This window comes from Citrobacter sp. Cf088 (genome assembly GCF_030334295.1).
Lineage (GTDB): Bacteria > Pseudomonadota > Gammaproteobacteria > Enterobacterales > Enterobacteriaceae > Citrobacter > Citrobacter freundii.
In genome coordinates this window covers 1090371-1147755 of the sequence record NZ_JAOWEE010000053.1, presented here as the reverse complement: position 1 = coordinate 1147755, position 57385 = coordinate 1090371, and the positions used below count along the sequence as shown (strand labels likewise).

At 50.0% G+C, this 57385-nt stretch carries 57 protein-coding genes and 4 pseudogenes (2 of these 61 only partly in view); 24 read left to right on the top strand and 37 right to left on the bottom strand.

The features are described from left to right. On the bottom strand, positions 1 to 754 hold the 5' portion of the coding sequence (punC, locus tag OGV71_RS18415; protein ID WP_003836456.1) for a purine nucleoside transporter PunC. The gene continues 452 nt to the left of window position 1, outside the view; 754 of the gene's 1206 nt are visible here — the first part of the coding sequence; it begins with the start codon at positions 752 to 754; its stop codon lies off the left edge, out of view. A gap of 113 nt (positions 755 to 867) precedes the next feature. Between punC and punR the strand changes: the two genes are divergently transcribed. Beyond that, positions 868 to 1800 (top strand): DNA-binding transcriptional activator PunR, encoded by a 933-nt coding sequence (gene punR, locus OGV71_RS18410; RefSeq protein ID WP_071697173.1) that lies wholly within the window; start codon positions 868 to 870, stop codon positions 1798 to 1800. Here the strand turns inward: punR and purR are convergent. Further along, complete coding sequence (gene purR, locus OGV71_RS18405) at positions 1797 to 2822, bottom strand: HTH-type transcriptional repressor PurR (protein WP_003029211.1); 1026 nt, start codon at positions 2820 to 2822, stop codon at positions 1797 to 1799. The genes punR and purR overlap by 4 nt on opposite strands. Positions 2823 to 3119: 297 nt before the next feature. On the opposite strand from purR, the gene cydH reads away from it, so the two are divergent. Beyond that, a complete protein-coding gene (gene cydH, locus OGV71_RS18400; protein ID WP_003029209.1) occupies positions 3120 to 3209 on the top strand; it encodes a cytochrome bd-I accessory subunit CydH in 90 nt (29 codons plus the stop codon). A gap of 175 nt (positions 3210 to 3384) precedes the next feature. Next, on the top strand, positions 3385 to 4554 hold the full coding sequence (locus OGV71_RS18395; RefSeq protein ID WP_071697172.1) for an MFS transporter: 1170 nt from the start codon (positions 3385 to 3387) through the stop codon (positions 4552 to 4554). A gap of 38 nt (positions 4555 to 4592) precedes the next feature. Here OGV71_RS18395 and sodB read toward each other — a convergent pair whose 3' ends face one another. Next, the gene (sodB, locus tag OGV71_RS18390; protein WP_003029205.1) at positions 4593 to 5174 is read right to left on the bottom strand and encodes a superoxide dismutase [Fe]; all 582 of its coding nucleotides are present in this window, start codon (positions 5172 to 5174) and stop codon (positions 4593 to 4595) included. Positions 5175 to 5301: 127 nt separating this feature from the next. Next, the gene (locus OGV71_RS18385) at positions 5302 to 6132 is read right to left on the bottom strand and encodes a C40 family peptidase (protein WP_003029203.1); all 831 of its coding nucleotides are present in this window, start codon (positions 6130 to 6132) and stop codon (positions 5302 to 5304) included. A gap of 334 nt (positions 6133 to 6466) precedes the next feature. Here OGV71_RS18385 and grxD point away from each other — a divergent pair, with 334 nt between their 5' ends. Continuing rightward, positions 6467 to 6814 carry a monothiol glutaredoxin 4 gene (grxD, locus tag OGV71_RS18380; RefSeq protein ID WP_003832760.1) on the top strand — a complete coding sequence of 116 codons (348 nt, stop codon included), beginning with the start codon at positions 6467 to 6469 and terminating at the stop codon, positions 6812 to 6814. A gap of 53 nt (positions 6815 to 6867) precedes the next feature. Here grxD and rnt read toward each other — a convergent pair whose 3' ends face one another. The 4 genes from rnt to OGV71_RS18360 form a co-directional block, all read right to left on the bottom strand. Next, positions 6868 to 7515: a ribonuclease T gene (gene rnt / locus OGV71_RS18375; protein ID WP_003029200.1), complete on the bottom strand. Its 648-nt coding sequence runs from the start codon at positions 7513 to 7515 to the stop codon at positions 6868 to 6870. Between the two features lie 94 nt (positions 7516 to 7609). Next, positions 7610 to 8017 (bottom strand): lactoylglutathione lyase, encoded by a 408-nt coding sequence (gloA, locus tag OGV71_RS18370; RefSeq protein WP_003029198.1) that lies wholly within the window; start codon positions 8015 to 8017, stop codon positions 7610 to 7612. 97 nt (positions 8018 to 8114) lie between these two features. Then, positions 8115 to 9212, bottom strand: coding sequence for an alkene reductase (locus OGV71_RS18365; RefSeq protein WP_003029197.1), 1098 nt, complete (start codon positions 9210 to 9212; stop codon positions 8115 to 8117). Positions 9213 to 9266: 54 nt separating this feature from the next. Then, the gene (locus tag OGV71_RS18360) at positions 9267 to 9866 is read right to left on the bottom strand and encodes a TetR/AcrR family transcriptional regulator (protein WP_003836447.1); all 600 of its coding nucleotides are present in this window, start codon (positions 9864 to 9866) and stop codon (positions 9267 to 9269) included. A 102-nt stretch (positions 9867 to 9968) separates the two neighbouring features. On the opposite strand from OGV71_RS18360, the gene OGV71_RS18355 reads away from it, so the two are divergent. The 3 genes from OGV71_RS18355 to sodC all read left to right on the top strand — a co-directional run bounded on the left by OGV71_RS18355 (position 9969) and on the right by sodC (position 11760). Next, positions 9969 to 10208: a DUF1289 domain-containing protein gene (locus OGV71_RS18355; RefSeq protein ID WP_003029191.1), complete on the top strand. Its 240-nt coding sequence runs from the start codon at positions 9969 to 9971 to the stop codon at positions 10206 to 10208. Positions 10209 to 10257: 49 nt separating this feature from the next. Further along, positions 10258 to 11154: an aldo/keto reductase gene (locus OGV71_RS18350; protein ID WP_003029189.1), complete on the top strand. Its 897-nt coding sequence runs from the start codon at positions 10258 to 10260 to the stop codon at positions 11152 to 11154. A gap of 81 nt (positions 11155 to 11235) precedes the next feature. Continuing rightward, positions 11236 to 11760 (top strand): superoxide dismutase [Cu-Zn] SodC, encoded by a 525-nt coding sequence (gene sodC / locus OGV71_RS18345; RefSeq protein WP_003029187.1) that lies wholly within the window; start codon positions 11236 to 11238, stop codon positions 11758 to 11760. Here sodC and OGV71_RS18340 read toward each other — a convergent pair. From OGV71_RS18340 to OGV71_RS18330, 3 genes and pseudogenes are all read right to left on the bottom strand, one after another. Next, a pseudogene (locus OGV71_RS18340) lies at positions 11736 to 13776 on the bottom strand (FUSC family protein). The gene sodC and the pseudogene OGV71_RS18340 overlap by 25 nt on opposite strands. Next, complete coding sequence (locus tag OGV71_RS18335) at positions 13773 to 14636, bottom strand: efflux RND transporter periplasmic adaptor subunit (protein WP_003029182.1); 864 nt, start codon at positions 14634 to 14636, stop codon at positions 13773 to 13775. The pseudogene OGV71_RS18340 and the gene OGV71_RS18335 overlap by 4 nt, the downstream one beginning before the upstream one ends. 2 nt (positions 14637 to 14638) lie before the next feature. Next, positions 14639 to 14875 (bottom strand): DUF1656 domain-containing protein, encoded by a 237-nt coding sequence (locus OGV71_RS18330; protein WP_003029180.1) that lies wholly within the window; start codon positions 14873 to 14875, stop codon positions 14639 to 14641. Positions 14876 to 15067: 192 nt separating this feature from the next. Here OGV71_RS18330 and slyA point away from each other — a divergent pair, with 192 nt between their 5' ends. Beyond that, entirely contained in the window at positions 15068 to 15508 is a 441-nt protein-coding gene (gene slyA, locus OGV71_RS18325) for a transcriptional regulator SlyA (protein WP_019076732.1), read from the top strand. 46 nt (positions 15509 to 15554) lie between these two features. Here slyA and slyB read toward each other — a convergent pair whose 3' ends face one another. Beyond that, positions 15555 to 16022, bottom strand: coding sequence for an outer membrane lipoprotein SlyB (gene slyB, locus OGV71_RS18320; RefSeq protein WP_003029175.1), 468 nt, complete (start codon positions 16020 to 16022; stop codon positions 15555 to 15557). A gap of 274 nt (positions 16023 to 16296) precedes the next feature. Between slyB and anmK the strand changes: the two genes are divergently transcribed. From anmK to pdxY, 5 genes are all read left to right on the top strand, one after another. Next, complete coding sequence (gene anmK / locus OGV71_RS18315; protein ID WP_204583587.1) at positions 16297 to 17418, top strand: anhydro-N-acetylmuramic acid kinase; 1122 nt, start codon at positions 16297 to 16299, stop codon at positions 17416 to 17418. 87 nt (positions 17419 to 17505) lie between these two features. Further along, positions 17506 to 17835, top strand: coding sequence for a C-type lysozyme inhibitor (gene mliC, locus OGV71_RS18310; RefSeq protein WP_003029170.1), 330 nt, complete (start codon positions 17506 to 17508; stop codon positions 17833 to 17835). Between the two features lie 59 nt (positions 17836 to 17894). Next, entirely contained in the window at positions 17895 to 18551 is a 657-nt protein-coding gene (gene pdxH, locus OGV71_RS18305) for a pyridoxamine 5'-phosphate oxidase (protein ID WP_003029169.1), read from the top strand. A gap of 126 nt (positions 18552 to 18677) precedes the next feature. Beyond that, complete coding sequence (gene tyrS, locus OGV71_RS18300; RefSeq protein WP_003029168.1) at positions 18678 to 19952, top strand: tyrosine--tRNA ligase; 1275 nt, start codon at positions 18678 to 18680, stop codon at positions 19950 to 19952. Between the two features lie 64 nt (positions 19953 to 20016). Then, positions 20017 to 20877, top strand: coding sequence for a pyridoxal kinase PdxY (gene pdxY, locus OGV71_RS18295; protein WP_204583585.1), 861 nt, complete (start codon positions 20017 to 20019; stop codon positions 20875 to 20877). Positions 20878 to 20960: 83 nt separating this feature from the next. Here the strand turns inward: pdxY and gstA are convergent, their stop codons facing one another. The 12 genes from gstA to blr form a co-directional block, all read right to left on the bottom strand. Beyond that, a complete protein-coding gene (gene gstA / locus OGV71_RS18290; RefSeq protein ID WP_003029164.1) occupies positions 20961 to 21566 on the bottom strand; it encodes a glutathione transferase GstA in 606 nt (201 codons plus the stop codon). Between the two features lie 104 nt (positions 21567 to 21670). Continuing rightward, positions 21671 to 23176 carry a dipeptide/tripeptide permease DtpA gene (gene dtpA / locus OGV71_RS18285; protein WP_003029162.1) on the bottom strand — a complete coding sequence of 502 codons (1506 nt, stop codon included), beginning with the start codon at positions 23174 to 23176 and terminating at the stop codon, positions 21671 to 21673. A 613-nt stretch (positions 23177 to 23789) separates the two neighbouring features. Next, positions 23790 to 24425, bottom strand: coding sequence for an endonuclease III (gene nth, locus OGV71_RS18280; protein WP_204583583.1), 636 nt, complete (start codon positions 24423 to 24425; stop codon positions 23790 to 23792). Next, positions 24422 to 25117 (bottom strand): electron transport complex subunit E, encoded by a 696-nt coding sequence (locus tag OGV71_RS18275; protein ID WP_204583581.1) that lies wholly within the window; start codon positions 25115 to 25117, stop codon positions 24422 to 24424. The genes nth and OGV71_RS18275 overlap by 4 nt, the downstream gene beginning before the upstream one ends. Before the next feature lie 3 nt (positions 25118 to 25120). Further along, on the bottom strand, positions 25121 to 25741 hold the full coding sequence (rsxG, locus tag OGV71_RS18270) for an electron transport complex subunit RsxG (RefSeq protein ID WP_003029155.1): 621 nt from the start codon (positions 25739 to 25741) through the stop codon (positions 25121 to 25123). Between the two features lie 9 nt (positions 25742 to 25750). Continuing rightward, positions 25751 to 26803: an electron transport complex subunit RsxD gene (rsxD, locus tag OGV71_RS18265; RefSeq protein WP_016150195.1), complete on the bottom strand. Its 1053-nt coding sequence runs from the start codon at positions 26801 to 26803 to the stop codon at positions 25751 to 25753. Then, the gene (rsxC, locus tag OGV71_RS18260) at positions 26804 to 28828 is read right to left on the bottom strand and encodes an electron transport complex subunit RsxC (RefSeq protein ID WP_204583579.1); all 2025 of its coding nucleotides are present in this window, start codon (positions 28826 to 28828) and stop codon (positions 26804 to 26806) included. It abuts the gene before it with no gap. Continuing rightward, a complete protein-coding gene (gene rsxB / locus OGV71_RS18255; protein ID WP_003029148.1) occupies positions 28821 to 29399 on the bottom strand; it encodes an electron transport complex subunit RsxB in 579 nt (192 codons plus the stop codon). Before rsxB ends, rsxC begins: the two co-directional genes overlap by 8 nt. After that, the gene (rsxA, locus tag OGV71_RS18250; RefSeq protein WP_003029144.1) at positions 29399 to 29980 is read right to left on the bottom strand and encodes an electron transport complex subunit RsxA; all 582 of its coding nucleotides are present in this window, start codon (positions 29978 to 29980) and stop codon (positions 29399 to 29401) included. The genes rsxB and rsxA overlap by 1 nt, the downstream gene beginning before the upstream one ends. Positions 29981 to 30056: 76 nt before the next feature. After that, positions 30057 to 30497: a DUF2569 domain-containing protein gene (locus OGV71_RS18245; RefSeq protein ID WP_003832803.1), complete on the bottom strand. Its 441-nt coding sequence runs from the start codon at positions 30495 to 30497 to the stop codon at positions 30057 to 30059. 91 nt (positions 30498 to 30588) lie between these two features. Beyond that, a complete protein-coding gene (gene ydgT / locus OGV71_RS18240; protein ID WP_003029138.1) occupies positions 30589 to 30804 on the bottom strand; it encodes a transcription modulator YdgT in 216 nt (71 codons plus the stop codon). A gap of 291 nt (positions 30805 to 31095) precedes the next feature. After that, positions 31096 to 31221: a division septum protein Blr gene (gene blr / locus OGV71_RS18235; RefSeq protein ID WP_003029134.1), complete on the bottom strand. Its 126-nt coding sequence runs from the start codon at positions 31219 to 31221 to the stop codon at positions 31096 to 31098. Between the two features lie 240 nt (positions 31222 to 31461). On the opposite strand from blr, the gene OGV71_RS18230 reads away from it, so the two are divergent. Beyond that, positions 31462 to 32502 (top strand): oxidoreductase, encoded by a 1041-nt coding sequence (locus OGV71_RS18230; RefSeq protein ID WP_003029131.1) that lies wholly within the window; start codon positions 31462 to 31464, stop codon positions 32500 to 32502. Between the two features lie 101 nt (positions 32503 to 32603). Here OGV71_RS18230 and add read toward each other — a convergent pair whose 3' ends face one another. From add to OGV71_RS18215, 3 genes and pseudogenes are all read right to left on the bottom strand, one after another. Further along, positions 32604 to 33605: an adenosine deaminase gene (gene add / locus OGV71_RS18225; RefSeq protein ID WP_003843551.1), complete on the bottom strand. Its 1002-nt coding sequence runs from the start codon at positions 33603 to 33605 to the stop codon at positions 32604 to 32606. Between the two features lie 100 nt (positions 33606 to 33705). Further along, positions 33706 to 34878 (bottom strand): MalY/PatB family protein, encoded by a 1173-nt coding sequence (locus OGV71_RS18220; protein ID WP_204583577.1) that lies wholly within the window; start codon positions 34876 to 34878, stop codon positions 33706 to 33708. A gap of 10 nt (positions 34879 to 34888) precedes the next feature. Next, positions 34889 to 35356: pseudogene (locus OGV71_RS18215) on the bottom strand (glucose PTS transporter subunit EIIB); the annotation flags it as partial. Between the two features lie 418 nt (positions 35357 to 35774). Between OGV71_RS18215 and OGV71_RS18210 the strand changes: the two are divergent. Together OGV71_RS18210 and OGV71_RS18205 are read left to right on the top strand one after the other, a co-directional pair. Then, entirely contained in the window at positions 35775 to 36497 is a 723-nt protein-coding gene (locus tag OGV71_RS18210) for a YagK/YfjJ domain-containing protein (protein ID WP_049003481.1), read from the top strand. A gap of 652 nt (positions 36498 to 37149) precedes the next feature. Further along, positions 37150 to 37890: a GIY-YIG nuclease family protein gene (locus tag OGV71_RS18205; RefSeq protein WP_049003480.1), complete on the top strand. Its 741-nt coding sequence runs from the start codon at positions 37150 to 37152 to the stop codon at positions 37888 to 37890. Positions 37891 to 38085: 195 nt separating this feature from the next. On the opposite strand, the gene OGV71_RS18200 is transcribed toward OGV71_RS18205, so the two are convergent. After that, entirely contained in the window at positions 38086 to 38700 is a 615-nt protein-coding gene (locus OGV71_RS18200) for a recombinase family protein (protein WP_049003478.1), read from the bottom strand. A gap of 695 nt (positions 38701 to 39395) precedes the next feature. On the opposite strand from OGV71_RS18200, the gene OGV71_RS18190 reads away from it, so the two are divergent. The 5 genes and pseudogenes from OGV71_RS18190 (at position 39396) to OGV71_RS18170 (ending at position 43020) form a co-directional block, all read left to right on the top strand. Next, the gene (locus OGV71_RS18190) at positions 39396 to 40334 is read left to right on the top strand and encodes a cation diffusion facilitator family transporter (RefSeq protein WP_001198019.1); all 939 of its coding nucleotides are present in this window, start codon (positions 39396 to 39398) and stop codon (positions 40332 to 40334) included. Positions 40335 to 40451: 117 nt separating this feature from the next. After that, the gene (locus OGV71_RS18185; RefSeq protein ID WP_013096889.1) at positions 40452 to 40826 is read left to right on the top strand and encodes a cytochrome b562; all 375 of its coding nucleotides are present in this window, start codon (positions 40452 to 40454) and stop codon (positions 40824 to 40826) included. Between the two features lie 463 nt (positions 40827 to 41289). Further along, positions 41290 to 41520, top strand: a pseudogene (locus tag OGV71_RS18180) (IS3 family transposase); the annotation flags it as partial. A gap of 94 nt (positions 41521 to 41614) precedes the next feature. Continuing rightward, positions 41615 to 42196: a cytochrome b/b6 domain-containing protein gene (locus OGV71_RS18175; RefSeq protein WP_001004932.1), complete on the top strand. Its 582-nt coding sequence runs from the start codon at positions 41615 to 41617 to the stop codon at positions 42194 to 42196. Between the two features lie 134 nt (positions 42197 to 42330). After that, the gene (locus OGV71_RS18170) at positions 42331 to 43020 is read left to right on the top strand and encodes a VIT1/CCC1 transporter family protein (protein WP_000549951.1); all 690 of its coding nucleotides are present in this window, start codon (positions 42331 to 42333) and stop codon (positions 43018 to 43020) included. A gap of 157 nt (positions 43021 to 43177) precedes the next feature. Here the strand turns inward: OGV71_RS18170 and OGV71_RS18165 are convergent, their stop codons facing one another. From OGV71_RS18165 to malX, 5 genes and pseudogenes are all read right to left on the bottom strand, one after another. Continuing rightward, positions 43178 to 43774, bottom strand: a complete 597-nt coding sequence (locus OGV71_RS18165) for a hypothetical protein (protein ID WP_016537359.1) — start codon at positions 43772 to 43774, stop codon at positions 43178 to 43180. Further along, on the bottom strand, positions 43758 to 44126 hold the full coding sequence (locus tag OGV71_RS18160) for a hypothetical protein (protein ID WP_023280004.1): 369 nt from the start codon (positions 44124 to 44126) through the stop codon (positions 43758 to 43760). Before OGV71_RS18160 ends, OGV71_RS18165 begins: the two co-directional genes overlap by 17 nt. Continuing rightward, entirely contained in the window at positions 44116 to 44877 is a 762-nt protein-coding gene (locus OGV71_RS18155; RefSeq protein ID WP_023280005.1) for a lysozyme inhibitor LprI family protein, read from the bottom strand. Before OGV71_RS18155 ends, OGV71_RS18160 begins: the two co-directional genes overlap by 11 nt. A gap of 558 nt (positions 44878 to 45435) precedes the next feature. Then, the gene (locus OGV71_RS18150; protein ID WP_013096884.1) at positions 45436 to 47205 is read right to left on the bottom strand and encodes a recombinase family protein; all 1770 of its coding nucleotides are present in this window, start codon (positions 47203 to 47205) and stop codon (positions 45436 to 45438) included. Positions 47206 to 47290: 85 nt separating this feature from the next. Beyond that, positions 47291 to 48421 (bottom strand): annotated as a pseudogene (malX, locus tag OGV71_RS18145) (PTS maltose transporter subunit IICB); the annotation flags it as partial. Between the two features lie 169 nt (positions 48422 to 48590). On the opposite strand from malX, the gene OGV71_RS18140 reads away from it, so the two are divergent. After that, a complete protein-coding gene (locus tag OGV71_RS18140; protein WP_003843556.1) occupies positions 48591 to 49619 on the top strand; it encodes a Mal regulon transcriptional regulator MalI in 1029 nt (342 codons plus the stop codon). 47 nt (positions 49620 to 49666) lie between these two features. On the opposite strand, the gene OGV71_RS18135 is transcribed toward OGV71_RS18140, so the two are convergent. After that, the gene (locus OGV71_RS18135) at positions 49667 to 51175 is read right to left on the bottom strand and encodes a YdgA family protein (protein ID WP_087878858.1); all 1509 of its coding nucleotides are present in this window, start codon (positions 51173 to 51175) and stop codon (positions 49667 to 49669) included. A gap of 106 nt (positions 51176 to 51281) precedes the next feature. Next, positions 51282 to 52457 (bottom strand): mannose-6-phosphate isomerase, encoded by a 1176-nt coding sequence (gene manA, locus OGV71_RS18130; protein WP_071697162.1) that lies wholly within the window; start codon positions 52455 to 52457, stop codon positions 51282 to 51284. A 262-nt stretch (positions 52458 to 52719) separates the two neighbouring features. Here manA and fumB point away from each other — a divergent pair, with 262 nt between their 5' ends. Together fumB and fumC are read left to right on the top strand one after the other, a co-directional pair. Next, complete coding sequence (gene fumB / locus OGV71_RS18125) at positions 52720 to 54366, top strand: class I fumarate hydratase (RefSeq protein WP_003028969.1); 1647 nt, start codon at positions 52720 to 52722, stop codon at positions 54364 to 54366. Between the two features lie 141 nt (positions 54367 to 54507). Further along, positions 54508 to 55911, top strand: a complete 1404-nt coding sequence (gene fumC / locus OGV71_RS18120; protein WP_071685531.1) for a class II fumarate hydratase — start codon at positions 54508 to 54510, stop codon at positions 55909 to 55911. Here fumC and tus read toward each other — a convergent pair. Together tus and rstB are read right to left on the bottom strand one after the other, a co-directional pair. Further along, positions 55908 to 56837 carry a DNA replication terminus site-binding protein gene (gene tus, locus OGV71_RS18115; RefSeq protein ID WP_204583575.1) on the bottom strand — a complete coding sequence of 310 codons (930 nt, stop codon included), beginning with the start codon at positions 56835 to 56837 and terminating at the stop codon, positions 55908 to 55910. The genes fumC and tus overlap by 4 nt on opposite strands. 73 nt (positions 56838 to 56910) lie before the next feature. Next, positions 56911 to 57385 carry the end of a two-component system sensor histidine kinase RstB gene (gene rstB / locus OGV71_RS18110; RefSeq protein ID WP_003028962.1) on the bottom strand. Its footprint extends 827 nt past the window's final position, so only the last 475 of its 1302 coding nucleotides appear in the window; its start codon lies off the right edge, out of view — the gene reads right to left on this strand; its stop codon occupies positions 56911 to 56913.

Sequence of the window (57385 nt, the reverse complement as noted above, 5' to 3'; positions counted from 1 at the left end):
AAAAGGCGATAGTTTGCGGAACATAGCTCAGACCAATTACCGCTGGGCTATAACCCATTTCGCTAAGGATGAACGGGGAACCCGTCAGCCATGCAAAAAAGCTCGCGGAACAGGCGGCATAAATCAGCACGTTTCCACGGTAAGTTTTCGAGCGCAGCAAGGTGGTGAAAGTCAGTTTATCCTGGCTGTCATCGCGTGCTTTAGCTGTAGGCTTTAAACGCAGCGCCGGAAGCATCAGAATCAGAGTAATGGCGAATAGGGTGGCAAAAATGGCCTGCCAGGAAAAATGTACCAGGATCCAACTACCTAATAACGGGGCGAGGGCAGGTGATAACCCGACCAGCGGCATAATGGTGGCAAAGATGCGGTTTACTTTTTGTGAAGGATAATAGTCGGTAACCAGCGCTTGCCAGATAACCGATGCTGCACAGACGCCAACGGCCTGAACAAATCGCAGTACCAGCAGGCCTGTGGCGTTTTCAACCCACAGCATGCCCAGACTGCCCAGTGCGAAAATAGATAAACCCAGCAGCAAAATAGGCTTGCGACCATAGTGGTCAGAGAGCGGTCCCCACAGCAGTTGTGCGACGGCAAAACCGGCTAAGAACAAGCTCAGGCTAGCGCTGACGGCAGATGCGGGCGTTTGCAGATCGGACTGAATTGCGGCGAAGGCGGGCAGATACATATCTGTTGCCAGAAAGCCGAGCACGCTAAGGCCCGCTAGCCAGACTAAAAACCCTTTCCCAGGTTGCATCATTATTTCTCTTTTTTTAGCAGTAGAACAATGCCGCTGAGTGTAGTGAGTGTAATTCACGCTGTGAAACGCTAATATTTGCTTACTGATTTCAAAATTTTTGCAGGCAGAATATGTGGTCGGAATATTCACTTGAAGTGGTTGATGCGGTTGCGCGTAACGGTAGCTTTAGTTCAGCCGCACAGGAGCTACACCGTGTACCTTCGGCGGTAAGCTACACTGTGCGCCAACTGGAAGAGTGGCTGGCGGTACCACTTTTTGAGCGACGCCATCGGGATGTGGAATTAACGCCTGCCGGGGCATGGTTTTTAAAAGAAGGTCGCTCTGTTATCAAAAAAATGCAGATCACGCGCCAGCAATGCCAGCAAATTGCCAACGGCTGGCGCGGGCAGCTGGCGATCGCAGTCGATAACATTGTCCGCCCGGATCGTACCCGACAGATGATCGTGGATTTCTACCGTCACTTTGATGATGTGGAGTTGTTAGTTTTTCAGGAAGTGTTTAACGGCGTATGGGACGCGCTGTCCGATGGACGCGTGGAGCTGGCCATCGGCGCCACACAGGCGATTCCGGTAGGGGGGCGCTATACCTTCCGCGATATGGGAATGCTGAGCTGGAGCTGCGTGGTAGCCAGCCATCATCCACTGGCGTCAATGCCCGGACCGCTAAGTGATGATACGTTGCGCAACTGGCCGTCACTGGTACGCGAAGATACCTCCCGTACGTTGCCAAAGCGTATTACCTGGCTGTTGGATAACCAAAAGCGCGTCGTGGTGCCTGACTGGGAATCATCCGCTACCTGTTTATCAGCAGGGCTGTGTGTTGGCATGGTGCCGACGCATTTTGCCAAGCCGTGGATCGATAGCGGCAAGTGGGTTGCGCTGAAACTGGAGAACCCCTTTCCTGATGCTGCATGCTGTCTGACATGGCAGCAGAACGATACGTCACCGGCATTGAGTTGGCTGCTGGACTATTTAGGGGATAGTGAAACGTTGAACAAGGAATGGCTGCGGGAGCCAGATGAGACTCCCGCACAACAGGCTTAACGGCGGTAATCTCGGAACGGACCGTCGGCAACGGAGCGACGCTCAACCAGACGTGGATGCACCTCGATAGACTGTGACTCTTCACGTTTATTCACGATACGGTCTAACAGCATGTTGAAGGCCGTTTCACCTAGTGAATCCTTCGGCTGGTGAATGGTCGTTAAGGCCGGCGTGAAGAAGCGGGCGTTGCGCACGTTGTCGTAGCCGATGAGTGAGACATCCTGTGGTACGCGCAGACCCATTTCGTCAGCGGCGCACAGCGCACCCATCGCCATAATATCGCCACCGCAGAAGACAGCGGTTGGACGATGCGATTGCGACAGGATTTGCTGCATGGCGCGATAGCCGGACTCAGGCTCGAAATCGCCCTGGACAATCCAGTTATCAGGCACTTTAATCAGCGCTTCTTCCATCGCTTTCATAAAGCCCGCCAGACGCCCGGCCCCGGTATTACGTTCCATTGGACCTGGGATCACGCCAATTTCACGATGACCGCGTTCTACCAGATACCGACCCGCCATGTAACCGCCTTCGAAGGCGTTATCAATGACCGTATCGGTAAAGTCGGCTTTAGCTTCGCCCCAGTCCATGACGACCATCGGAATATGGCGATACTCTTCGAGCATCGAAAGCAGCGACTCCGGATACTCAGAACACATCACCAGCAGACCATCAACGCGCTTTTGCGCCATCATCGACAGATAGGCCTGCTGCTTTTCGAGACTGTTCCATGCGTTACCCAGAATCAGCGTATAGCCTTTCTGGAAACAGTTTTTCTCCACGGCTTCGATAATTTCTGCGAAATAGGCCGCTTCGCTGCTGGTCGCCAGCAAGCCAATAGACTTGGTGTGATTCACCTTCAGGCTGCGGGCAACTGCACTCGGAGAATAGTGCAGTTCTTTGATCGCTGCCCAGACAGCATTACGCGTTTCTTCCGCGACAAAGCGCGTCTTGTTAATTACGTGTGATACGGTTGTAGTGGAAACGTTTGCTCGCTTCGCTACATCTTTAATTGTTGCCATTACATCTCACTCCAGACCATATCCTAAGCTCCTGAGAATACTCCAGGTAAACGTTTGCCTTTACACACCCTTAGCGCAACGTAAGGGTTGCGGCACGCCGGGAAAACGACACGGAACGTCAGGAAGGGGTCAATGGCCGGTACGCTAATCAAGTAAGCGTGGAATTTTGTCTGATCTTAACGAAAAGGGGAAGAGTTAAAAGCAGTTATCAATATAAATCGTGAGAGATTTTTGCTTTCAAGTGTGTAAAAATGCGCAATATCACTTTTTGTGTGGGAATAAAAAGGAGAAAACTTGATGAGCACCGATCTGAAATTTTCGTTAGTGACTACCATTATTGTTCTGGGTTTGATCGTCGCGGGTGGCCTAACCGCAGCGCTGCATTGATTTCCCCGAGGGAGTTAGCTCTCCCTCACTCTTTCCGCTCGTCTATCTCTTCTATTGTTTGCGAATTAGCAAAAGTCTTTTGCAATTTTGTTAACTTTATTAATTTTGCGATCAATGTCATGCTTTTGACTCTTATTTTATGTCGCGCCACGGCTCGACGTTACGGAGTCGCAATATGAAACTCAATTATCCTTTACTGGCGCTGGCGATCGGAGCGTTTGGCATTGGCACCACCGAATTTTCGCCAATGGGATTATTGCCCGTCATAGCCAAAGGTGTGGATGTCTCGATTCCGGCGGCCGGCATGCTGATCAGCGCCTATGCGGTAGGTGTGATGGTAGGTGCACCGCTGATGACATTGCTGCTGTCTCATCGCGCGCGACGTAATGCTTTGATATTCCTGATGGCAATTTTCACGCTGGGTAATGTGCTTTCGGCTATCTCGCCGGATTACACCACGCTAATGCTATCGCGTATTTTGACCAGTCTTAACCATGGGGCCTTTTTTGGTCTCGGTTCAGTGGTTGCTGCCAGTGTTGTACCCAAACATAAGCAGGCCAGCGCCGTAGCAACGATGTTTATGGGGTTAACCATCGCCAATATTGGCGGCGTTCCGGCGGCGACATGGCTTGGTGAAACCATCGGTTGGCGCATGTCATTTATGGCCACTGCGGGTCTGGGCGTCATTGCTATGGTCAGCCTGTTCTTCTCCTTACCCAAGGGTGGAGCCGGAGAGCGCCCGGATGTTCGCAGCGAACTGGCGGTACTTATGCGCCCACAGGTGTTGTCGGCGTTACTGACTACCGTACTGGGTGCTGGGGCGATGTTCACGCTTTATACCTACATCTCGCCAGTTCTGCATACTATCACTCATGCCACTCCGGCATTTGTTACCGGGATGCTGGTGTTGATAGGCATTGGTTTCTCGATCGGTAACTACTTTGGTGGCAAGTTTGCTGACCATTCAGTCAACGGTACGTTGAAAGGCTTTTTACTGCTGCTGATGGTTATTATGCTGGCCATTCCTTTCCTTGCGCGTAATGAGCTGGGGGCGGCAATCAGTATGGTGGTCTGGGGCGCGGCGACGTTCGCGGTCGTTCCACCGTTGCAGATGCGTGTGATGCGCGTTGCCAGTGAAGCGCCTGGATTATCATCGTCAGTCAATATTGGCGCGTTTAATCTGGGGAACGCTCTGGGTGCAGCGGCCGGTGGGGCGGTGATATCAGGCGGCCTGGGCTACAGTTTTGTGCCAGTGATGGGGGCGATTGTGGCGGGTCTTGCGCTGCTGCTGGTGTTTATTACCGCAAGAAGACAGCCAGAAGAGGCTTTCACGACCGCGAATTAATGCAAAAACGCAGAAGGAAGCCCTTCTGCGTTATCTTTTTATGCTGCGAAGTTCTTCGCAACAAATTCCCAGTTCACCAGCGCCCAGAAATGTTCCAGGTAGCCAGGACGGGCATTGCGATAGTCGATGTAGTAGGCGTGTTCCCATACGTCAACGGTCATCAGCGGCGTCGCGTCGGTGGTCAGCGGAGTACCTGCGTTGGAGGTGGAGACGATAGCCAGTTTGCCATCAGTTCCTTTAACCAGCCAGGTCCAGCCAGAACCGAAGTTTTTGATAGCGGCATCGGTGAACTGCGCTTTGAAATCTGCAAAGCTGCCAAAGGAGGCGGCAATTGCATCGGCCAGTTTACCGGTTGGTTCGCCACCTGCGTTTGGTGCCAGGCAGTTCCAGTAGAACGTGTGGTTCCATACTTGTGCTGCGTTATTGAATACACCGCCTTCAGAGCTACGAACGATCTCTTCCAGTGATTTGCCTTCAAACGCCGTGCCTTTAATCAGATTGTTCAGATTGGTCACGTAGGTTTGATGGTGTTTGCCATAGTGATATTCCAGCGTTTCGGCAGAAATGTGCGGTGCCAGAGCATCTTTGGCATACGGTAATGCAGGTAATTCAAACGACATTGCTTCTCTCCTTATTATTTATATTGAGTACACACAATAGCCTCATTGTGAGTAAGGATAGGGTAGCAAATTGAAAGGTTATGCAAAAGAAGAACTTACCCTACAGTGTGTTCTGTAGGGTAAGTTTTTAGCGAATTGTTTTTGGCGTCATTACTCGACGAGCGCCCACATAGTGGCGCTGCCAGTAATCTTCGCTCAGAGAGGTGATTTGAATTTCCTGCCCGCTACGCGGTGACTGAATAAACTTACCGTTTCCGACGTAGACGCCGACGTGATCGGCCGTTCCGCGACCCTGGGTACGAAAGAAGACCAGATCGCCATTTTTCAGTTCGCCACGTTCAATCGGTGCGGCATCACGCAGATGATACATTTCGTTCGCGGTACGCGGAATGCGGAACTTCACCAGATCTTTATAGGCGTAATAAACCAGACCGCTGCAGTCAAACCCGGTTCTTGGCGAGGAACCGCCCCAACGATAAGGTTTACCGATTTGGTTCATCAAAGTGGACATAGCGGTTTTAGTCGCTTTCTGCACTTTCACTTTATGGGCGTCAGCAAGCGTAGTTGGTGCAGTGGTTTTCACCTTCACGCAGCGTGGTTTATGACCTTTGCGCGGTGTGCATTTTTCAGTCCAGGTAACAGCTGCGGTTTGTGCTACGGCAGTTTTACCACGACGATTTGCAGTTTTAGTCGACTTTGCCGGAGTGGCAGTGCGTTTTTTAGAAGAGGAAGCGGTTTTGGTGCTGGTTTTACTGGTGGTTTTTGTCGCCGTTTTCTTGCTGGTCTTTGTTGTTTTTTGGCTGGTTGTTGCGCTTTTCTTTTTATCTACCGTTTTGATGGTGTGAGAATTGGTAGGTGTCGCCCTGGCTTGCTTGGAAGCATGAGCCATAGGCGTAAAGGGCAGTGTAGTAAAAAGTAAAGCACAGAGCGTGATCGAGATTCGGTTTATCCGCGCCACTGAGCAGTCCTCTGGTAAGGCAGGTCTATCGTGCCTGCGTGTGATTTTCAAAACTTGACGATTCTAATCTATAGAAAGAGGGAAAGTTAATAGCTTTTTTTGTTTAAAACTATGTTTCGTAACCGACCGCAAAAAAAAACATCAATTAACGTTGGAGTTGGTGAACAGATAATCAAAACCACATGTTTGAAGGGGATAAATGAGATTATGAATGCAACTTTTAGCGTCAGGGGATAAAATAATAACGCGTAATGAAAATGTTATTTTCCGTTGCCTGTCTGACCCGTTACAATGTCAGACTACTGCCGTAAAAGAAGTTTAAGGAAGCAAGATAATGAGCACCACTATCGAAAAAATCCAGCGCCAGATCGCTGAAAACCCGATTCTCCTGTACATGAAAGGTTCTCCTAAACTGCCAAGCTGCGGTTTCTCCGCTCAGGCTGTGCAGGCGCTGTCAGCCTGTGGTGAACGCTTTGCTTACGTTGATATTCTGCAGAACCCGGATATTCGCGCCGAACTGCCGAAATACGCAAACTGGCCAACTTTCCCACAACTGTGGGTTGATGGTGAGCTGGTTGGCGGTTGTGACATTTTGATCGAAATGTACCAGCGCGGTGAGTTGCAGCAGTTGATTAAAGAAACAGCTGCGAAATACAAAACCGAAGAGCCGGACGCTGAGTAATATCAGCAGAAGTAAAAAAGCGACCTGAAATGGTCGCTTTTTTTATGTCGCCGTTACGCTTCTTCAGGCACGGGAAGAGGCCAACCACCGAGACGTTTCCAGCGGTTAACGATTTCGCAAAACAGCACGGCCGTACGTTCGGTGTCATACAGTGCCGAGTGTGCCTGATTCCCGTCAAACTCCATTCCCGCCGCCAGGCACGCTTTTGACAACACCGTTTGCCCCAATGACAGACCGCTTAATGCCGCAGTATCAAAGGTGACAAATGGATGAAACGGATTCCGTTTCAGCGAGGCGCGTTCTGCTGCTGCCATCATGAAACTGTGGTCGAACGTAGCGTTATGCGCCACCATGATTGCCCGATTGCAGCCGCTGTCTTTAATGCCTTTACGCACCATTTTGAAGATGGCATGCAGGGCGTCATATTCGCTGACCGCGCCGCGTAGCGGATTGTTCGGATCAATACCGTTAAAGGCGAGCGCCTCCGGCTGCAGATTCGCGCCTTCAAACGGCTCTACGTGGAAATGCAACGTCGTGTCCGGCATCAGCCAGCCTTGTTCATCCATTTTCAGTGTGATGGCTGCAATCTCAAGCAGCGCATCGGTTTTGGCATTGAACCCTGCGGTTTCGACATCAATGACGACAGGATAAAAACCACGAAAACGGTCACACAGACCGGAAAGTTGAGCGTTATCGGACATCTGGGTCTCTTAATACGGGAAAATTGCAGCGCGTATTATGGCAAAATGATGAGTATAAAACTACGGGCACAGACGATCTGCGCCCGAGGGGATGTTAGTCGCCCAGGCCGCGCCCGGCGTCTTTCTCTTCGATCAGCTCAATTTTATAGCCGTCCGGATCTTCAACGAACGCAATCACTGTGGTGCCGCCTTTTACCGGACCCGCTTCACGCGTTACGTTACCGCCATTCTGGCGAATACGTTCACAGGCTTCAGCCGCGTTGTCTACGCTCAGGGCGATATGGCCATAGGCAGTACCCAGCTCATACTTGTCGACACCCCAGTTATAGGTCAGTTCGATTACGGCTTCACTGGTTTCAGGACCGTAGCCGACAAAAGCCAGAGAGTACTTGTATTCAGGGTTTTCGCTGGTACGCAGCAGCTTCATGCCCAGCACGTTGGTATAAAACTCGATGGAACGCTGCAGGTCACCCACGCGCAGCATGGTATGGAGTAAACGCATCTTTTTCCCCTTCGAAAATGGCTAATACATTCAAAATGTTGTTTTAGTATAGCGGCGTTGTTACGCCGCTATCAATGGCAGAACGGAGATTGTGACGTTAGAGGGTAGGATAGTCGGTGTAACCTTCCGCGCCGCCGCCGTAGAAGCTCTCGGCACGTTGCGGATTCAGTTCCGCTTTGCGTTGCAGACGCGCCACCAGATCCGGGTTAGCAATATAGGCGCGACCAAAAGCAACGGCGTCGATCAGACCTTTCTCGATCAGCGCTTCTGCCTTTTCAGGGGTGTAGGCACCAGCACCAATGATAGGACCGTGGAAGCGCGCGCGAACTTTTTCGCGGAACGCATCGGAATACGGCTCACCACCGGCCCAATCCGGCTCAGACATGTGCAGGTAAGCGATTCCACGCTTGCCCAATTGTTCAATCAGATACAGCGCATCGGCTTCTTCGTTCGGACCGTTGTCAACGTTCTGGAATGAGCCAATCGGGGAGACGCGAATACCAATACGATCGGCACCCCATTCTTTAATACCGGCATCAACCACTTCCAGCACAAGACGCGCACGATTTTCGACGCTACCGCCGTATTGATCGGTACGCTGATTAGAGGTTGGCGACAGGAACTGGTGCAGCAGGTAGCCGTGGGCAGAGTGCAGTTCAACCATGTCGAAACCCGCTTCGCGCGCGTTGGCTATCGCCTGACGGAAGTCATTAACGATGCCCGGAATCTCTTCGGTTTCCAGCGCACGTGGCATTGAGGTATCGGCACGCGTTGCCAGACCATTTTCATCGCGCAGCGAGGTGCGGGTTCCAGCACTAATCGCGGAAGGTGCAACTGGAGCTTGACCATTTGGTTGCAGACTCGCGTGAGAGATGCGTCCGGTGTGCCACAACTGGACAGCAATATGACCTTGCTCAGCGTGTACGGCAGCGGTGATTTTCTTCCATGCGGCAATTTGCGCTTCGCTGTGTAAGCCGGGTGCTCCGGCATAGCCTTTCGCCTGTGCGGAAATCTGCGTCGCTTCGCTGATAATAAGACCCGCGCTGGCGCGTTGACGGTAATACTCGGCCATCAGCGGAGTAGGGATGTCGCCAGGCTCAATACTGCGCAGACGCGTCAGTGGCGCCATGAATACGCGGTTTGCTGCCGTAATGGCACCCACTTTCAGTGGGGAAAACAGTTTTTCAGATGACATGTGGCACTCCTGAATAGACCGGTCGTCTAGTAACAAAGGAAATAAAAACGCCTGTTAAACGGCAGGCGTTGTGATGATGTTTTTAACGTGCGCCAGCGCATTTTCCAGCGGAGTAGCGCTACGAGAAATCTTGGCCTGCAGGTTGGCGCCAAGCCACAGCGCATACAGTACCTGCGCCTGCTGTAACGGCTCGCCAACAAAGGACAGACAATGGCTGGCCTGACCTTTCTCCAGTGCCTGCGCTAACAGCACAATAATGTGCCGCGCGCCTTTATCCATCGCAGTGCGCATATCTTCTGACAGATCGCACACTTCGGCAGACAGTTTTACAGTTAAACAGCCGCTAATAATGCCGTGCTGGCTAAACTGGTTCAGGGTTTCCTGATAGTAGGCCAGAATGCGGTCGCGGTAGTTTCCCGCACCCGTATCAAAGTGCGTAGCCAGTCGCTGATGATAGGCCGCATAGTGGCGTTCCAGCATCGCGACACCGAACGCTTCTTTAGAGCGAAAATAATGATAAAACGAACCTTTGGGCACTTCAGCGGTTTTCAGTAGTTCGCTTAAACCCATGCCGGTGAAGCCGCGCTGCATACACAGCAGTTCGCCAGTCGCCAGCAGATGTTCGCGTGTATCGTGTTCAGTGATTTTGTTCATGAACAGGAGTGTAATAGACCAGTCGGTCTAATGCAATAGCGCTTGCGAGAAATTCAGTTAACGTCTTCAATAAGTATATCAATCTTACTAAAGGAGGGGGATGTGGCCGAACAGCTGGAGTTTTTCCCCGTCCAGAGCCCATGCCGTGGAATATGTCAGTCTGACGAACGCGGATTTTGCCGTGGCTGTTTTCGCAGTCGGGATGAACGTTTTAACTGGCAAAAGATGAGCGATGCCCAAAAGCAGGAAGTGCTACGGCTTTGTCGTCAGCGCCTGATGCGTAAATTACGAGCGAACAAAGCCAACCCTTCGGAAGAACCGCAACAACCTTCACTCTTTTAAAAGCGTAATTGCGTATACTCGAGGCACATTCACTTAAAAGGAAGCTGCTATGGTTCAGCGTATTACTATTGCGCCGCAAGGCCCGGAATTTTCTCGCTTTGTGATGGGGTACTGGCGCCTGATGGACTGGAATATGTCCGCGCGCCAGCTAGTCAGCTTTATTGAAGAGCATCTGGATCTGGGCGTGACCACCGTCGATCACGCAGATATCTACGGTGGATACCAGTGTGAAGCGGCGTTTGGTGAGGCAATGAAACTGGCTCCGCATTTGCGTGAAAAAATGCAGATTGTGACCAAATGCGGGATCGCGACGACGGCGCGCGCAGAAAATGCGCTGGGCCATTACATCACCGACAGCGCGCATATTATTGCCAGTGCGGAAGAATCGCTGAAGTTGCTGGCGACCGATCATATTGATCTGTTGCTCATCCACCGTCCCGATCCGCTTATGGATGCTGACGATGTCGCCGACGCTTTCAAAAAATTGCACCACAGTGGCAAAGTGCGTCACTTTGGTGTCTCTAATTTCACCCCGGCACAGTTCTCATTGTTGCAATCGCGTCTGCCGTTTACGCTGGCGACCAACCAGGTTGAAATCTCTCCGGTACATCAGCCGCTCCTGCTGGATGGCACTTTAGATCAACTGCAGCAGTTGCGTATTCGTCCAATGGCCTGGTCCTGCCTCGGCGGCGGTCGCTTGTTTAATGACGATGCGTTCCAGCCATTACGAAATGAACTTGCCGCGATCGCAGAAGAGTTAAACGCGCAGTCTATTGAGCAGGTGGTGTACGCCTGGATTTTACGTTTGCCGTCTCAGCCGCTGCCGATTATTGGCTCAGGAAAAATAGAGCGCGTACGCGCCGCCATTGAGTCTGAGACGCTGAACATGTCTCGCCAGCAATGGTTCCGCATTCGTAAAGCTGCACTGGGTTACGACGTACCTTAATCGTGTTTTTGGTGCATCACCGTTCAAAATTGTGTCACTGGTTTACACTTAACAATCAGACACCTTTTGGACGGAGGTCTTATGAAGCGTTTGAGTTTGGCCATCATCACTCTACTCGCCTGTGCAGGTGCGCAGGCTGCCATTGAAGAAAAAGTGACGATGAATCTGGTCACGTCGCAAGGCGTTGGCCAGGCGATTGGTACGGTCACTATTGCTGAAACCGCAAAGGGGCTGGAGTTTTCGCCCGATCTGAAAGCGTTGCCGCCGGGAGAACATGGTTTCCATGTGCATATGAACGGCAGCTGCCAACCGGCGATTAAAGAAGGGAAAGCCTCAGCCGCGGAATCGGCTGGAGGCCATTATGATCCGCACCAAACCGGCAAACACGAAGGCCCGGAAGGCGCAGGTCATATGGGTGACCTGCCGCTGCTGGTGGTGAATAACGACGGAAACGCCACAACACCGGTGATTGCGCCGCGCCTCAAAACGCTCGATGAGGTTAAAGGCAAAGCGCTGATGATCCATGTGGGCGGCGATAATATGTCCGATCAACCGAAACCGCTTGGCGGTGGCGGAGCGCGCTACGCCTGTGGTGTTATCAAATAATCAACTACTGAGAGTGCCCGGCGGTGGCGCCTGTTCGAGTTGTGAAAGCGAGCAGTGTAGCCGCCAGACCAATGCCGATAACTCCTGTGCAGCAGGTTGATGATGGTGGGCAAGCGTATCGCAGATGCGTTGTAGCTCACTCAGCGTGGCATTCAGTGGTCGTTGCTGGACGCCACGTTCGCTCATTACATCGCGCAGCAGAGAGATACACACGTCCCTGACGCGAGCCAGCGGATCCGAACGCGCCTCCCAGGTGCGCAGTTGCCACACCACGTGCGAGCAGTTCAGCAATACGACCCCCCAGCGTAATAACCAGCGTCGAGCCAGCGCATCCTGACTGCTGCTGAGCTGGCTGACGTGATGATAGGTCAGCGATTCAAATTCGTTTTCACTGAGTGATGGGTGTCGGCTGAGCTGATCGACAAAATCCCGGCGCAGGGCGCGAATATGACGGCGACTTTTCCGGGCATCCGATCCGGGCCGCAGAATGGCGAAGGCCAGCCATGACAGCGCCACACCAGTGATTTTCGCCATATTGTCATTCAGGAAATCAGCAAAATCATATACCGGCGGATTGGTCACCGCGATAAACGAACCCATAAATACAATCAGTTGCCCCCAAAGACCTGCCAGGGCTGGCATTTGCAGCTTCAACAGTTGCATGGTGGCGAGTAGCGGGAAGAGAAAAAGAATGAATTGCCAGAGGTCGGAAATTTGCACCATTAGGCCAAACTTAACCACAAAGCTAAACAGCGACAGCAGAACCAGTGTGCGCATCAGCAAAGAAAGCGACTTGAACGGCGTGGCAACGGCGGAATACAGCACGCTGCTGATGGCGGCGAGCGTGAGTGCGCCAGAGCCTGATTCCCATTGTGCGCCAATGCTCCATGCGCCGATAAGCATCAAAGTGCAGAACGTACGTAACCCGCTCCAGATAGCTTCCGCATTATCGGTATGACGGGCAAGCCCCGGCGTGCGGACGATATTAATACGCTCGGCGGTAACGCCATTTTCCAGTAAATGCAGATAATGACTGCTGCGCAGGTAGAGCCGACAAAAATAACGCAGTCGTTGCCAGAAGGCGACGTGTCGATAGTCGCGTGCATCGACGGGTCGCAGTGGGGCAATAATACGTGCAACGGTGTAGCTATTAGCATTGGATTTTATCAGTTCGCTGAGCAACTGTTCGATAATTTCCCGGGTATTGGACGGGGGATTAGGCCAGTTCAGCAGCATCCTGCGCAGACTGGAAATCACACTGGTCATCCTTAACTGCTGATGCAACAGCGAATTGAGCAAAGCATTTTGTCGGCGAAAACGGTAGTGGCTCCAGAACGCCTGAATACGCAGCAGGTTCATGGTAAGAATCTGACCGATAACACCTTCATGGGCTGTGCGAATGGCGTCCGTGGTTTCTGGTTGCCAGAGTAGGCTGGCATGTTCCAGTAAACGTGAATGCATGTTTTTCAATGCAGTCAGTAACGTGATGCCATCGGAGGTGCTGGGCAGGATCATCATCATCACACCGCCACACAAGATACCGACGATGACTTCACACACGCGTGCCTGCGCGATATCCCATAACTGCGTAATTTCCACGGTATTGACCATGGGAAACGCAATGATCGCCGCCGTATAACCCGCCAGTTGAAAGGCGTAGGCAACGTTATTGGTGAAATGCGCACAGGCCCAGGTACAAAAACCGATCCACACCGACATGCTCAGCAAGAATAACCACGGCTCATTAAGGGTATGACCGGCAATAATCAATGCGGCGGTGGCACCCAGTAAGCTACCTGCCACGCGACCCAGACTTTTGCTGATAACCCCGCCAACGGTGGGAAAACTGACCACCGCCGCTGAGGTCATCGCCCAATAGGGTTCGTCCAGATTCAGATAATAAGCAAAAGTTAACGCCAGACACATCGCAATGGTGTTACGCAGCGCATAACGCCACTGTGCCGCCGTGGCTTTAAACCACGGCAAATTGCCAGGTGTCAGGCGAGGTAGTTTCATTTACGCTGGCCGATGGATACACTGCAGGTTGTACCTGATACCAGCGTGACATCCCGCGGCAGGGCGTCGAATTCGATGCGTACCGGGATACGCTGCGCCAGACGCACCCACGGCACGTTGGGCTTGATATCTGGAATCAGGCCGGAATCACTTTCCACACTTTGATCGTAGATAGCACGACCAATACTGGAAACGTGACCCTGTAACTTTATATCACCACTGTAGAGCGTGATGAGGGCAGGTGCACCTTCGCGAATGTGGCGCAACTTAGTTTCTTCAAAATACCCCATCACATAAAAAGAGTGACTGTCGACGAGAGCAAACAGAGGCTTCCCGGTTGAAGCGTAGTCTCCGGTACGGGTTGAAAGATTGGTGACCCAGCCCGCTACGGGGGCTTTGACCACCGTTTGCGTCAATTGCCACTGTGCCTGACGCAGACTGGCCTCTGCTGCTTCAACACTCGCCTGCATGGCTTTCACGTTGAGATTTGCGGTATCCAGATCCTCGGCTGAGATGTAATTTTGCGATAAATGACGGCGGCGGTTGGCTTCGTTGTTGGCTTTCGCCAGGTCAGACTGCGCTTTTGCAAGTTGCGCTTGCGCATTCAGTTCAGCAATGTGAAATGGCGTCTTGTCGATAATAAAAAGGACATCGCCTTTATTCACAAACTGGTTATCTTTTATATAGAGTTCGCTAATGCTACCTGACACCTGTGGCGTAATGCTGACCTGCTCAGCTCGCACTTTGCCATCACGTGTCCAGGGCGATTGCATATAGTAATTCCACATCCACCACCCGGCGAAAACTGCGATTGCAGCGACTATAATAGTGGAGAAGTATTTAACGGTTTTAAGCGACATAATCACCACGCTATCAGCATAACAAAGGCCAGACATACGCAAAGCGTAAAGAGTGACAGATCCATTAACAAGGGATGCCAGATTTCGCCAGAGTAAATCCAGTCGCGCAGTAGGCGATGAACAACCAGCCAGAGAATAAATCCTGCTACAATCGCCTTGAAAACAGGAGGGAAGTAGACAGATGCGCCGATCATTAAATCTTGTAGGGGCAATCCTGTTGCATTAAACATAAACTTCACGGGCAAAATCCTTGGCGGAAGAGAGCATTGCTATAGGTTTAGCAAAAAAGAGACAATGAGTCTCCGTAACGCATAATGTCTGAAAAAATGTCAGCCGGTAAGCAAATTTGGCAATACATTTGTTTTGGGAATACAAATGCTGCACACTATTCTAAAATCAGCACAATAACTTAGCAAGCTAATTATAAGGAGATGAAATTGGAATCGCCATTAGGTTCTGATCTGGCACGGTTGGTGCGCATTTGGCGTGCTCTGATTGACCATCGCCTGAAACCTCTGGAGTTGACGCAGACGCATTGGGTTACGCTGCACAACATTCATCAGTTGCCGCCGGATCAATCGCAGATTCAGTTGGCTAAAGCGATTGGCATCGAGCAGCCTTCGTTGGTACGTACGCTTGACCAGTTAGAGGAAAAGGGACTCATTTCACGACAGACTTGCGCCAGCGATCGCCGGGCAAAGAGAATTAAACTGACAGAAAAAGCAGAGCCGCTGATCGCTGATATGGAAGCGGTTATCAACAAGACGCGTGGAGAAATTTTGGAAGGGATTTCAGCTGAGGAAATTGATCTGCTGATTAAACTGGTCGCCAGGCTGGAACACAATATTATTGAGCTGCAGTCACAGGGCTGAAGCAAAAAATGACGTGTGGCCAGGGTCTGACCACACGTGAATTTGATTAGCGTGGAGACACGGTAACCTGGCTGCCGTTGTTAGCCATAACAACGCGCTGGCCGGCTGAAAACTTGGTCGCACCCTGTTTCTGAACCACCATGATGGTATTACCATCATCCTTACGGATTTCCAGTTCCACACCCTGGGTTTTATTCATCGCACCTTGTACGCCTTGACCCGCTACGCCACCGGCAACTGCGCCTGCAGCCGTCGCTAATGAACGACCCGTACCACCGCCGACGGTGTTACCGAGGAACCCGCCGAGTACCGCACCACCAATAGCACCAATCACGTTTGCGTCATCGCCACCCTGGATTTGCACCGGACGAACATGAACAATCGTACCGTAGGTAACGTTCTGAACTTGTTTCGCTTCGGATGCGGTATACACGTCACCTGAAAGGCTATCATTGTTAACGCAACCCGCTAAAGATACGCCCATTAATGAAACAATCAGCACACGTTTAATCATTTACAAATCTCCTTTGTCACCACGAAACGCTAATAAAGCACCCTTCATGGTTAAATTATATGGCATTTGTGAGCCTAAGGTCACATGTTCTACTGGAACAATATGAAAATCTTAACCGAAATCGGATCAACCGAGTATAAACGAATCATTCATGTAATTGATGTAATTAAACGATCATTGTAATGATTAGCCACCAAAAATCATTAAGCAAGCATGGCATTAGTCGACACTTTATGGTTGAGTGTCAAGGCTAATTTGCTTAAAAGGATGACCTATGAAATCGGGCCGTTTTATCGGTGTAATGTCTGGAACCAGCCTTGATGGCGTCGATGTTGTGCTGGCGACAATAGATGAAACGATGGTTGCGCAGCAGGCGAGTCTGACCTGGCCCATCCCCATTCATGTTAAACAAGCGATTCTGGATATCTGCCAGGGGCAGCAGCTTACACTTTCTCAGTTTGGTCAGTTGGACGCACAGCTCGGTTATTTATTTGCTGAGGCAGTGAATGCGTTATTGGCGCAAGAAAAATTGAAACCGCAGGATATCGTTGCGATTGGTTGCCACGGGCAAACCGTGTGGCATGAACCTAACGGTGCTGCGCCACACACGCTGCAAATTGGCGATAACAACCAGATTGTTGCGCGTACAGGGATAACCGTAGTCGGCGATTTTCGTCGACGTGATATCGCCCTTGGCGGGCAGGGTGCACCGCTCGTTCCCGCGTTTCATCAGGCACTGCTGGCACATCCAACGGAACGGCGGATGGTGTTAAACATCGGCGGGATTGCCAATCTGTCTCTACTTATTCCGCAACAACCCGTTCGCGGATACGACACCGGGCCGGGCAATATGCTGATGGATGCCTGGATCTGGCGGCAATGCGGTCAACCTTACGACAAAGATGCACAGTGGGCCATTTCGGGAATGGTTATCCTGCCGTTACTGCAAAATATGCTTAACGACCCTTATTTCTCCGAGCCTGCGCCGAAAAGTACTGGTCGTGAGTATTTCAATTATGGCTGGATAGAACGTCATCTGGTGCAGTTCCCGGGGATTAGTCCGCGGGATGTGCAGGCGACGCTTGCCGAACTGACCGCGGTGACCATTTCAGAGCAGGTCTTGCTAAGCGGCGGCTGTGAACGGCTCATGGTCTGCGGTGGAGGAAGCCGTAATCCGCTGCTGATGATGCGTCTGGCGGCACTATTGCCGGGAACAGAGGTCACCTCAACGGATGAAGCCGGGATCAGCGGCGATGATATGGAAGCGTTAGCCTTTGCCTGGCTGGCGTGGCGGACACTGGCCGGATTACCTGGAAATCTGCCTTCTGTGACTGGCGCATCAGAGCCGAGCGTTTTAGGGGCGATTTATCCTGCTAACCCACGAACTCAGAGTTAACTGAAATTATTCAGCACCGTATGCCGGTAAACTAGGGATATTAGGGAGGGTTCCATTACCCTCCGGGACCAGGAAAGTCTTCAGGATATGGCTATGAAAAAACTATTGTTAGTGTGTCTGCCGGTACTGCTTAGCGGGTGTAGCGTATACAACCAATTTGTTGAGCGTATGCAAACGGATACGCTCGAATACCGCTGCGACGAAAAACCGCTTACCGTCAAGCTGAACAATACCCGCCAGACGGCAAGCTTTGTTTATGATAATCAGCTATTGAACCTCAAACAGGGCGTGTCGGCATCAGGTGCGCGCTATACCGATGGGATCTACGTTTTCTGGTCTAAAGGCGACGAGGCAACGGTCTATAAACGAGACAGAATTGTGCTAAATAACTGTCAGTTACAGAACCCGAAGCGTTGAGATTTTCACCTGGGCGGCGCACAATAGCGTCACCCACTGACAATCCGTAGCCCAACATCATGTCTGATAACGACGAATTGCAGCAAATCGCACATCTGCGCCGTGAATACACGAAAGGCGGTCTTCGCCGCCGCGATCTTCCCGCCGAACCCCTTGCGCTGTTTGAGCGCTGGCTGGGGCAAGCCTGTGACGCCAAACTGGCCGATCCCACCGCGATGGTCGTTGCGACCGTCGATGAAAATGGCCAGCCGTATCAGCGTATCGTGTTACTCAAACATTATGATGACAAAGGGCTGGTGTTCTATACCAACCTTGGCAGCCGTAAGGCGCATCAGATCGAGAAAAATCCACGCATCAGCCTTTTATTTCCCTGGCATACGCTGGAACGGCAGGTGATGGTGATCGGCAAGGCTGAGCGTCTCTCCACGTTAGAAGTAGTGAAATACTTCCACAGTCGCCCACGAGATAGCCAGATTGGCGCCTGGGTCTCTAAGCAATCCAGCCGGATCTCAGCTCGTGGTATTCTTGAAAGTAAATTTCTCGAGTTGAAGCAGAAGTTTCAGCAAGGAGAAGTTCCGCTGCCAAGTTTCTGGGGCGGCTTTCGCGTGAGTATTGAGCAAATGGAGTTCTGGCAAGGTGGTGAAAACCGCTTACACGATCGTTTTTTATACCAACGCGAAGATAACGCGTGGAAAATTGATCGCCTGGCCCCCTAAAGATGCAAATTTCTTGTTTTAAGCGCTGGTGCTGATCAATCCGGCGCTTTATTCTATGTTTCTTTCGCATCAGGCGAAAAGTCGTGTACCGGCAAAGGTGCAGTCGTTTTATACATGGAGATTTTGATGGCAAGCAGTAACTTGATTAAACAATTGCAAGAGCGGGGGCTGGTGGCCCAGGTGACGGACGAGGAAGCGTTAGCAGAGCGACTGGCGCAAGGCCCGATCGCGCTCTATTGCGGCTTCGATCCTACCGCTGACAGCTTGCATTTGGGGCATCTGGTTCCATTGTTATGCCTGAAACGCTTCCAGCAGGCAGGCCATAAGCCTGTCGCACTGGTAGGTGGCGCAACCGGTCTGATTGGTGACCCGAGCTTTAAAGCCGCCGAGCGTAAACTGAATACCGAAGACACTGTGCAGGAGTGGGTGGATAAAATCCGCAAACAGGTTGCACCGTTCCTCGATTTCGACTGTGGCGACAACTCGGCGATTGCTGCGAACAACTACGACTGGTTTGGCGGTATGAACGTACTGACTTTCCTGCGTGATATCGGCAAACACTTCTCCGTTAACCAGATGATCAACAAAGAAGCGGTTAAGCAGCGTCTGAACCGTGACGATCAGGGGATCTCCTTTACCGAGTTTTCTTACAACCTGCTGCAGGGTTATGACTTTGCCTGCCTGAATAAGCTGCACGGCGTGGCACTGCAGATTGGTGGTTCTGACCAGTGGGGTAACATTACTTCGGGTATCGATTTGACCCGTCGTCTGCACCAGAATCAGGTGTTTGGTCTGACCGTACCACTCATTACTAAAGCTGATGGCACCAAATTCGGTAAGACGGAAGGCGGCGCAGTGTGGCTGGATCCGAAGAAAACCAGTCCGTACAAATTCTACCAGTTCTGGATCAACACCGCCGATGCGGACGTTTATCGCTTCCTGAAATTCTTCACTTTCATGGATATTGAAGAGATCAATGCGCTGGAAGAAGAAGATAAAAACAGCGGTAAAGCGCCGCGTGCCCAGTATGTTCTGGCCGAACAGGTTACGCGTCTGGTTCACGGTGAAGAAGGTCTGGTCGCGGCAAAACGCATTACCGAAAGCTTGTTCAATGGCAATCTCAGCGATTTGAGTGAAGCAGATTTCGAACAGCTGGCGCAGGATGGCGTGCCGATGATCGAGATGGACAAAGGTGCCGATTTGATGCAGGCGCTGGTAGACTCCGAGCTGCAACCTTCTCGCGGTCAGGCCCGTAAGACCATTGCGTCTAACGCGGTGACCATCAACGGTGAGAAGCAGTCCGATCCGGAATATTTCTTCCAGGAGAGTGATATCCTGTTCGGGCGCTATACCTTACTGCGCCGTGGCAAGAAGAACTATTGTCTGATTTGCTGGAAGTAAGATTGCGTTAGCAGGGGCGTGGGAAACTACGCCCCTTTATTTTTTCAGGGTTGTGGTAAGTAAAATGAAGAAGATCCTCGCCATCCAGTCCCACGTTGTTTTTGGCCATGCGGGCAACAGTGCAGCAGAATTTCCGATGCGTCGTCTTGGCGCAAACGTCTGGCCGTTGAATACCGTCCAGTTTTCAAACCACACGCAGTATGGCAAATGGACCGGTTGTGTTATGCCGCCGAGCCACCTGACTGAAATTGTCCAGGGCATTGCTGATATTGATAAACTCCAGACCTGTGACGCAGTACTGAGCGGCTATCTTGGCTCAGCTGAACAGGGCGAGCATATTCTGGGTATTGTACGTAAAGTAAAAGCGGCCAACACGCAGGCAAAATACTTTTGCGATCCGGTGATGGGACACCCTGAAAAGGGATGTATCGTAGCTCCGGGTGTGGCGGAATTTCATGTTCGTCATGCGCTTCCAGCTAGTGACATTATTGCCCCGAATTTGGTTGAGCTCGAAATTCTGTGTGAGCATGCGGTGAACAATGTTGATGAGGCCGTTGCGGCGGCGCGTGAACTGATCGCTCAGGGACCTGAAATTGTACTGGTGAAGCATCTGGCACGCGCAGGTATTAGCACCGACCGTTTCGAGATGCTGTTGGTCACCGCTGAACAGGCGTGGCATATCAGTCGCCCGCTGGTCGATTTTGGCGCACGTCAACCGGTTGGTGTGGGTGATGTTACCAGTGGCTTGTTGCTGGTGAAACTGTTGCAGGGCGCGTCTTTACAGCAGGCGCTTGAGCATGTGACTGCGGCAGTGTACGAAGTGATGATCGCCACTAAAGAGATGCACGAGTATGAGCTGCAGGTGGTGGCCGCGCAGGATCGCATCGCGAAGCCTGAACACTACTTCAGCGCAACGCAGCTGTAATCAATGCCCGATGGCGTTCACGCTTATCGGGCATATTTTTAGCTGTAGGCCGGGCAAGCGCAAGCACCACCCGGCAACAACAATTAATTTAACCCTTCTGCTTTAAGCGCCGCGGCAACCGCCGGGCGTTCAGCCATACGCGCCATATACGCGTCGATATGGCTTAATCCTGCCATATTCAGCTTAACCGCATAGGCCCAACGCAGTACGGTAAACAGGTAGGCATCGGCGATGCTGAAGCGCGGGCCGCAGATCCATTGGTTATCTTTTAGCGAGTCGTTCACATACTGCATTTTTTTCTCCAGCAGCGCGCGAACGGTTGGCTTGAAGTCTTCCGGCGTATCGGGACGGAACAGTGGCGTAAAGCCTTTATGCAGTTCTGTCGCAATGTAGTTAAGCCATTCGATGGTTTTGTAACGGGAGAGGCTGCTGGTAGGGGCAAGGAGCTGACGGTCTGGCACGCTGTCCGCCAGATATTGCATGATGGCGACACCTTCGGTAAGTAGCGTACCGTCATCCAGCAGCAGTGCGGGAACTTGCCCTTTTGGGTTTACCGCGAAAAAATCATCGCCATTTTCCAGACGTTTCTTCATCAGATCAACACCATCCAGCGTGAAATCTTTACCGCTCTCACGAAGTGTGATGTGGGAAGCAAGAGAACAAGCGCCCGGTTTGTAGAACAGTTTCATCGGTAACTCCTTTTGGCTGAGGTATATCGTATGGTAGTGCTACCTCATGCAAAAAAAAAGCCGCTAACAACAGTTAGCGGCCTGAAAATGAGTTTCCCTGAGAATTACGCTGTCGCGGCCTTAGCGGCTTTCTCATCGGCTTCGTCATCCTGAGTCATACGGTTCAGTTTCGGAGCCGTCAGCAGCATCAGAACAGCGATAACAGCCGTCGCAACACCAATCTGCAGGAACACACGACCGTAGACTTCAAGGGACATCAGCGGGTCAGTCACGTTCTCTGGTACAGCCATCATGTTAGCGACGTAGCCACCGATGATGTTTGCACCGGCAGTGGTCAGGAACCAGCTACCCATGATGAAGCCCATCAGGCGTTGCGGAACCAGCTGTGCCACCATTGCCAAACCCAGACCGGAGATCATCAGCTCACCGATACTTTGCAGGCCATAGCAGATAATCAGCCAGTTAACGGAAACGATGCCCGCATCGGTAGCGAATTTCGCACCCAGCGGCAGGATCAGGAATGCACCGGAACACAGCACCATACCAATCGCAAACTTGGTCGGCATCGGCAGGGTATCACCCATCTTGTTATAGATAGCGGCGAGGATTGGGCTACCAATGATGATCCAGAACGGGTTCAGCGCCTGGTACTGTTCAGGTTCGAAAGCAATGCCAAGAATAGAGTGCTCAACGTTACGAATCGCAAAGAAGTTCAGTGAGGTCGGCATCTGGCTGTACAGCACGAAGAAGATAATCGCTTCCAGCATCAGAATGAAGGCGACGATCATTTTACGACGTGCAGCGCCTTTCATGGTGAAGGCTTCTTTACCGAAGATAAACACGATACCGATAGCAATTACACCCAGAACCATACGTGCGATCTGCTGGTTGTGCAGCAGCCAGGTCGCAATCGCGATCAGAACCACAACGCCAACGATAGTCAGCAGCAGGTTACGGAAGTTGATTGGTTCAAAGTCAGGTTTAGAACCGTATTGTTTAACCCAGCGCTGACAGAATGCGAAGTTAACAACGGTAATCAGCATACCCACGACGCTCAGCGCGAACGCAGTGCTCCAGCCGTAACGCGCAGCTAACCATGGCGTTGCCAGCATAGAGAAGAATGAACCGATGTTGACGGACATGTAGTACATGGTAAATGCACCATCAAGACGCGGGTCATCTTTGGCATAGCAGGTAGAGAGCAGGGAGGATGGGTTTGCTTTAAACAGGCCGTTACCGACCGCGATAGCCGCCATGCCCATATAAACGATACCCGCATCGTGACCGGACCATGCTACCAACGCATAACCGATGGCCAGGACAACGGCACCCAGCATAATGACACGTTTTGTTCCCAGAACTTTATCACCTAACCAGCCGCCAATGGCAACCAGACCGTACACCAGGGCGCTAAAGGACGAGAAAAGGGTGATGGAATCCGCTTCTGACATACCCAGCTGTTTAACCAGGTAGACGGCCATAATCCCTTGCAGGCCGTAATAACCAAAACGTTCCCACAGCTCAATAGAGAAAATGAGATAGAACGCTTTTGGTTGTTTGAAGGCGTTTAAACTTACGCTTTCTGTTGGTTTATTGTTTGCAGTAGACACTTTTACCTCTTTTTTTACATCCCATATCAACGGGGGTGTTCAGGTACGTGATGAGTCAAGTTCATCCGTCCAATTGTTATAGTGGGAGGGGAAACGGCAAGTAATGTTCACTATCTTGACCATTCAGACAAGTGGTTTGTAATAATCTGTTACATATATCATGACTGGTGAAATCGTCGGGGCTGTGAAATGTTATCTAGCGTTAAATTTCTTCATTTGTAAAATGGCAGATTTTTACACTGTTTAATCACCGCTAAAACCGCAATGTGGCAATATGTTCTGCTAATTAAGGTTGAATCCAGTGATATAGGCCATTATCTGAAAAATAGGCAGTGTAATGTTTTGTTTAGAAACTGTGCAGTTAGGTCATCTAATTGTCATCTTAACTAAAAAATAAAAACTTATTAACATTGTGTTAGCTGGATGATCTGGATCACGTATAGATAGAAATTTCTTTTGCTAAAAAAACGATTAACCTGCTCAGGTGTTAATTAACAAGAATATTGCATTAGATTTGAGCAATTGAATGGCATCATTGTCGGGAAAGGAAACATTGGGGAGTGCATAACTAAACGTTATGTATGTATGGGGCAAAGAGGATGCCCCGGCAGCATTAGATATCGACTTTCTCTTTGAATTCGCAGAGATCTTCGATGATACAGGAACCACAACGTGGCTTTCTGGCGATGCAGGTGTAGCGGCCATGAAGAATCAACCAGTGGTGGCAATCGACTTTAAATTCACTGGGTACAACTTTCAGTAGCTTTTCTTCTACCTGCTCGACGTTTTTACCTGGGGCGAATTGTGTCCGGTTACATACCCGGAAAATGTGGGTATCTACGGCAATAGTGGGCCAGCCAAAGGCGGTATTTAACACCACATTAGCCGTCTTGCGCCCAACGCCGGGGAGAGCTTCTAACGCAGCACGGTCTTCAGGCACTTCACCATTATGTTGTTCCAGCAGAATGCGGCAGGTTTTAATTACGTTTTCCGCTTTGCTGTTAAACAAGCCGATTGCCTTGATGTAGGACTTAACACCTTCAACTCCGAGCTCCAGCATCGCAGCAGGCGTATTGGCGACGGGGTATAGTTTAGCCGTCGCTTTATTGACGCTGACATCGGTGGCCTGAGCGGATAGCAAGACCGAAATCAGCAGTTCAAACGGCGATGTAAAATTAAGCTCGGTTGTCGGATGCGGGTTGTTATCCCGCAGGCGAGTCAGTATTTCCAGACGTTTTGCTTTGTTCATGAGACATTCCCTGTTTCACCAGCCGGACTGTCCACGACAGCCGCTTCGGCACGACGTTTCTTCATTCTCTCATCAATCAGGTACTTAACTGCCAGCATCAAGCCCAGACCAATAAACGCGCCTGGTGGCAGCATGGCCAGCAGAAACGGCGTATCAGTATGGAAGATCTCAACGCGCAATACTTTGGCCCAGTTACCCAACAAACCGTCTGCGCCATCAAACAGTGTACCGTTACCAATTATTTCACGCAGCGAGCCCAGAACAAACATGGCGCCGGTCGCCCCCATACCGATGGAAAAACCATCGAGTGCGGATAATGCAGGGCCTTTTTTGGCGGCGAAGGCTTCTGCGCGGCCAACAACAATACAGTTGGTCACAATCAGCGGGATAAAGATGCCCAGAGACTGATACAGGCCAAAGGCATAGGCATTGATCAGCATCTGCACCGCACTCACCACGGAGGCGATGATCATGACATAAATTGGAATACGGATTTCAGGCGGAGTCCAGCGACGAAGGGCCGAAATCGTCAGGTTGGTCAGCGTCAGAACGAGCGTCGTCGCGAGCCCCAGCCCCAGCGCGTTAGTGGCGGTAGAGGTAACAGCCAACAGCGGACACATCCCGAGTAGCTGCACAAGCGCGGAGTTATTTTTCCATAACCCCTGGACTATAACGTCTTTAATTTCGCTCATGGTTTATTCTCCACAGGCGCTAAGTTGAGGAAGCTGCGCGGGTAGCGTCTGCGCATACAAACCGGCGCGTTTTACTGCGTTCACTACCGCCCGCGGCGTAATGGTTGCACCAGTAAACTGGTCAAAGTCGCCGCCGTCTTTTTTCACAGCCCAGTGGGCATCGTTACCCGTAGCGATCGTTTTGCCGCTAAAGTGGGTGATCCAGTCGGACAGTCGCAGTTCGATTTTATCGCCCAGTCCCGGGGTTTCATGATGTTCGGTTACCCGCGTACCCAACACGGTACCCGTAAAATCGACACCGACCAGCAGTTGAATCGCCCCGGAATACCCATCTGGCGCCGTAGCTTCAAGAATTGCTGCAACGGGACGGTCGTCCTGGCGGGCAATATACACGCGGTGAGTACCTTTGCCCAATGCCTGCGCATTGACCAGATAACAGCTCTCAGACAAGTTATTATTGTAGCGATCGCCAGGTAGCACCTGATCGAACAGTGCTTTTTGCTGCAGCGCGGCCTGTTCATCAATGGTGGACTTGGTTAATTGATTGATTGCCGCGGTTAATCCCGTTGAACCAGCAGCAAACAGTGCCAGCGTAATACCGTGTTTACGAATCGTTTTCAGCATTGGGAGTCCTTAGCGATGTCCGTACACGCGAGGGCGGGTGTAATAATCAATCAGGGGAACCGTGATATTTGCCAGTAATACAGCAAAGGCTACACCGTCAGGATAACCGCCAAAACTGCGAATCAACCATACTAACAACCCCGCAAGTGCGCCAAAAATCAGGCGGCCGCGGTTAGTTGTCGAGGCCGTAACGGGGTCGGTAAGAATAAAAAATGCACCCAGCATGGTTGCGCCGGAAAGCAGGTGTAACTGAGGAGACGCGAGTGACTCAGGTGAGAACAACCATCCCAGAGTGGCGCAAACGGCGAGCGACAGCAGGAAGCTAACCGGGATATGCCAGCGAATTGCCCCCTGCCATAACAGAACGATACCACCCGCCAGCCAGGCAAGATTAACCCACTGCCAGCCCGCGCCTGCCAGCACACCGCTGTAAATCGGGTATTGCATCACCTGTTCAACGGTATGCCCGGCATGCAGTGATGTCTTAAAGGTATCGAGAGGCGTTGCCTGGCTGATACCATCAATGCCCATACGCAGTGTATTCATATCCCCACCGCTGACGGTATGGCCGCTAAGGATAACGTTCAGCGCGTCAAAGAACCCAGGCACTGTAGCCGCAATTTCGTGCGGCGGCAGCCAACTGGTCATCTGTACTGGAAATGAGATTAGCAGCACGACATAACCAATCATGGCAGGATTAAACGGGTTCTGACCGAGACCGCCATACAGTTGTTTCGCAATGATAACCGCGAATACCGTGCCCAATACCACCATCCACCAGGGGGCGAGCGGGGGAATACTCACGGCCAGCAGTAACCCGGTGAGTAACGCAGAGTTGTCTTTTAAAATCGGCACAATGGGTTGTTTACGCAGTTTAAGCACGCCCGCTTCGGCGGCGATAGCGCTGATGGCGGCCAGAACTATCTGGAACAACGTACCCCAGCCGAAGAACCACAGCTGTGCGGCGATCCCCGGCAATGCCGCAAGTAACACCAACATCATGATACGTGATGTCTGGCGCTGGTTATGGGTATAAGGGGAGCTTGCTATTCTGAATACCATTTATTCCTCGTTAACAACCTGCTGCTGTGCGGCTTTCTTTGCCTGAGCGCGTGCGATAGCGGCCGCGACGGCGGCTTTACGTGGATCAACCGGCTCGGCTGTTTCCGTTACCACTTGCTGCTCGAGCTTGCGGGCCTTGGCGCGGGCAATGGCCGCTTCCACGGCGGCTTTACGCGGATCAACCGATTCGGCTGTTTCCGGTACCGCCTGCTGCTCGAGCTTGCGGGCTTTGGCGCGGGCGATGGCCGCTTCCACGGCGGCTTTGCGTGGATCAACCGGCTCGGCTGTTTCCGGTACAGCCTGCTGTTCGAGCTTGCGGGCTTTGGCGCGAGCAATTGCCGCTTCGACGGCAGCTTTACGCGGATCTGTACCCGTGCTGCTGCCTTCACTTTGCGGCGAATTTTCCTTACGGGAAGCACGAGCTTGCGCCTTACGCGCCTCGCGTGCGGCAATCACTGCGCTATTGTCAGGTTTTTCACCTGCCTGAATTACTACCGGCTGCAGCGCCTGAGCCTGTTTTTCTTTTACGCGAGCCAGCGCGGCGGCAATGGCATCATGGTCTTTGGCCGCCGGTTGAGCAGCGGCGCTCTTATGGCGTTCAAGACGCGCTGCTTTTTCACGTTCAAGGCGCGCCTGTCGGGCTTCAAACCGTGCTTTCGCTTCAGCGGCTCGTTTTTCTTCCTGGCTAATGGCGTAAATCTCGGCTTTTTCCTTGCGGAAATACTGCACCAACGGAATATTGCTTGGGCATACCCAGGCGCAGGCACCGCATTCAATGCAGTCGGCGATATTGTGGGCCGTTGCTTTGTCGTGCTGTTGCCCTTTACTGAACCAATAAAGCTGTTGTGGCAGGAGATCCGCCGGACAGGCATCGGCGCATGCGCTACAGCGAATGCAGCCTTTCTCTTCCGGCGTTTCACCCATTTCACTGGCAGAGGGGGCCAGAAGACAGTTGGTAATCTTCACCACCGGGACATCCAGCCATGGCAGCGTAAACCCCATCAGCGGTCCGCCCATAATCACCATCTGGTCGGCGGAAGGGCAAAAGCCCGCGTCGTTGAGCAGATGACGAACCGGCGTGCCCAAACGCGCCCAGACGTTGCCCGGGCGGCTGACGGCTTCACCGGTAAGCGTCACGACACGTTCGGTGATCGGCTCACCGTCAATTACTGCACGTTTAATTGCATAGGCGGTACCGACGTTTTGCATCAATACCCCGATATCTGAGGAGCGTCCACCGTGGGGAACCTGCTTGCCAGTCAGGATTTGTGTTAACTGTTTAGCCCCGCCGGAAGGGTACTTGGTGGGGATAACGCGCAAACTGATGTCGTGTGAATCAGCCAGCACCGCGCGCAGCATAGATATTGCCTGCGGTTTGTTATCTTCTATGCCGAGGAGGATCTCGCGTGGCTGAAGAATGTGCGCCAGGATGCGGATTCCTTCGACGACCTGCGCCGCACAGTCCTGCATCAGGCGGTCATCTGCTGTAATGTACGGCTCGCATTCAGCGGCGTTAATGATCAGCGTTTCAATTTTATCTCCGCCGCCCTGCAGTTTAACGCCGGTGGGAAAACCTGCGCCACCCAGCCCGGCGACGCCGAACTGATGAATACGCGCAATCAGCTCTTCTCGGCTGTGGGAGCGGTAATCGGTCCAGCCGTCTCGCTCAATCCAGCGGTCTTCGCCATCGGCGTCTATGATAACGCTCAACTCAGCCAGTGCCGAAGGATGTGCGGTGGAGTGCGGGGCAATGGCAACCACGGTACCTGATGTTGGCGCATGGACTGGAAGCATTTTGCCACGCCCGCGGGTTAATGCCTGACCACGCAGCACGGTGTCACCCACGTTTACGCACAGTTCACCCTCCGCACCAATATGTTGTTTCAGCGGAATAACAAAACGCGGTGCCAGCGGAACCTGTCGCAACGGTGTTCCGTTTGACTGGGTTTTCATTTCTGGTGGATGAATGCCACCATCAAAGTCCCAGATTTTATTTTTTCTGAATGCAGAGAATAACTTAAACATGTTGTTCCACGGGAATGATGCGCACAGGGATGGTGTTTAAATCCCATTTCCAGCTATCGGGTGTCTCAGCTACCGGGCGTAATTCAATGCATTGCGTCGGGCACGGGTCAACACACAGGTTGCACCCAGTGCAGAGATCGCTCATTACCGTGTGCATGGCGCGGGTCGCGCCCACGATCGCATCGACCGGGCAGGCCTGAATACACTTAGTGCACCCGATACAGTTATTTTCATCAATGACCGCCAGCATACGCACCGGCGTAACGTCTTGTTCATCACCATCAATAGGCTGCGGATCGACGTTCAGCAGGGCGGCAATTTTTAACATCACCGCTTCGCCACCGGGGGCGCAACGGTTAATTTTTTCACCCTGAGAGCCGATCGCTTCAGCGTACGGATGACAGCCCGGATAGCCGCACTGCCCACACTGGCTTTGCGGGAGAATTTCATCAATTTTCTCCACGACCGGATCATCTTCAACGGCAAAACGTCGTGAGGCGTACCCCAAAATAGCGCCGAACGCCAGACCCAGTACACTCACTGCGGCAACGGCAATCCAGATAGCATTCATTACAACTTCACCAAACCACTAAAGCCCATAAAGGCCAATGACATTAAACCAGCGGTAATCAGCGCAATCGCATTCCCGCGAAACGGCGCTGGGACGTCCGCCACGGCGAGGCGTTCGCGGATCGCGGCGAACAGTACCATCACCAGTGAGAAGCCGACGGCGGCGGAAAAACCGTATAGCGCCGACTGTAAAAAGTTATGGCCGAGGTTGATGTTCAGCAGCGCCACACCTAACACTGCGCAGTTAGTCGTGATCAGCGGTAGGAAGATCCCTAGCAGGCGGTACAGCGCAGGGCTGGTTTTGCGCACAACCATTTCGGTAAACTGCACGACGACGGCGATAACCAGAATAAAAGCCAGCGTGCGCAGATAGATGAGATTGAGCGGGATTAGGATCCAGGTATCAATCAGCCATGCGCAGATGGATGCCAGTGTCATGACAAACGTCGTGGCAAGGCCCATACCCATTGCGGTTTCCAGTTTTTTGGAAACGCCCATAAACGGGCAGAGGCCCAGAAACTTGACCAGTACAAAGTTATTGACCAGTACAGTTCCGACAAACAGCAGCAGGTAATCAGTCATTTTTCGGCCTGAAATAAAAAAGCCGCCTATTATCTGACAATCTACAACAGGCGACAACAGGTTAACTGTAGGGTTATTACGGGTTCACAAACGTCGATTTAACGCGCTGCGATCGCTTGAAGTAGGGCACCAACAGTGCTGCGGCCAGTAATGGGAACAGCAGTTGGCGCACGGCAAAAGCGTCTGGGACGGGTGAAAATGCAAACGCTTTAATCGCCAGCAACACGGAGATCAGCAGCCACAGAATGTAATGCTTGGGCACACAGGCTCTGCGTTTGAAAAACGCAATTGTCAGCCACAGTGTGTAATACCACATGGCGATCGCGGTAACAAAGGAGACGCCCCATAACAGCAAATTTGCTGTACTTTGCTCACCCAGCGTTTTGAAGGTTTGCGGTGTTGCCAGCGCAGTGACATAAAGTAATAACGCCAGCGAAGCGCTCAACAACGCGACTAACAGCCAGGCCAGTGGCCCAAGTAGCCAGCCTCCGATACGTTGTGCCGGTGTGGTAGTCATCTCTTCTCCAGTTTTACGCGCGCAATCAATCATGCCATTCATTTTGGGGCAATTATTATAAAGCTTTTAACGTTGAGCGCTACTTTCTTCTCTATTGCACGTAATGCCAGACTGATTTAGGTACCTGACCAACATCAAACAGACGGCCTCCGGATATAAGCTCCGCACGGCGATGGTCTGCGGCACGGTACATATTGATCATGTCGCTATCGTCGGTGAGCGTGTAGTTTAAATGGTCGAAAAGTTTTTCCAGACTTTCGAGTGAGCTGATTTTGCGGAATTTTAATAAGTAATCCTGAACAGTCATAAATGCAGATCCATATTAATAAAATAATACCAACGGAGTAGAAAATATAAAAATAAACAACGTGCACAGGTAAAAGCGCATTTACGTGCAAATGTAAGAAGAGTGTTCATACCTGTGAAAAAGCAGGCGCTATGCGCGTCTTCGGCAAGGGTAACGCGCATAGCGATCGCTGGCAATATGCAGCGGAACGGGATGCGGCATAATTCACTTTTTTTGACAGAAAGCGATCTTTTACCGGCAAACCCTGCAACTACCAATGTTAATTGCCGGGCAATAAAAGGTTGCGGATGCTTATTTCTTCTGCACTGCCGCAACGGGCTCTGGTGGCTGGTAATTGTCAATATGATTGGCAACACCCAGCAGGATCACGGAGACGGCGAGAACAATCCAACCTGTTAATTCAATAAGACGATTCATTACTGATGACATTTGCTTTGATTTATCCATAAACACAGGCTGCAAATGTTACTAATCTCTCATTAATACAGCAAGATGGTTGGGAACGATTTCTCCCTCTTTTTCGCTGCAAGTTAAGCATAAGTGGCATATGTTTGACTTAAGTTAAAAACAACCTTTGTAGCGCGAAGGTTATTAAACTATTGAGACGTTGCAAGGTATGGTGTGAAATAGGTCAGTCCTGAATTGAGAGGCAATAACATGAGTGACAACATCCGCGTTGGGCTAATTGGCTATGGTTATGCCAGTAAAACCTTCCATGCCCCCCTGATTGTGGGCACGCCGGGCCTGGAACTGGCTGCAGTTTCCAGTAGTGATGAAGCAAAAGTGAAGGCAGACTGGCCTACGGTGGCGGTTGTTGCTGAGCCTAAGCATCTTTTTAACGATCCAAATATCGACCTGATTGTGATCCCCACGCCTAATGACACACACTTTCCATTAGCGAAAGCTGCGTTGGAAGCGGGCAAACATGTGGTTGTTGATAAGCCTTTTACTGTGACACTGTCACAAGCTCGTGAGCTGGATACGCTGGCGCGCAGCCTCGGGCGCGTGCTGTCTGTGTTCCATAACCGTCGCTGGGACAGTGATTTTCTGACGCTGAAAGCTCTGCTAGCGGATGGTGTTTTGGGAGAGGTGGCGTATTTCGAATCCCATTTCGATCGTTTCCGCCCGCAGGTTCGTGACCGTTGGCGTGAACAGGGCGGTCCGGGAAGCGGTATCTGGTACGATTTAGCACCGCATCTTTTGGATCAGGCGATTAATCTGTTTGGTTTGCCCGTCAGCCTGACGGTAGACCTGGCCCAGTTGCGTCCGGGCGCGCAGGCGACGGATTACTTCCATGCCATCCTGACGTATCCGCAGCGTCGTGTGATCCTGCATGGCACCATGCTCGCTGCCGCAGAATCGGCCCGTTATATTGTGCACGGATCGCGTGGCAGCTATGTGAAATATGGTCTTGACCCGCAGGAAGAGCGCCTGAAAAATGGCGAGCGACTGCCACAGGAAGACTGGGGTTATGATATGCGCGATGGCGTTTTGACGCGAATAGAAGGCGAAGAGCAGGTTGAAGAAACCTGGCTTACTGTACCTGGCAACTATCCGGCGTACTATGCTGGCATTCGTGATGCGCTAAACGGTAACGGTGAAAACCCGGTACCGGCGAGACAGGCTATCCAAATTATGGAGCTGATTGAGCTGGGTATCGAATCTGCGAAACATCGTTCGACGCTGTGCCTTGCTTGATTGGACTAATGCCGGATGGAGATGCTCAGGCATTTTATCCGGCCTACAATGAAAACCAACGTAGGCCGGATAAGCGTTAGCGCCATTCAGCACTTTACCCGTTACGCTGCGCCGACTTTTTCGCGCAAGGCTCGTTTTTCTTCGTTACTCAGGAATGCCATTTCCAGACCGTTGATTTGCGCCTGGCGGATCTGTTCGCGCGTTAGGCCTGCAGCTGGTGCGGCAATGGTGTACTCGTGAATAATATCCACACCCTGAACAGCCGGGTCGTCCGTATTCAAACTGGCAATAACGCCATGCTCAAGGAACGTTTTCAGCGGATGGTTCGCTAGTGAGGCAACGGTGCTGGTCTGAATGTTTGATGTCAGGCAGGATTCGATGCCGATACGATGCTCGGCGAGGTAATCCATCAACGCACGATCTTCAACGGCTTTAACGCCGTGACCAATACGCTCAGCGCCCAGCTCTTTAATGGCCTGCCAGATGCTTTCTGGTCCCGCGGCTTCGCCCGCATGCACGGTAATATGCCAGCCGGCGTCGCGTGCCTGGTTGAAATGGGACAGGAACAGACTGCCAGGGAATCCCAGTTCGTCACCGGCTAGATCCAGTGCCGTAATATGATCTCGGTGGGCTAACAGCGCATCCAGTTCCTGCAGACAGGCGGCTTCGCCAAAAGTACGGCTCATAATGCCAATTAAGCGTGCTTCGACGCCAAAGGTCTTGCAGCCCTCGCGCACGCCTGCGATGACGGCTTCAACCACACCTGCCACCGGGAGTTGATGCGCCATCGCCATATAGCCTGGTGAAAAACGTAATTCTACATAGTGCAGACCGTTACGTGCTGCATCCTCAATATTTTCAAATGCCACGCGGCGACAGGCATCCAGCGAGGCCAGTACCTTCACGCCCCAGTCGAGCTTGGATAAAAAACTCACTAAATCTGGCTCAGTGGATGTCACTTGCACATGAGGGATCAGCGTTTCCAACGTTTGTGCCGGGAGCGTTAAATTGAACTGACGACCCAGATCCAGAATCGTTTGGGCACGGATGTTACCATCAAGGTGGCGATGGACGTCGGTCAAGGGGAGGGAAGTATCAATCATGGTCGCACTCGTGTATTTAGGTAAAGTGCGTCGTATTATAAGAAAAAATCGGGATAAAAATCTATGTTGCGCAATGAATAATTTCATTGCGCAAACTTTATTAGCGTACAGAACGTATGCCGTTAATCAACCCCTGAACGCCTTTTTCAAGTTTGGATCGTGGACATCCGGCATTCAGGCGCACAAAACCGCGTCCTTCTTCGCCGTATGTGTATCCGGGCATGATGGCGACTTTCTGCTGGTGGATGAGCGCTTCCTGCAATGCGTGGTCATCAATGTTGAGCGGACGCAGGTCAATCCATGCCAGATAGGTGGATTGCGGAACCTGCCAGTTCAGTTCGGGGAATGCGGCATTAAGCTCGCGGGCGACGTAATGCAAATTGCTGGTAAGGTAATCCCGCAGCGCATCAAGCCAGCTTGCTCCCTGATGATAGGCGGCAATATGTGCGCTCAGCGCGAGCACTGCTGGTGAGGAAAGACCATCGCGACCTTTTAATGCGCTGAGATAATCGTTACGGCTTTGAGCGTCTTCAATAATTCCGTAAGCCCCGGTCAGTGCCGGAATATTAAAACTTTTTGAGCCGGAAGTGAGCAGCGCCCAGCTGTCACGCGCGACATTACTCCAGGGGATATGTGGGTGATCCCCCCATACCATATCCATATGGATCTCATCGGAAATAACTTTTACACCATGGCGCTGACACAGTTCTGCCATGGTTTCCAGCTCATCACGCGTCCACACTTTGCCCGTCGGATTTTGTGGGCTACAGAGCAGAAGAATTTTGCTCTCTGGACGAGACAGCGCATTCTCCAGCGCGGCCATGTCGCAGTACCAACCGTCAGTGCGTTTTTCCAGTTCGACAGAGCGCACCACGCGCTGATTACCTTCAATTGCTTTGTAAAACGCGTCGTACGCCGGCGTATGAATCACCACCGCATCACCCGCAGAAGACCACTGGCGGATCAGCTCCGATACCATATAGATGACCGAGGGGCCATAAACCAGCGACTGAGGATCGATTTGGGTATTATGACGCGATAGAAACCAGTGACTAATCGCCGCAAGAAATTCATCATTTTTCCAGCGACTGTAACCCAACACGCCATGTGACAGGCGCTGAGTCAGCGCCTCCAGAATACAGGGTGCGGTGGCAAAATCCATATCGGAGATGGTGAACGGCAGCAGGTCGGCTGAACCAAAACGGTCGGCAACGTAATCCCACTGAGTACACCAGGTACCATGCCTGTCCACAACCTTTGAAAAATCAAACATATCATTGTCCTTAAGCTTGTACGGTGTTCATCAGAACTGCGATCTCGTCTTTCACTGACTGGACCTGTGGGCCAATAACGACCTGAAGATTATGCTGATTGAGTTGCACTACGCCAATAGCGCGATTGTCCTTCAGAGCCTGTACATTCACAAGAGACATATCCTTCACTGACAAACGCAGACGGGTAATGCAGTTATCCAGGCTGACGATGTTTTCCGCACCGCCAAGCGCCGCCAGAATGGCAGGGACGTTGTAACCGGATTTACCCGGCGCTCCAGCCATTACTTTTTCGATATTGCTGGCAATTTCGACGTCCCGACCCGGTGTCTTCAAATTGAAGCGTGTGATGGCGAAACGGAAGATGACGTAGTACACCGCGAACCAGATCGCCGCTACAACAGGGACCAGATACCACTTGGTAGAGAGTCCATGCAGGATACCGAACACCACGAAGTCAATCAGGTTACCGTCGGTGTTCACTGAAGTGTAATGGGTATAATTGATATTTGCCGATGTACACTGTGAACAATCAGGTTACTGCAATGTTGAAAATTACAGCTCCCACTCAACTGTGTATGCCGGAAGGAAGCCAAAGACAAGATTGTAAATCCCTTTGAATTTCTCCGTTGTTACCAACACCCCACACAATCATCATCCCTCTTTTATCAAGGCATGATTTCCGTTGCCCCCTTTCACTCCTTCTGATATGATAATGAGTTATTATAAATATTTCCGTAAACTTTGTTCCGTAGTATTTCTCTCCTCGAAAACATCCCCAACGTCAGATGCAAGGCGGCTTTGCGCTATCGCAAATGCCATCGTTTTACCGTGTTTTTAGGTAGTAACTATGTAGGGGGTGTGATCTCTTTCTGAGTACAAAAAGGTTAATTTAACAATGATGCAACAATCACAAACCCTATTCGAATCGTCGGTTTTATCGGCAACAAGTTTTCGTACCGTCTACCATGAACACGGACGTTACAAAACAATTAATGGCAACTCCTTTGTTCATGATGGTCATGCATACCGGATTAACACAAGAATCGGCTCTGGTGTTCGCCATGACATACTTATGTCAACAATCAACGAACTGAAAGCAATCCAGAAGCGCTACAGTCGAGTGTTCCTTACCCGTTTTGATCTTCACCTCCCTGCGTTGACTTCTGTTGAAGCGGGTAACAAATACATACGCAAACTGTTCAAACGATTACGTGCCCGCCTGGAGTCTGGGAATAACGGCTTATCGAAACCTATCATCGATTTTGCTTACGGTTGGGTTTGCGAGCAGGAAAAGGCATTACAGCCACATTACCATTGCTGGATTGCGCTTCCACATCGTCTGGTAAGATGGTTTGGAACGCCAGAAAGAGGGATCGCTGGTATTATTACTGAGATCTGGATGAAACTGACAGGTGGTGAAGCAACGCTGGTAAACTTGTCTAAAGCTACGAAGGACTATCGCGATCACTACGTCATTCATCTTGACGATCCTTCATCACTCGAAGGTCCGATATTTTGGCTTTCTTACCTGGCAAAAGAACGCGGGAAGTCGCAAACAGGGAAGGGAACGCGCTTGTATTCAACATCAAAGTTGAGTCGTAAAGCACTGGATTCGTAAATATCGCACAGGAAGCCCGTAGTGCGTTTTTCTTTGTAAGTTATACGATTGCATTACCCATGTCATGAAAAGCGCTTAGAATCGCACTCAGGACATTTGAGGGCATGATCAATACATGATTAACTTGTTGCTTCGGTCATGTGTTTGATTACTGAATGATAATTGCTTTGCTTATAGAAGTATACATTACTTCAAAATTCCGAGCGAAGCGAGGGACACGAACGAAGTGAGTGTTAACAGCTAAACTACATAATTATATTATTATATTTTATATATAGAGAAAAATGTAGTTTTTGGGCTGGTTTTTAACCAAATGTAAACTATCCGTCTTCGCTTCGCTTGACGGAACTCGCTTCGCTCGTAATTCAGGGTATTACTTCAACATTTGAAGCGAAGGACACGAACGTAGTGAGTGTGTTATGAATTCACAACCCGCAGAATGTTTTGTTCAATGATCACTGTACGGTCAGAACCGAATAATAAAATGTATTAGCTCAGATTTGCACCGTTGGTAACATTTGTCACAAAGCCGGACCCAATTTGACATTCCGCTCCGAGTCAAGAGCGGACATTACTGACATCAAATTTTGTTAAGCTACAGTGAGGAGTTCAGCATGTATAATGCTTTTACTATTCCATATGGAACCCTAACATGAATCGTTTGACTGAGATTGGTTTTATCAAGGTGGGATTCTGGCAGATTATAGACGGTAGCCTGAAGTACCATCTCGATGACAGATTCACAGATGTTAAGAACAACCTCTATGCATTTGTTTGTGATGGTGAGGTAAAATACGTTGGTAAAACCACTCGTCTACTACGTAACAGGATGTACCATTATTCACGTCCAGGCCCTTCCCAATCTACGAATATAAAAAATAACGCTAACATCATTGAGATGCTATCTAATAATGTTGCCGTTGATATCTTAGTGCTTCCAGATTCGGGACTTATGCACTACGGGCAATTTCACTTAAATCTTGCTGCTGGTCTTGAGGATTCCATCATTAGTGCCATTAACCCTGAATGGAATGGAATTCAGAGGCCAGAACTGAAGAGTGAGGAAGTAATATCAACTGAAGCTGAAATCATCACACATAGCAGTATTAAACAATTCACTTTCAACATGACAGATACGTACTGGCGAAGAGGATTCTTTAATGTGCCGGTAGTAAGTTCTCAAAAGTTTGGTAAAGACGGTGAGAACATCAAGATTGTTCTTCATGATGGCATGTCTTCCATCACGGCAATGATTAACCGAACTGCCAATCAGTCTGGTTCACCCCGCATTATGGGGGGCGTTGAGCTTAGGCAATATTTTCAACTCAATTACACAATTGGTGATGTTGTACCTTTCGAGGTGCTCACACAAAATATGATGAAGCTAAAATGAAAGATTTTTTTCCTTCTTACAGTCGTATCAGCCTGAACGTTCCGCAGGTTGGCCTGTTCGCTGTCAATTAAATACGCAGATTTTATCAAAGTGGATCCGGTAGTAATAAACAACGAACGTCCTCTTCGCTCAGGACGGATGGTCAGATTCGAGTACGTTCTGTCTGCGCATTCATCCGGTCAGAATCGAATATAATTAGCTTACTAACTCCTTCTTGATTCGGTAAAAAGTGGCGCGACTGATATCTGCTGCTTTCATGATGTGGGCTGGTTTAACGTTCTGTGCCAGCATTTCCCGAACCACTTCACGGGCTTGCATATCTTTTTCTTTCCCCGTATACAAACCTGCCTGTTTTGCTTTTGCGATCCCTTGTGCCTGGCGTTTACGCCGGGTTTCATAATCTTGTCGTGCCATTGTCGCGAGGATATCGATCAGCATGGCATTAACTGCTCTCAAAATGCCGCTGGTTAGGTCACTACCAGACATTTCAACCATCTGCCAGCTTGTTGGCAAATCCATTGATACAATAACCAGCCCTTTACTGTTCAGCGTAGCTTTGAGTTCAGCCCATTCTTCATGTTGAAGACGACTGAGACGGTCAATCGCTTCAATAAGAAGCAGATCGCCAGGTTGTGCTTCTTCAAGAAGATGCATTAGTTCCACACGCTCCAGCTTCGCACCGCTGGCATTCTCAATGTATTCTCCGGCTACTTGCCAGTTTTTGCTTTGCGCAAATTCGCGCAGGCTAACTAATGCACGATCAGCATGTTGGCCTTCGGTAGATGCACGGCAGTAGATACGGACATTCATTATGTATTCTCTTTTAAGTATCAAATCAATACCCATATGATACATTACATTGTTTTGTAGTCAATAGGGTTGAATTTGATTGTATTGAGACTTCTTATCATGGTCTTTATCAGGTATACCTAAAAGAGATATTGTTCGGATGGTATTCAGATCTTGCTTGGGGTATACGATTTGGTCAGTTTCTGTAGCTGAAGCACTCCGGTTTCATTTCAGCAGGTCTTAATCAAATTCAGTGTGCCATACATGCGGCACGAAAAAGTCTGGCATCAATGTGACCAGTTCTATCACCCACCACAGTCACTACAGTGGCCACACAGTTGGGGACCCAAAGGATGTTGTTTACCATTTTGCAATGGTTGACAGCTACCCGAAAGCAACTCCTCTTCGAGAGCGCTCAATTCCTCAGTTAATCGGGTTTGCAATTTTAGTTTGTTGAACCCATCCACACTGGGCGTAAGTGTATAGTTGTGATAACTGTCAACTTTTCTTCTCTCTTCTGTTCAGAATAAATTAATGTTCAGGCGTTATGATAAATAGATGTTTTCGCCACCATGGCGCGGTCTTTACAGGAATAAATCTCACCATTTTTATATTTTCACCACAGTACCTCAAAATTTCATATACCAAAACTGAACTTGGCCGGGTAGTATTGGCTGCTTAGTATTAACTGTAGATGCTGTTATTAGGAGTTTCAGGTGCAGGTAAACAAACTTACGGATGATATTGATATTAGTTCTCATGAGCGTTTCCTCGCGGCCCGTAAAAGCACATGGGTTAGTGTGCTTGTTAATTGTTTTCTGACATCCGGGCAAGTGATTACTGGCGTATTTTCCGGATCTCAGGGGCTTATTGCGGATGGTATCCATTCTCTGTCTGATTTAGTTTCAGACTTTGTGGTGCTTATTGCTAATCATAAAAGTAAAAAAAATCCCGATGATGACCATCACTACGGGCATCATCGTTATGAAAATGGTGCATCATTAATTCTGGGGACAATTTTATTCATTGTTGGCATCGGGATGTTATGGTCAGCAGCAAATAAAATGCAACAACCAGATGATATTCCTCAGGTACATATTGTTGCTCTGTGGGTGGCCTTAGCCGCACTGGTTATCAAAGAGCTTCTTTTTCGCTATATGCTGGCAGTAGCAACCCGAGTAAAATCCACTATGCTGGTTGCCAATGCCTGGCATGCCCGCTCTGATGCCGCCTCATCTTTGGTGGTGGCTATTGGTATTATTGGTAGTTTATCAGGGTTTAAATTGCTTGATCCGGTAGCTGCACTGGTTGTGGGACTGATTGTGACCAGAATGGGATATTCATTTATGTCAGATTCGCTTCATGACTTGATGGACAGGGCCGTGGATATTGAAACTGAAAATAGTATAAAAACAACATTATTGTCCACGCCTGGGGTCGAAGGCATCCATGACCTCAAGACCAGAAAAATGGGGGACCTTGTTGTGGTTGATGTTCATCTGGAAATTGATGGTGATTTATCAGTGAAAGTAGGACATGACATTGCTGTTTTGGCCAGGAAATCAGTTTTAGATAATCATCATGTTTTAAATGTTATGACACATGTTGACCCTTATTTTAAAGGTGATAATAGTCCTGGTTGCGGGGGCAAATAATCCTGAAAAATAATATGAATGCTGCTGTTTTTTGAGAGGATTGGGAAGGGATTATTTTTTTGCGCAATATTACCCCTTCTGACTGTGAAAACGAGAGTAAACAATATGGAGGCTATTATGAGAAAAATTATGCGTACTGTTGTGATAGGAGCCACCCTTCTTTTATCCCCCTGTGTAATGGCTGGTTCTGACGGTGTTGAACATGCCATGAAGATGATGAATAAAAGCTACCGCGCAGCACTTAAGGAGGAGGACGTTACATCCTTCAGGAAAGATATGCGGGAACTGAAAGCAACAGCAGAGTCCATCCTGAACAGCCCTGTAGAAGGGTATGACAGGGAAACGTATGTTGCAGGCATGTCACTTCTAATTGATGAGGTAACTGCCGTTGAAAGTACCGCTGAGAAGGAAGGTCTTGACGCCGGGAAAATTGCAGCACAGAAACTAGGCAGTCTGATGAGAAAATACCACAATAAACTAGGTGTTGACTGAGACCGGGAATTATTCGGTGAAGGTAGATATGCTGGAAAGATATCCCTGAACTGACATGATACACGTGCCTGTAATCAAGCAGATAGCTATGCACTGGTGAGGAAATTTCACAACGTTATCTTATCTGCAAAATACATATAAAAATGTTGGGGTAACAAACATGCATTATCAATGCTACATATTTTAGTTTGTTGCCTCAACATAAGTTAAGTACCTATTGGTGTTGCGCGGGGTGGATTCAGGGGGCCAAATTATATTTGGTGGTCACGCGTCAGTCTGTGTTTTGTTTGTTGGTCATGATGACCTGCTCCCCGTTGATTAACACACTGATGCCCGTAATGTCTTCATCATCGGTATGAGACCCTCATTAAGATGCTTTTTTCCGGCAAATAAATCATCAGTATCCTCTTCGAGGCTGGAACAGGGATTCTAAGCCATGTGCTTTGCCGTAAGAAGATCATTTCCGACGTCACCTAATGTGGCTTGGTGAATGGATTTTGTCATGGCTGCACTCTTCATCGGTCGTCGGATTAAGTGCCGTACGATCCACGTCGCTTTTGGAATTTCAAGCGTTCAGATATAAGCATTCTGTACAGCATTGCGTTGTTTCGTGGCTATCTGGCGACGATAAGAACCACTCAGGAACCTGAATTTACCTGTCGAGTACTGGGCCTTTGAACATGGTTTGGATATTACTGAGTGCATCTTGGTTTTGAGAAGTTAAGGTTATCATTAATAAAAAGGCATAATATTGAGTGGTCAACCAACCTTAAAAAAGTGGCTAAATTATGAACGAAAATTTACGTAATGCTCTTCCTCACAAAAACACACCATTTCTACGTGTGCTGCATATCATCGTAGCTGTATTGATTTTATTGCAGATTATTAATTCAAACCTTACCGAAAGCGATGCGCTTAGTGACTATACTCTCACTGGGTTCGTAACATGGTTCCATGTTATCACTGGGTTATCACTGATTGTCCTTGGGTTTGTCATGCTTGCATGGATGCTGACACAACGAGGATTTCGTTACTATTTTGCCTGGGTGGTCCTTGATTTTCGAGGTGTGGTTGAAGATATCAAAATGCTGATATCATTCCGTCTTCCTGAAGCTCATGCTGGTGGGATTGCTGCTCTGGTTCAGGGGCTTGGTGTACTTGCACTATTGGGCGTTGCATTATGTGGTGGATTCTGGTTTGCTCTCAATACTGCTCTTGGCACGTCACCTGTGCTGACAGAAACCGTCCTGCATGTGCATAAGTTTCTGACTGTATTTATTGAAACCTATTTCTGGGCACATGGTGCGATGGGGTTGCTGCATATCTTCCTCACCGTTCGTAGCCAAAGGAAAAATCCCGTTACCGAATAGTGCTGTAGGTTTATGATGGATAAGATGCCCTGTAATGGTTGGCTAAAACAGACTATAACCGCGCATTTATCCGTCAATGCATTTTCTATTTATCCGTAATTCCGATGAGTATGCGTATTTGAAGGAAAAAATATATGCATCTTGAACGACATAGTATCGAAAAAGTGGGATGGCTGAGGGCAGCTGTACTGGGGGCAAATGACGGAATTGTTTCGACAGCGAGCCTTGTTCTTGGGGTTGCATCTGCAAATAGCAGTCCTTCCGGTGTTTTACTTGCAGGTGTTGCAGGACTGGTTGCCGGAGCTATGTCAATGGCTACAGGGGAATATGTTTCCGTCTCATCTCAGGCGGATACCGAAAACGCAGCACTTGCCCAGGAAAAAAGGGAGCTGGAAACTGATTATCAGGGAGAGGTGCGGGAACTGACTTCACTTTATATGCAACGTGGACTGGAGCCAGAGCTTGCCCGGCAGGTTGCGGAGCAACTTATGGTCAAAGATGCCCTGGATGCTCATGCCCGTGAAGAACTGGGGTTGACGGATATAAATTCTGCACAGCCCCTACAGGCAGCTGTCTTTTCTGCCCTGAGTTTTTCCGCTGGTGCGGTGTTACCCTTAATCGTGGCATGGCTCTCCCCTCTGAAACTGGCTTTTTTGTTGATAATCCTTTCCACCCTTTTTTCACTGGCGGTCCTTGGCTATATATCTTCGGTTTTGAGTAAAGCCTCTCCTGTCAGGGCGATCATAAGAATTACGTTCTGGAGTACCATGGCTATGCTTTTGTCTATGGGGATTGGTCATTTTGCAGGGCAGGCCCTGCTTTAATGTTATGAAGCACAATTCGTGTACCATCTTACTGGCGATGCTTCGCAAAACAATTTGCAATGCAGCTCCCTTCAAACTCGATTCCTGCTTGCGCCAATACCTGTTGAAGGGGTGATGGAGGGGATTCTCCCCCTCCATTTCAAGGGCAAGGACAACGCTACTTCTGGCAAATTTCCCGGTCGTAAACGCCACCATTGACAACCAAAATTTGTCGTTTCTTCTTTGAAATCATATCAGTCATTATCTTCGAGTCATCAAGAAAGATACCACCAAAGGTTCCAGGTCGTGCATTCTTCCCGGCGATTATAATCAGATCCCCAATATTCAATGCAGCAACTTTATCGTTATTGTAATTCGTATCTTCAAATATGAACTTCAGGCCTTCATCTGAACCGGGAATACCCAATGTTACTACAGGATTTTTTCTGAAAGTAACAGTACCGATACCAGTTATTTTTCCTGTTACCATTAACTGACATTTTTTGAAGTCATTTGTTGCCCTGAATTCATGTTGTTCAAACCGCGCATAAACTTCCCCTGTTGTATACATTCGCGGAAGTATATCGATTATCGATGGTTTGGATGGTTGCTCAGGTTGTTGCTGAGTTACGGTATCAGCATTTACCTTGGCCTTCACTTCGGGGGTTTTAGGCTGATATGGGGGGGGCGTCAGCCCGTAAAGGAGATTGATGCCGTAGGCTATTGCGACGGTTATGACTGCTATTTTAATATAACGTTCATAGGGTGATTTCATTTCGTTCTTCCATAACTTCTATCTTAACAATACGCTCTCCATTACGATATATTTTCAGCTTGTCAGGCGGGGACTTCACTGCATTACGGATTTCGTTCATTGTATCTTTCGATAACATATCACAGCCTTCCATATACATAACCCTACGGGTATCGGTATCTGGTATGTTAGTGAAACTGCTACTGACCCATAAATCGGGTATTTCAATTCCATGTATCAGCTTCATATACACAACGATGAACGCATCTGTCAGGTGAAACCGTCCAACTGTGTATTTTCCGGTATAGGTATTACCAGAAGACGATGCTACCCAATCGTTTTTTAAAACCAAAGTCAGTGCATTATTTTCCATATTCAGACTCCAGTTCACGAATGCGATTGTTCGTCATGTCGGTAAGACATTTCTGTTCATTATTGCAGCCGGATTTGTGCTTTATCCATTCTCTTTGAGAAGGAAGCAATCGTTTTCGGGTTTCAGGGCTAAGGCTTTTCCAGACCGAATTAAGTTTCTCATCGCTTGCTTTATAACTGTGTGTATCGACGTTTGAGGTTACTGCATTGTTTTTGGGAGCTTCGCTACCGCTGCTATAGAAAACGGGTGCACGTACTCCCTGAGCGTAGTCTTTAGCTGCTTTTTCCCCCACGGCTTGCCCATTCGCAGTCAATACCTTTCCGAACTCTGTAGTGTCGAAACTGTAATTGCGGATCTCGCCATTGAAGTCCAGCTTCACGTTAACGGTTGTTGACTTCGAAATGGCAGTCAAGAAATCACCAGCTTCGGACCCGAAGGAACAAGCGACTTCTTTAGAATCACTGACATTAGGGCGTAACCCGTGCATCGTGAATCTGCCGTTATCAGTTGTAGCAGTGATATCTACCAGCGGAACGATTGATGATGATTGCTTTGTCATCGCGAAGCATATTCCCTTCAGATTTACATCCCTGTCCATCCCGAGAAACATCAGTGCGTTTTTGTCGCTGCTGGCGACACCCATTGATTTTGCCTCTGGCAAGAAATACACGGTACTGGAGGCGGTGGTTAAACCTGAAACGAAAACAACACCTGACGCCATGATTTTTAACGTTTTAATAAGAATTGTCATTCTGGATACCTTCTTTCTTTCGCACTCCATCGTGGACAGAGTATTCATTCCGTGAGTCTTGTTTACGAGAAACACTAACCGAAGAATCATGATCTTACATTGATCTATGAAATCTATCAATATCGTATAATTGATCTGTAAAAACGATCGATTAACATGGGGAGAAGAGGGGGAAGATGCGAAGGGTATTGTTTTTAAAGGGTTTTAAAATGGTTCATATGCTTGGTGTTAACGTCGGGCGGCGGGCAGCGGTTAGTCTTGAATACTGCGATTGAAAGACATAACAATCTACTTTGTGCGGGGTTTCCGGCAACCATAGAGGTGTTTCGATAAGGAGCGGTGCAATAAGTACAGTTCGTAGACAGAATGAATACGATGTAATTTTGAACCCTTGCTCTACAACGCTCTGTATCAAGTTTTACGGGGGTTTTATATTGAACGATGCCTGAAGTCTGCTTTAATCGCTCTGACAAGATACAGAGCGATTCATGGCTATATAGCGATGGATTACGCTAACATTTCTGTGGGGCAATTTTACAATGGCACTAACACTTACCTTTATTCCGTCAGTTCATCGATCAGTGTTCGGGGATGATCTAGTCGTTTTTTCGCTTCCGTCATGAACTTGTCTCGGTTGATCAATATGTCAATATGGTCATGCAGTATCAAACCTTCAGATTCAAGAATTTGAATATCGTTGATAGTCTGCGCTTCAACATAAATCTTACCCTTCTTCCAGCCTGAGTTGTTTTCGATAACGATACGCTGTTTATGCTGATCGCGGTATGTGATGGTAAACAAGTTGTGTTTCTTATCTATTCTGGAGCAATCTACGCGCATAATAACGGTCTTAATGTTTGCTCTTATTTTTGTGCGTAAAGGGTTAAGTGCGTCATCAATGTCAAACTTCCTGAACTTGTCCCAACCTTCAGTGTTCATTTGCACGATTGATTCATCGTATAGTCTTTTTTCCACTATCAGACTTTGTTTTTCTTGTTCTAGTTGATCAATTTGCGAAGTGAGGCTATTAATGATCTCAGGGCTTTTAGCTGAACCTATAGCCAATACATAGTTCTCAATTTGCGATTGTATGTCCGCTATTTTCCCTTCTAAACCAGATGGTTGATATTTCGTCTGTAAGAATATTCTATCGGCTATTAGTTGTAAAATCGTCCTTTCAAGGGTGCTTGCCCTGAATCCCCACTTATTACAATCTTGATGTAAATCTCTGGATGCACATTGGTAACGGTAAGCATGTGGATGGTTTTTAAGGGTTGATTTAGCCTTAACCATGTAACATGAGCAGTGCGCACAGTGCAAAATACCAATACCGGAAAGTAATGGTATTTCTGGATTACTCTCGCGATTCGGGGCAAATCCTTTGTTTCCAACTTGGAGCTTTAACGCTTCATATTCATCTTTGCTGATGATCGCAGGGTAATAATCATCCAGAACGTATTCTGCATTGTTTACAGTGATTACTTTTCGTCCATAAATGGCAGGTTCAAGGATTCTGGAACAATGCTGCATATTCCATATACCTTTTGATTTTTTGTTGCCAATAACCGGTCCATCGTAGTTGTTTTTCAGATGTTGAAGGATCATCCGATTTGACCAACCGTCTTGTTTTAACTGGATAATTTTTTTTGCTATGGGGAACAGGACTGGATGCGGATTGACATATCCAGTACTTGAATCTGTCCACCATTTATCCGAGCCTAACTCTTTAATTGCGACTACAGGATCACCTGGTTTCCGTTCCTGGTGACGTCTGATCTTGGACAGAGCACTTGCAATGGTGCGGTGTGATTTGGTTGAACTTTCTTCGTTTGCACGGCTGAACAACATCACGCTAAACATCAGTTGCTGCAATGTCTCGGTGTTTACTTCAGTCTGTCTGTAAACCTGTTTATCAATCCCGGTAATTACCGTGATGCCATTAAGTAATAAGCTGGTGAAAAGGTTAACCGCTTGCATGGCGTTCTGGCGTGAGAAGCGATCAAGGGATTCAATCAAGAGGAAAGACCCCTTTGGGATCAAACCGGATTCAACTTGGTCTATGAAATCCGATAAAGCTCCTTCCTGAACGTTTTTACCCTTGTACGCGGATACCCCTAAATCTTGGTATTCCTCGAAAATCTCCAGATCGTACTCAGTAGCAATCTGTTTTGCCATTTCAGCAATGTAGCTCTTCTGACGCTCAATCGAACTACCTTTACCTTGTCGTTCGCTGGAGTAACGGATATATGAATATAAGCGTGGACGATTCATGGTATTGAATTTCACTGGAAGTACTGTATTTCTTAAGATTGTAACATGTGCAGACATTGGTCATCACCTCCTTGGTAATCCATTGGGGCGACAGGTATAGCTGTTTTTACGCCTCAATTCTTAATGAGGTGTATTTTACTTTAGTGTTACCGATGGTGACGCCAAGCACTGCCATCACAGTGAAGCCAAGACCGGTCAGCAGGGCGTGGATCACATACAGAACTGGGGCAACGAACAGGAATAAGAACTCAAGGGGCTCGGTGGTACCGCCGATCACACAGGCAATAAGACCGGAAATTAATAACCCTTTAATTTTATGACGATTTTCAGGGCGAGCACAGTGGTACATAGCGAGCGCTGCCCCCGGTAAACCACCGAGGAACGCAGGCATTTTGCCCTGCGACAGGAAGCGGGTTGCGCTTTCAGAGAAACCTTGTGTTGTCGGGCAGCTCAGTTGGGCCTGGAAAATAGTCAGTGCGCCGCTCACGCTGTGACCGCAGACTTCTTGCGTGCCGCCAGCCTCGGTGAAGCGAATGAGCGCCACCAGAATATGATGCAGACCAAACGGCAGCAGCAGACGTTCACCGGTACCAAACAGCATTGGGCCAAATTCTCCCGCGCTGTTGATGATGTGGCCGAGCCCGGTAATGCCCATGGCGAAAACCGGCCAGATCAGGGGAATAACCAGCCCGACCAGCCCCATCACCACCGAGGAGATGATAGGCACAAAGCGGGTGCCGCCGAAGAAAGCCAGCGCATCCGGCAGACGAATGTTGTGGAAACGTTCATGCAGCATCCAGACGATGATCCCGGCAATAACAGCACCGAGGATCCCAGTATCGATCGACTGGATCCCCAGGATATTCTGCACGTTGTTGGCCTTCAGGATCGCGGCATCCGTGGTAGGTAAGATACCTTTCGCGGTTAACCAGAAGTTGACGGCAAGGTTCATGACCGCATAACCAACAAAACCGGCAAATGCCGCTACACCTTTGTTCTCGCGAGCAAGGCCGAGAGGTATGGCAATACAGAACATCACCGGTAAGAAACTAAACGCAAATGAGCCTACTTTGCTCATCCAGGTAAAGATGGCCTGCAGTACCGGATTACCCAATGCCGGGATCAGTGTTAAGACATCATGGCTGCTTAACGAGCTGCCGATCCCCAACATGATCCCGCAAAATGAAAGTAGCGCTACGGGGAGCATAAAGGTTTTGCCCAACTGCTGGAAAAATTCCCATAACGTTATTTTTGGTGTGGTTCTCGTCGTCATCAAACGACTCCTCGTAAAAGCTAGCTGACTAATGATGGCGAGAAGATAAAACGTTTTACCTAATTTTAGTGCGGTATAAATCACATTATCGAACGATAATAGGGCGTATAAATATAAGTGATTGATAAAACGTTTTATCCGTCACGTTATCAGGGAGTTTTCCGTTTTTATGGCTATAGCCAAAAAAATAACCATCCATGATGTTGCGCTGGCCGCGGGCGTTTCGGTCAGTACTGTCTCATTGGTGCTTAGTGGAAAAGGTCGTATTTCATCCGCGACAGGCGAACGCGTGAATGCCGCTATTGAGCAACTCGGATTTGTGCGTAATCGCCAGGCATCGGCGCTGCGTGGCGGGCAGAGCGGGGTAATTGGTTTGATTGTGCGCGATCTTTCTACGCCGTTTTACGCCGAGTTGACGGCGGGTCTGACGGAAGCATTAGAAACGCAGGGGCGCATGGTCTTTTTATTACATGGTGGCAAAGATGGCGAACAGCTCGCGCAGCGTTTCGCTATGTTGCTAAATCAAGGGGTTGATGGTGTGGTGATCGCCGGGGCTGCCGGCAGTAGCGACGACCTACAACAACTGGCCGCCGATAAGGGGATACCGGTGGTGTTTGCGTCTCGGGCAAGCTACCTGGATGATGTCGACACCGTCAGACCTGACAACATGCAGGCTTCGCAATTGCTGGTTGAACATCTTATCCGCCACGGGCATCAGCGAATCGCGTGGTTGGGGGGGCAGAGTTCCTCATTGACTCGCGCAGAGCGTGTCGGCGGCTATTGTACGACGTTGCTAAAGTATGGTTTACCGTTTCATAGCGACTGGGTGCTGGAGTGTTCATCCAGCCAGAAGCAGGCCGCAGAGGAGGTAACCGCGCTGTTACGTCGTAACCCAACGATCAGCGCAGTGGTATGCTACAACGAAACCATTGCCGTTGGCGCCTGGTTTGGCCTGATGAGAGCAGGGCGTCAGAGTGGTGAAATTGGCGTAGATCGCTATTTCGAACAGCAGATCTCCTTAGCGGGATTTGCCGATGTAGCGGAAAATGCACTGGACGATATCCCCATTATTTGGGCCTGTACGCCTGCGCGTGAAATGGGATATACCCTTGCTGAGCGCATGCTGCAGCGCATTGGGCACGATGATGGTCATTCGCGTAACCTGACGCTTTCCGCCCGTCTGGTGGTGGCCAAATAAAAAAGGCCCGATAAACACACGGTTATCGGGCCTGTTGTCACGCGTATTTACTGTTGCGGGATAGCCGGGGCATCCGGTTCGCCGAGAGAAGGCATACCGAACATGCCAACAAACTCATCCAGCGGCATTTTTTGTCCGTTTAACGTAACCTGTCCGTTTGCGTATTGCAGGCTGGAGCCGATGACGTTGTCCTGCATCGTTGTAATACGGAACATCTGACCCATTGCCGCCAGGCCATTCACCTGTTGCTTCGCAAGATCGGCCGCTTGCTCCTGCTGATAGCCTTCAATTTTGGCGATCTGCGTCATGAACTCAGTCGCCATATCGACCGGAATCGTCAGCTTGGCATCCAGTGATTTGACCGAACGATCCACTTCCTGAGCCAGCGTTTGTGGTTCCTCAGTATTTGTTGTCGGATCTTTTAGCAGCAGTGACAGATTAAATGCGGTTTCACCTTTCGCATTTTTCCAGCTCAGCGGGGCAATGGTGATAACCGGCTCGCCTTTCATCAGTATCGGCAGCGCATTGAAGAAAGCTTCGGTGACTTTTTGCTGATAAAGCTCAGGATTTTGTACCACATCGATCTGCGCCATCAGCGCCTTGGTTTGGGCGCTATACTGCTGACTGAACTGATGCAGGGCTTCACCGTCAATCTGGGCAACTTTCAGCGTCAGCTTACCGCTACCCATATCCTGGCCCTGCAATTTAAGGCTGTTCAGCGTGTAATCCAGCTGGCTGTTGACAGTTTTACCGTCGTTAACCAGATCGGATTTGCCATCGATACCCATGCCTTCAAGAACCGCCAACTCTTTACCCTCGACCGAGATCGATAGTTTTTCGAGTGACAATTTCTGGTCGCCGATGCGCTCACCAAAGCTGGCAATACTGCTGGAACCCTCAGTTTTCAGATTATTGAAAGTCATTTGTACTTTCTGGTCATACTCGTTGACCGCATTGACCACGCCGCTTTGTGCATTGCCTGTCAGCGAGACAGCGTTACCTTCTTTGTCTGCTGTAAACTGGAATTCCCCGCCGCTGAAGGCTACTTTTTCGTCGCCTTTCTCGTAGTTCAGTGGTTTAAGGGAAAGATCGGAACGGGTATCGCCGCTGTAGCTGATACGGGAGTTAATGACAAATGGCGACTCACCCTTGGCAATATCAAACAGCGGTTTGGTAACGTCGTTATTCACCAGCGTCGTTTTCACGGAGGCCATAGCCGGAACCAGATTCAGTGACTTCAGTTGGGCCAGTGGGAAGGGACCGTGATCCACCGTTTCATCCAGCACAATACTTTGCCCCGGTTTCAGCCAGGAATCTGCCTGCCCGGCTATTGGTTTCACCACCAATTGCAGTTGGCTATTGAACACCCCGCGCTGGTAGTTTTGATAACTCAGTTCAATACCCGCCTCAGGGGAGAAACGTTTTAACTGATCGTTTGCCTGCGTCACCATCTCGGCGAGATGCGTTTCAAGTTTCTTACCTGTGTACCAGGCACCGCCCGTCCAGACGATACCCAGCGCAACCACCACACCCGCAGCTACCAGCGATTTTTTCATTTCGATATCCATAAAATAAAACCAGGCGTTTTAAGACGCCTGGAGGAGTGACATGTCTTTAACTCACTACAGCTTAGCAAGAGTTGTTAAAAATATCAGTATCTTGCTAAAGCTTGTTATAAACCCGGGCTAAACGACCTGCGCCACTGATGTTAACCGGCGATTCATTCGCGCCAATAAAGGCCGATTCACCCGGTCGCAGAACCAGACGTTGCTCGCCTTTGCTCAGTACAGCTTCACCTTCGATGCAGAACAAAATGGCCGCACTTTGCTGGCTGATATCTGCGCCACTGGTAGTAAGCTCATGCAGGGAGAACGCAAAATCGTCAACCGGGATCGGGAAATCCAGTTCGCCATCAGACTTAACCGGCGTGGTCAGTAACTGGTTTGCTGGCTTGGCGACAAACTGCACGTTGGCGACCAGTTCGGGGATATCAATATATTTTGGCGTCAGTCCGGCACGCAGCACGTTGTCCGAGTTAGCCATCACCTCAAGCGCCACACCTTGCAGGTAAGCGTGCGGGGTTTCGGCAAATAAGAACATAGCTTCGCCTGGATTGAGTTTCACCACATTGAGCAGCAGCGGGGAGAAGAGCCCACTGTCGTTCGGGTAGACGTCGGCGATCAGACGGATGGTTTGCCAGGGTTCACCCTGCTGGCTGTTCAGCGCTGATTTCAGGATCGCCAACGCATGGGATTTCTCCTCATCCTGCATATTCAGCAAGCTGGCGAAAAGATAGCTCAGACGTTCTGCACTCGGCTCTTCCAGGAAATGCGCAATAGCCGGATGTGCGGCGGAGACGGGTTGTAACAATGCAACAATGTCAGAGAACTCGCGGAATGCGTTCATCGCCAGGAAAGGCGTCAAAGCAAAAACCAGTTCCGGTTTGTGGTTAGGATCTTTGTAGTTGCGCTCAGCCGCATCCATCGGGATCCCTGCGGCGTTTTCTTTGGCAAATCCAATTTCAGAGTTGTGCTTGTTAGGATGAACCTGAATCGAAAGCGGTTGTGCAGCGCAGAGCACTTTAAACAGGAAGGGCAGCTCACCAAAACGCTGCGCAACGGCATCGCCCAGCAGTGCGGATTTATCGTGCTCGATAACGTCGCGCAGAGCAACCGTCTGTCCGTCAGCGCCCAGAACCTTCGAACTGCTTTTCGGATGCGCACCCATCCACAGCTCAGCCATCGGTTGCTGAGTGGGGTTGGCAATGCCATAGAGTTCCGTTAACGCCGTTTTACTTCCCCAGGCGTAGTTTTGCACTGAGTTGATGAGTTTTTGCATTATCAAGCCCTGTTTCAATGTGGAATTTTCTACGGCTATTAAACCAAGAAACCCTGAGGGAAGTAACCTGCACATGTAAAAAGTCGTACTTGTCTCAGTTTTTGTTAAAAAAATGTGTAGGATATGGAGACTCGCTTTTAATACCCTGAGTGATTCCGGTTGCAGACAGCCCTTCCTTCTACAACCGGATCTGCGGCAGGGAAGCAGGGCAACGGAACATCTGCCCAGAGAATAACCAGACCGAGCAGTAAGTGAGAGCACAATGTCAAACAAACCCTTTCATTATCAGCATCCTTTCCCCCTCAAAAAGGATGATACCGAATACTATCTGCTGACCAGCGACTATGTCTCTGTTGCCGAATTTGAAGGGCAGGAGATTGTTAAAGTCGCGCCACAAGCTTTAACCCTGCTGGCTCGTCAGGCCTTTCATGATGCGTCGTTTATGCTGCGTCCCGCACATCAACAGCAGGTAGCCGATATTCTGCGCGACCCGGAGGCCAGCGAAAACGACAAGTATGTGGCCCTGCAATTTCTGCGTAACTCTGACATCGCGGCAAAAGGCATTTTGCCGACCTGTCAGGACACCGGAACCGCGATTATCGTGGGTAAAAAAGGTCAGCGTGTCTGGACCGGTGGTGGCGATGAGGAGGCGCTGGCTCGAGGCGTCTATAACACCTACATCGAAGACAACCTGCGCTATTCACAAAACGCAGCGCTGGATATGTATAAAGAGGTGAACACCGGCACCAACCTGCCAGCACAGATTGATTTGTATACCGTCGACGGCGATGAATACAAATTCCTGTGTATTGCCAAAGGTGGCGGTTCGGCGAACAAAACCTATCTGTACCAGGAAACCAAAGCGCTGCTCACGCCGGGCAAATTAAAAAATTACCTGGTTGAGAAGATGCGTACGCTGGGTACTGCGGCTTGTCCGCCGTATCACATTGCGTTTGTGATCGGCGGAACGTCAGCGGAAGCTACGCTGAAAACGGTAAAACTGGCTTCGGCTAAATACTACGATGAGCTGCCGACCGAAGGTAACGAGCATGGGCAGGCATTCCGTGATGTGGAGCTGGAAAAAGAGCTGCTGATTGAAGCGCAGAATTTGGGGCTGGGCGCGCAGTTTGGCGGGAAGTACTTCGCGCATGATATCCGCGTGATCCGCCTGCCGCGTCACGGCGCGTCGTGTCCGGTTGGTATGGGCGTCTCTTGTTCTGCTGACCGTAATATCAAAGCCAAAATCAACCGTGAAGGTATCTGGATCGAAAAACTGGAACATAATCCAGGTAAGTACATTCCAGAAGAGTTGCGTCAGGCGGGAGAGGGCGAAGCGGTGCGCGTTGATCTCAATCGTCCGATGAAAGAGATCCTGGCCCAGCTGTCGCAGTATCCGGTCTCTACGCGTTTGTCACTCAACGGTACAATTATTGTTGGCCGTGATATTGCGCATGCGAAACTGAAAGAACGTCTGGATAACGGTGAAAGTTTGCCGCAGTATGTTAAAGATCACCCGATCTATTACGCCGGTCCGGCAAAAACGCCGGAAGGCTACGCCTCTGGTTCGCTTGGCCCAACCACGGCCGGACGTATGGACTCGTATGTTGACCAGCTTCAGGCCGCTGGTGGGAGCATGATTATGCTGGCGAAAGGCAACCGTAGCCAGCAGGTGACCGATGCTTGCCATAAACATGGCGGCTTCTATTTAGGCAGTATTGGCGGCCCTGCCGCGGTGCTGGCCCAGGGCAGTATCAAGAGTCTGGAGTGCGTGGAATACCCGGAACTCGGGATGGAAGCCATCTGGAAAATTGAAGTGGAAGATTTCCCGGCGTTTATCCTGGTGGATGACAAAGGCAATGATTTCTTCCAGCAAATTCAGACGTCGCAGTGCGCACGCTGCGTTAAGTAACGTCAACCGCCCTTCGGGGCGGTTTTTTTTACCGCACGAACCACCAAACGACAGTTTTATCCTCGTTAATACTCATAAGACCAACGCAAGTGGGCAATGTCGAAACATAACCTAATCAACTGTTAATGTAAGGAGCAGGTAATGGTAACGGTACGCCGCGAGAATGATTCAATGGGGGCGATTGATGTTCCTGCCGATAAGCTTTGGGGCGCGCAAACCCAACGTTCACTGGAACATTTTCGTATCTCTACGGAGAAAATGCCGGTCTCGTTGATCCATGCGCTGGCGCTGACGAAACGCGCCGCAGCAAAGGTTAATCAGGATCTTGGGCTGCTGGTGGAGGATAAAGCCAGGGCTATTATGCAGGCTGCAGATGAGGTGTTGGCAGATAAACACCGCGATGAGTTCCCGCTGGCCATCTGGCAAACTGGGTCCGGCACGCAAAGCAATATGAACATGAACGAGGTGTTGGCAAACCGGGCCAGCGAGTTGCTGGGCGGCGTGCGGGGGATGGAGCGAAAAGTACACCCCAACGATGATGTCAATAAAAGCCAAAGCTCGAACGATGTCTTCCCGACCGCAATGCACGTTGCCGCACTGCTGGCGCTGCGTAAATCACTGATCCCTCAATTAAATGTGTTGACCAAAACGCTCAGTGATAAGTCCCACGCTTTCGCCGATATCGTTAAAATTGGTCGTACACATCTGCAAGATGCAACTCCACTTACGCTTGGCCAGGAGATTTCCGGCTGGGTAGCAATGCTAGAACATAACCTCAGACACATTGAAAACAGCTTACCGCACGTGGCGGAGCTGGCGTTGGGGGGAACCGCGGTAGGTACCGGACTGAACACTCATCCCGAATACGCCCGCCGGGTTGCGGATGAACTGCGGGTCATCACCTGTGCGCCGTTCGTTACCGCACCGAATAAATTTGAAGCGCTCGCCACCTGCGATGCCCTGGTTCATGCTCACGGCGCGCTAAAAGGACTGGCAGCGTCACTGATGAAAATCGCCAACGATGTACGCTGGCTGGCATCCGGTCCACGGTGTGGTATTGGCGAAATTTCAATTCCGGAAAATGAACCGGGCAGCTCGATCATGCCGGGCAAGGTCAATCCAACCCAGTGTGAAGCGCTGACTATGCTTTGCTGCCAGGTGATGGGCAACGATGTCGCCATCAACATGGGCGGGGCGTCAGGTAACTTTGAGCTCAACGTTTACCGACCGATGGTCATCCACAACTTCCTGCAGTCGGTACGCCTGCTGGCGGACGGTATGGAAAGCTTCAATGAACATTGCGCGACGGGGATTGAGCCTAATCGTGAACGAATCGATCAACTGCTCAACGAGTCGCTAATGCTGGTGACCGCGCTCAATACCCATATCGGTTACGATAAAGCGGCTGAAATTGCCAAAAAAGCCCATAAAGAAGGGCTGACCTTAAAAGCCTCCGCTCTGGCGCTGGGATATCTAACCGAAGCGGAGTTCGACAGCTGGGTACGCCCGGAGCTGATGGTTGGCAGCATGCGGCCAGGCAGTTAATCCGCAACGTACAGGTGCAGCCGGGGAATAATCAATCTCAACGGCTGCGCCTGAGGTTTAAAACGATGCTGAACGTTTTCGGCATCGTAATTCAGTAACTCGCCGATATCCGGTACGGTCATACCGTTGTCGTTATTAAGCAAAGCAATCAGTGGCGTCGGGCAGGCATATTGCACCTGTTTTTGCTCTCCTTTGTACCAGACGCGGGCAATAGGCTGCACTTTTACCGGCCTTTTAATCTTCAGGCGGGCCTGCTGCGGTAAGGTGGCGATATCCTGATATTCGCGTTCAAGCTTCGCCTGCCATTCTTCACGTGTCCAGGGATGTACGCTGCGCGGTGACGTCAGGCTTTTTTCCAGTTGCTGCAGTACTTCATCGCGTTTCAGGTTTTTTATGATGTGCTTATTAGCCCAGCCAAATCGTAGGGTGGCAGGATCGCGGACTACGGTTAGCGTGCGATAGGCATTCAGAGTAATCAGCCCTGGCAGATGACGATGCACCCATTCGAAACGTGCTGCCGGCGCCAGCCCTGATTCCACTGTAACAATGCGCTCGAAGGTGGTTTTCAACTGGTTTATACGCTGGATTTGTTCTTCCAGAGTACATTGCGCCGCGTTATCAACCTGATAGCACAATACACCCGGTAGGCGGACGGCCGCTTTGCTGCTGCGGTTTTCGGACTGCTGCTGAATAAACAGGTGACGGTAATGGAGCAGTGCCAGCGCTTCAGCCTCTTTGCCTAAATGCTGCTTAACATTAATGCTCTGCAGAGGGGCATGCTCTGCCTCTTTAGCCACTTCCGGTAACGAGAATACGCGCGCAATCAGCAGCGTCTGCTGCAACAGGTTTTCGTTCAAAAGTGCCAGTTCTTGTTCCATCTGGCGAAAGGTGCCGTTCAGGCGGTCAACAAGATCGTAACGGGCCATAGGTTTACCATTTTAGTTACAACATACTTTTTTATAGCACAACCTCCACCGCCTGACCACCGAGCAGAAAAGGTCAGGCAGCTGAGATTTCGGGAATGTTATGCCAGACGGGCCAACGGAAAGTAAACCGGGCGCCGCCAAGTTCACTTTCATCACAGACGACCGTCCCCCCCATAGCCAAAGCAATTGAGTGGACGATGGCTAACCCAAGCCCACAACCCCCGGTTGCCCGGTCACGGCTGGGGTCAAGGCGTACAAACGGTTCAAAAACCTGTTCGCGAGCGTCTGGTGCAATACCGGGACCGTCGTCTTCCACTACCAGCGTGGCTTGATTGCCGTTCAGCAGCAGACTGGCTTGCACTGTAGACTGGCAATAGCGCAGGGCATTGTTCAGCAAATTATCCAGGACCCGCTCCATCAGGCGCATATCCAACGCGCCGTAGTCGCCAGTTTCGAGATGACGTAAGTGCACCGTACGGCCAGGATTCACGCTTTGCACATCCTCCAGATGGGTTGTCAACCAAACAGGCAGGTCAGGTACGCTGAGC

Bases quoted from the DNA above. Each gene is read 5' to 3' on its own strand.
- punR (WP_071697173.1), top strand. From the start codon at position 868: ATGTGGTCGGAATATTCACTTGAAGTGGTTGATGCGGTTGCGCGTAAC.
- purR (WP_003029211.1), bottom strand. From the start codon at position 2,822: ATGGCAACAATTAAAGATGTAGCGAAGCGAGCAAACGTTTCCACTACA.
- cydH (WP_003029209.1), top strand. From the start codon at position 3,120: ATGAGCACCGATCTGAAATTTTCGTTAGTGACTACCATTATTGTTCTG.
- OGV71_RS18395 (WP_071697172.1), top strand. From the start codon at position 3,385: ATGAAACTCAATTATCCTTTACTGGCGCTGGCGATCGGAGCGTTTGGC.
- sodB (WP_003029205.1), bottom strand. From the start codon at position 5,174: ATGTCGTTTGAATTACCTGCATTACCGTATGCCAAAGATGCTCTGGCA.
- grxD (WP_003832760.1), top strand. From the start codon at position 6,467: ATGAGCACCACTATCGAAAAAATCCAGCGCCAGATCGCTGAAAACCCG.
- rnt (WP_003029200.1), bottom strand. From the start codon at position 7,515: ATGTCCGATAACGCTCAACTTTCCGGTCTGTGTGACCGTTTTCGTGGT.
- gloA (WP_003029198.1), bottom strand. From the start codon at position 8,017: ATGCGTTTACTCCATACCATGCTGCGCGTGGGTGACCTGCAGCGTTCC.
- OGV71_RS18365 (WP_003029197.1), bottom strand. From the start codon at position 9,212: ATGTCATCTGAAAAACTGTTTTCCCCACTGAAAGTGGGTGCCATTACG.
- OGV71_RS18360 (WP_003836447.1), bottom strand. From the start codon at position 9,866: ATGAACAAAATCACTGAACACGATACACGCGAACATCTGCTGGCGACT.
- OGV71_RS18350 (WP_003029189.1), top strand. From the start codon at position 10,258: ATGGTTCAGCGTATTACTATTGCGCCGCAAGGCCCGGAATTTTCTCGC.
- sodC (WP_003029187.1), top strand. From the start codon at position 11,236: ATGAAGCGTTTGAGTTTGGCCATCATCACTCTACTCGCCTGTGCAGGT.
- OGV71_RS18335 (WP_003029182.1), bottom strand. From the start codon at position 14,636: ATGTCGCTTAAAACCGTTAAATACTTCTCCACTATTATAGTCGCTGCA.
- slyA (WP_019076732.1), top strand. From the start codon at position 15,068: ATGAAATTGGAATCGCCATTAGGTTCTGATCTGGCACGGTTGGTGCGC.
- slyB (WP_003029175.1), bottom strand. From the start codon at position 16,022: ATGATTAAACGTGTGCTGATTGTTTCATTAATGGGCGTATCTTTAGCG.
- anmK (WP_204583587.1), top strand. From the start codon at position 16,297: ATGAAATCGGGCCGTTTTATCGGTGTAATGTCTGGAACCAGCCTTGAT.
- mliC (WP_003029170.1), top strand. From the start codon at position 17,506: ATGGCTATGAAAAAACTATTGTTAGTGTGTCTGCCGGTACTGCTTAGC.
- pdxH (WP_003029169.1), top strand. From the start codon at position 17,895: ATGTCTGATAACGACGAATTGCAGCAAATCGCACATCTGCGCCGTGAA.
- tyrS (WP_003029168.1), top strand. From the start codon at position 18,678: ATGGCAAGCAGTAACTTGATTAAACAATTGCAAGAGCGGGGGCTGGTG.
- pdxY (WP_204583585.1), top strand. From the start codon at position 20,017: ATGAAGAAGATCCTCGCCATCCAGTCCCACGTTGTTTTTGGCCATGCG.
- gstA (WP_003029164.1), bottom strand. From the start codon at position 21,566: ATGAAACTGTTCTACAAACCGGGCGCTTGTTCTCTTGCTTCCCACATC.
- nth (WP_204583583.1), bottom strand. From the start codon at position 24,425: ATGAACAAAGCAAAACGTCTGGAAATACTGACTCGCCTGCGGGATAAC.
- OGV71_RS18275 (WP_204583581.1), bottom strand. From the start codon at position 25,117: ATGAGCGAAATTAAAGACGTTATAGTCCAGGGGTTATGGAAAAATAAC.
- rsxG (WP_003029155.1), bottom strand. From the start codon at position 25,741: ATGCTGAAAACGATTCGTAAACACGGTATTACGCTGGCACTGTTTGCT.
- rsxD (WP_016150195.1), bottom strand. From the start codon at position 26,803: ATGGTATTCAGAATAGCAAGCTCCCCTTATACCCATAACCAGCGCCAG.
- rsxC (WP_204583579.1), bottom strand. From the start codon at position 28,828: ATGTTTAAGTTATTCTCTGCATTCAGAAAAAATAAAATCTGGGACTTT.
- rsxB (WP_003029148.1), bottom strand. From the start codon at position 29,399: ATGAATGCTATCTGGATTGCCGTTGCCGCAGTGAGTGTACTGGGTCTG.
- rsxA (WP_003029144.1), bottom strand. From the start codon at position 29,980: ATGACTGATTACCTGCTGCTGTTTGTCGGAACTGTACTGGTCAATAAC.
- OGV71_RS18245 (WP_003832803.1), bottom strand. From the start codon at position 30,497: ATGACTACCACACCGGCACAACGTATCGGAGGCTGGCTACTTGGGCCA.
- ydgT (WP_003029138.1), bottom strand. From the start codon at position 30,804: ATGACTGTTCAGGATTACTTATTAAAATTCCGCAAAATCAGCTCACTC.
- blr (WP_003029134.1), bottom strand. From the start codon at position 31,221: ATGAATCGTCTTATTGAATTAACAGGTTGGATTGTTCTCGCCGTCTCC.
- OGV71_RS18230 (WP_003029131.1), top strand. From the start codon at position 31,462: ATGAGTGACAACATCCGCGTTGGGCTAATTGGCTATGGTTATGCCAGT.
- add (WP_003843551.1), bottom strand. From the start codon at position 33,605: ATGATTGATACTTCCCTCCCCTTGACCGACGTCCATCGCCACCTTGAT.
- OGV71_RS18220 (WP_204583577.1), bottom strand. From the start codon at position 34,878: ATGTTTGATTTTTCAAAGGTTGTGGACAGGCATGGTACCTGGTGTACT.
- OGV71_RS18210 (WP_049003481.1), top strand. From the start codon at position 35,775: ATGATGCAACAATCACAAACCCTATTCGAATCGTCGGTTTTATCGGCA.
- OGV71_RS18205 (WP_049003480.1), top strand. From the start codon at position 37,150: ATGAATCGTTTGACTGAGATTGGTTTTATCAAGGTGGGATTCTGGCAG.
- OGV71_RS18200 (WP_049003478.1), bottom strand. From the start codon at position 38,700: ATGAATGTCCGTATCTACTGCCGTGCATCTACCGAAGGCCAACATGCT.
- OGV71_RS18185 (WP_013096889.1), top strand. From the start codon at position 40,452: ATGAGAAAAATTATGCGTACTGTTGTGATAGGAGCCACCCTTCTTTTA.
- OGV71_RS18175 (WP_001004932.1), top strand. From the start codon at position 41,615: ATGAACGAAAATTTACGTAATGCTCTTCCTCACAAAAACACACCATTT.
- OGV71_RS18170 (WP_000549951.1), top strand. From the start codon at position 42,331: ATGCATCTTGAACGACATAGTATCGAAAAAGTGGGATGGCTGAGGGCA.
- OGV71_RS18165 (WP_016537359.1), bottom strand. From the start codon at position 43,774: ATGAAATCACCCTATGAACGTTATATTAAAATAGCAGTCATAACCGTC.
- OGV71_RS18160 (WP_023280004.1), bottom strand. From the start codon at position 44,126: ATGGAAAATAATGCACTGACTTTGGTTTTAAAAAACGATTGGGTAGCA.
- OGV71_RS18155 (WP_023280005.1), bottom strand. From the start codon at position 44,877: ATGACAATTCTTATTAAAACGTTAAAAATCATGGCGTCAGGTGTTGTT.
- OGV71_RS18150 (WP_013096884.1), bottom strand. From the start codon at position 47,205: ATGTCTGCACATGTTACAATCTTAAGAAATACAGTACTTCCAGTGAAA.
- OGV71_RS18140 (WP_003843556.1), top strand. From the start codon at position 48,591: ATGGCTATAGCCAAAAAAATAACCATCCATGATGTTGCGCTGGCCGCG.
- OGV71_RS18135 (WP_087878858.1), bottom strand. From the start codon at position 51,175: ATGAAAAAATCGCTGGTAGCTGCGGGTGTGGTGGTTGCGCTGGGTATC.
- manA (WP_071697162.1), bottom strand. From the start codon at position 52,457: ATGCAAAAACTCATCAACTCAGTGCAAAACTACGCCTGGGGAAGTAAA.
- fumB (WP_003028969.1), top strand. From the start codon at position 52,720: ATGTCAAACAAACCCTTTCATTATCAGCATCCTTTCCCCCTCAAAAAG.
- fumC (WP_071685531.1), top strand. From the start codon at position 54,508: ATGGTAACGGTACGCCGCGAGAATGATTCAATGGGGGCGATTGATGTT.
- tus (WP_204583575.1), bottom strand. From the start codon at position 56,837: ATGGCCCGTTACGATCTTGTTGACCGCCTGAACGGCACCTTTCGCCAG.